This is a genomic window from Microbacterium sp. GCM10027623 (genome assembly GCF_042666935.1).
Lineage (GTDB): Bacteria > Actinomycetota > Actinomycetes > Actinomycetales > Microbacteriaceae > Microbacterium.
In genome coordinates this window covers 1304047-1360896 of sequence record NZ_JBHTHE010000001.1, presented here as the reverse complement: position 1 = coordinate 1360896, position 56850 = coordinate 1304047, and the positions used below count along the sequence as shown (strand labels likewise).

The following is a 56850-nucleotide window of genomic DNA, read 5'->3' as shown; positions in this document are numbered from 1 at the left end:
CGGCCATGAAGCCGGCCACCGTCATGACGCCCAGGCTCGCGCCTGCGGCGACAAGGCGCTTGGCGACACGGTGACGACGCGGGACGACGTGCTCGGATGCCGGTGCAGCGCCCACCTCGACCGACTGTTCCGCCATGGGCACGGCAGGCTCGTCGTCGACGACGGGCGCGAAGCCGAAGGCTCCCGACGCCCGCGTGAACGCATCCACGGCCGGGCCGGACCCGGCGACGCCGCCTGCGCCGTCATCATCCGACCGGGGCTCGGTCACACGCACGGTCTCGGTCTCGGTGGCGACCGCAGACACGCCGACCTCGGACGTGGTGCCGTCGGTCGTGACGTCGTCGTCGCGCTCGGCGGGGAGGACGGTCTCGACGACGAGGGTCGCGATCGATGCGGGATCGGCGGCGTCCACGTCGACGCCCGCTTCGGTCTCCTCGGAGGCAGGAGCAGCGGCCGTCTCGGCGGCCACGGCGGCGGCGGGGGCGGCCGATGCCGCGAGCGCGAGGCGCAGAGCGCGCCGGCTGAGTGCGGCACCGGCGGATTCGACAGGTGACGCGGCGACGGCGTCCGAAGTCACTGCCTCGTCCGGAGTGATCGGAGCTCCGGATGCCGCGTGCGCGGTGCGGAGTCGGTTGGACCGGCGCGTGGGCGCAGATTCAACCTCAGGGCGTACAGGTGGCAAGTCAGATCTCTCGGGTCGTCGTCAAGCTCGGGGGCGCTTGGTCACTTCGCAAAGCAAAAGTAACGATCAGGTAAACGATACAACTTCGGGGCTGAAAAATCCATGAGTCTGAATGGTCTCATCGAGCGGCTCACGCACGGCCTTCGATGATGTCGAGCAGCTGTCCGTGCACGGCCGGACCGCCGGCCACCAGCATCGGACGAGTGCTGTCCAGCTCCAGTCTGGTCACCGATCCCCCGGCCTCCCGCACGATGATCGCCCCGGCGGCGAAGTCCCACGGATTCAGTCCGCGTTCGAAGAACCCGTCGAGTCGGCCGGCGGCGACGTAGGACAGATCGATCGCCGCGGAGCCCATCCGGCGCAGGTCGCGCGCCAGCGTCATCACCTGTCGCACCATCGCCAGATCACCGTCATGCGTGGCCGGGTCGTAGCCGAAGCCCGTGGCGAGCAGCGCGCCGGCCGGAGTCTGCTCGTTGACCGCGAGCCGGACGCCGTCCAGCCAGGCCCCCTCGCCGCGCACGGCGGTGAACAGCTCACCGAGCGCCGGCGCGTTCACGGCCGCGGCGACTCCCTGCCAGCGCTCGGGGTCGGGTTCGCCCTCGACCACGGCGATGCTCACGGAGTACGCCTGGATGCCGTAGGCGTAATTGACGGTTCCGTCGATCGGATCGACCACCCAGGTCAGTCCGCTGGTGCCGCGTTCGGCACCCGTCTCCTCTCCGAGGAAACCGTCGTCGGGGCGCTCGGCACGCAGCCGGTCGCGGATGAGCCGCTCGACCTCGCGGTCGGCTTCGGTGACGATGTCGGCCAGAGTCGACTTGGTCGCCGCCAGCGAGACGCCCTCTTTTCGGCGTCGCAGAGCCAGCTCTCCCGCGTCACGGGCGATGTCCGCCGCGAGGGCTCCGAGGTCGACCTCGCTCACTGAGCACCGTCGGGCATGGCGGGAGGCGGCGGGAAGGAGCCGTTGGAGCCTGGAGGCGCCGGAGGCGCCGGAGGCATTGGAGGCATCTGAGGGCTCTGCGGCGCAGCACCCGGGTCGGGGGCCGCAGGTGTCGCGGGAGCACTCGGAGGCTCCGGTGCAGCATCCACGACGGGGAAGGCGGCAGCCGGCGCCGCGTACGTCGGGTAGCCGGTGTAGTACGCGTTCCAGTCCGGCGACCCGTCGGGCATCACCGGCAGGGGCGTCCGACCGTCGGCGTAGGTCGGCCACGCCTGCATCGGCTGAGCCGCCTGGACAGGCGCCGCCTGGGGCACGGCAGCCGGCGGACGCGGCGCGCGCGGAGCGAAGAGCGCGTTCAGCAGCGGGATCAGAGTGGTGCCGACCGCGGCGAGGATGGCGAGCGCGATCACGATGCGCCAGTACAGGTCGTCGTAGTCGAGCTGATCGGGGAAGGTGAGGAAGAACACCAGCATGGCCACGAGCAGCGCCAGCATGGCGAACGTCACCATGACGATCACGCGCGTGAACGTCGTGACATACCGCTGAGAGGCGCGCAGGAACAGGCGCACGTGCAGGAGCGCGAGCTGGAGGATGCCGATGACCAGCAGGAACTGCAGCACCCGCATACCGCCCGAGGGGTCGCGGAAGCCGTACATGTAGTCCGGTTCGGGATCAGGCAGCCAGATCTTGATGGCGCCGACGAGCAGCGCGATGATCCAGCTCACCATGCTCGCCAGAACGAGCCACTCGGGCCTGCGTGCGGCGAGGTTCGACTCGACGATCGCGATGCCGGCGAATGCGGCCAGCAGCAGGATCGTGAGGAACGCTCGGCCGATGATGCCGTCCTGGTTGCCCACGAGCACCCAGATCACGCACACGATGGCCGCGGCGATCAGCGACCCGATCGCGATCCAGATCGAACCGCGCATGAGTTTCGACGTCATGGATGTCACCGCGGGCTGCGGTGTGGTTTCAGACATGAGGGTCCTCCCGGTCGCTCTCATCCTGCCACGCGAGGCGACGCCGCGTGCGGATGCTGTGCACAACGCCGGCCGTGCGGCTCACTCGCGCGGAGGCGGACGTTGCGGATGCCGAACAGCCTCCCGTCGACGTCAGCGAGCGGCCTTCCGGGATGCGGCGGCGAAGCCGGCGACGCGGATGCGGGCATCGGGCGTGTCGAACGCCTCACCGATCGACCGCGCCTCCTCGGCCAGCTGCTCGGCGAACGTGCGGGAGGGCTGCGAGCGGACCAGGCGTTTCGCGTGCCCGTACGCGCCGGCCGCGCCGGCCAGCCAGAACCGTGCGATCTCCTCGGCGCGCTCGCGCACGGCATCCGCTTCGGCCGCTGCGTCCGGGGTCCCTGAGCTCGCCGAAGGGCCTTCGACGCACTCGGCGACCAGCCCCCATTCCACGGCCTCGGATGCCGTCAGCATCCGGTCCTGCAGCACCAGCTGCAGCGCCCTGCGCTCGCCGACCGCGCGTGCCAGCTGCGCCGAGACCGACAGGTCGGGCGTGAGGCCGATGTTCGCGTACAGGCTGCCGATCTTCGAGCTCGCTCCGACGATGGCGTAGTCGCTGCACATCAGGATGCCCAGGCCCCCGCCGGCAGTGGTGCCGTGCGCGGCCGCGACGACGGGGATCGCGGAGGTGGTGAGCGAGAGGATGCCTTCGTTGATCACGTGCGCGAGCGAGGTGATGTCCCCGCCGGCGCCCATGCCGGTGGCCATGGCGAGCACGTCTCCCCCGGCGCAGAACGCGCGCCCGTTGGCGTCGAGCAGGATCGCCCGCACGTCGTCGCGGGCCACGGCCTCCGCGGTGACGGCCCGCCAGGCCATCGCCAGTTCGGCATCGAAGGCGTTCAGGCTCGCAGGACGGTTCAGCGTCAGACGCGCGAGACCCTCATCGACCGTGAGCAGGATGGAATCAGTCATTGCTCTCCTTTGATGCGCGGATTCCGTCCCACCCTAACCGGCACCGAGGCGCACTCAATCCTCGCTGAGGACGCGCACCACGAACTTCTCCATGCGCTGGCGCGTGCCGTCCAGGCGCATGTCGACCTGGCCGGGCGCGCGCACCTCGTTCGGGGCGAGCGGATGAGCCAGACGCACGTTGTCGTGGCAGGACAGGTCGGCGCAGATGTAGGTGCCGGCGCTGTCGCCGCGGCGTCCCTTCGCGCCCCCGCGTCGTGCGGTGAGCAGCGCCACCTGGTTGCCCGGCTGCAGCGTGTGACAGATGTTGCACATCCCCGAGCGGACGCGCGCCGGGTCGGTCGCACGCAGCACGATCCCGAGCGGAGCACCGTCGTGCTCCACGATCACGACGGCCCTGCGGCTGGATTCGGGATCGCGCCAGGCGAGGAAGTCGATGTAGTCCCAGTCGGTGAGGATGAAGTCGTGCGGCATCCCGATCTCGGCGATCTCATCGGCATCCGCGTTCCGGATCGCGTCGCGGATCTGGGCCTCGGTCAGTGGTCGCATCGATTCAGTCTAAGAAGTCGCGCGGAGCATCGCTCGCCAGGCGCGAGAATCCACCTCCCGGCCGAGACGTGCTCTGCGGGGAGCATTCTCACGCGGCAAGCCGATTCCCGCGGGGCGGGGCGCGGGGATGGCGGCGAGCACAGGGGCGGGGAAGTGGGCGCGGGGGCGGGGTGCGCTACTGCGTCACGTCGAACAGCCCGTGTGCACCGCGCTCAGCATCGATCATGAAGTGCGACACGAACGGGTACGTCCCCTTCTCGGGGAACGTCAGCTCGACGAACCCGCCCTGCGCCGGCTGCAGTCCGAGTGCCTGCGATCCCGTGTCAGCCGACCGGTTCAGCAGGTACGCGCCCTCGGCCCAGACCGTGTCGAACTGCGCGCCGATCACGTGGAAGCTCGTGGGGCGCTCGATTCCGGCATCCAGCACCCACACCCGCACCCGCTCTCCCGCCTTCGCGACCAGCGGCGCGTGATCGTACTGGTTCGCGTAGCCGTTGAAGACGACCAGGTCGGGGTCGCGGGTGGCGATCCGGTCCACGTCGACCTCTCCGCCGTCGTGGTCGCCGAGGTAGTACTCCCCCTGCACGAGCACGTAGCTGCGGTCGACCTCGGGCAGATCGTCGGGCTCGATCACCACCCCGCCGTACATGCCGTTGGCGATGTGCGCGCTCATCGGCATGGTCGCGCAGTGGTACATCCAGATGCCGGCGCGCGTCGCCGTGAAGGTGTACGTCAGGCTCTCCCCCGGCGCGATCGTGCGCATGGGACGATCGGGCGCGAGCGCCCCGGCGTGGAAGTCGATGGAGTGGCCCATCGACCCCTTGTTCTCGAGCGTGATGACGAACCTGTCACCCACCCGGCCATGCAGCAGCGGCCCGGGCGCGGACCCGTTGTAGGTCCACAGGGTCTGCGTGATCCCGGGCGCGACCTCCTTCTTCTCATCGCGCACGGTGAGCGTCAGCTCGCGGATGATGGGAGTAGCGGATGCCGGGAGCGGCTCCAGCGCGGCCTTGTAGGGCGCGAAGTCGGAGCCGGGTCGCGCGTCCATCCCGGGCATGGCGCCCCCGTCGTGGCCGGCGCGCCCGTCGTGGCCGGCGTGGCCGGTGTGCCCGTCGGCATCGCCTCCGTCCGTCGCGGCCGGAGCCGGCGGGGCCGATGCTCCCGTCGCGACGATCTGCATCGTCATCCCCATCTGCCGGTGGCCGACGATCGAGCACCAGCCGTCGAGATCGGCGGTGATCACGCCCACGTCGATGGTCTCGCTCTGCCCGGGGCTGAGGCGCGTCCCGGCGATCCCGTTCGCAAAGACCAGGTCATGGATCAGCGACGGATCGGTGTTGGTCACCTCGATGAGCAGGCGCGTGCCGGCCGGAACCTCGATGCGGTTCGGCGTGAAGCGCATGTGCGCCGCCTCGACCTGCACGGTCTGCACAGGAGCATCCGCATCCCCCGTCGGTGCGGCGCTCCAGCCGAGCCCGACCGGATCCACCGCCGCGGCGCCGGCGACGACGAGGAGAACCGCCAGCAGGCCGGCGACCGCCTGCCCCGCACGACGCCCGGGCGGCTGCTCCCCTTCGGGGACGATCGGGCCGTGTCTCCGCGCGGCACCCGGCTCGGCCACCGGTGCCTTGGCCCGGCGCTGGGCTCTCATCGCGAGCAGCATCACCACCAGGAACGACCCCATGGCGATGAGATAGAGGATCGAGGCCGCCACCCGCATGAGGCTCGACACAGGCAGGGCGCACACGATCAGTGCCGTGTTCGCGACGGTGACGCGCAGCGGCCCGGCCGCGTCGAACCCCGTGGTGCCGACGCGCACCGGGGTCGGTCCCCCGCCGAGCACGACGGGGATCAGGTAGCTGAGCGCCCCCACCACCACCTGGGCGGCGAAGCCGGCTGCGAGGTACGGCACGACCTGGTCGACCAGGGTGGCGAGCGCGTCGAACCCCGTGCCGTCTGCCGCTGCGACGACAGCGCCCACCAGGATCATCCCGATGGCACCGGCCCACCAGGCGAGCGCCATGCCCACGGACAGCGCCGAGAAGCTGCGCGGGGCCTTCTGCCGTACGGCGCGGAACAGCGAGATGCCGATGATGACGAGCCCGGCCAGGTAGGCCGCGAGCCCCGCCGCGACGAGGAGCAGCTGGGCGAGCCCGGCTCCGGTGGCGGCGACGACCACGCCCCCGGCGAGCAGGGGCAGCGCGCGGGCGGCACCGGATGCCGCATGCTCGTCCGCGCGCGTGCGCAGGATCGTCGGCCACAGGGTGACCACTGTGCCCGCGACGGTCAGGCCGATCCAGCCGAGGACGTTGAGGAAGGCGTGCGCGAGCACGAGGTTCGGTGCGCCGTCGCCGCGGGCGAGCCAGGCGCCCAGTGCGGCGCCGACGGCAAGCAGCGCGGCCGACGCGATGTAGTAGCGGATCGTGCGGCCGAACCGGCCGGGCATGCTGCGCCGGGAGCGCTGGAGCAGACTGATCCCGTGCCAGACCACGGCGACGACGAGGGCTGCCGCGCCGACGAGGGTGGCCGGCCAGAGGTGCGAGAGGACCCCGGCGATGATGACGGCGGCGCCGGCATTGGAGAGGATCAGGCGGATGCTCTGCCTGCGGCGGTCGGCGTCCGTGGCCCTGCTGCGCAGCAGCGCGAAGGAGAAGTACTGGCTCCAGACGAGGATCGCGTGCGTGACCGCACCGAGCAGCAGCAGATGCAGCATCAGCCAGCCGGGCATCGGCAGGGAACGATGCGCGAGCGCGGCGATGACCGTCAGCAGCAGCCAGACGACGGTGGGGATGTCGCGCATCGCCCAGAACCCCCGGTTCTTCGGCTGCGCGGGCGGGGTGGCGCCTGCGGCGGGCGCTCCGGCGCCCAGGGTCGGTGTCATCGGGGTTCGCTCGATTCGTCGGAGGACGCGACCCGTGCCCGGCCTGCCGGGCCCATCACGGCACTGGTGACGGCGGTGAGCACGAAGAGCAGCAGCGCGATCACGCCGAGTACGCCGCCGAGCTGCCAGGCCGCAGGCACCCCGAGCCCGTCGCCGATCCAGACGCGCACCACCAGTGCGACCTGCAGCAGCACGATCGGCGCCCAGAACCCCGCCCGGTACGGCAGCGGAATGTGCAGCACCGCGGGGAGGATCGTCGTCGCGTGCGCCATGATCATCGAGAACGTGTACCCGAGGAACACCGCGTGGATCACCGCGTCGTACGCGGGCTGCGCCGAGGGGTGGCCCAGCAGCAGCACGAGCGCGGCGACCGCCAGCCACACGTACCCCGCGAGGATGCAGGCCGCCCTGTACCGCGTCACGCCCTGCGCCCGGATGGTGCGTCGCGCGACATCGTGCACCACGAGCCAGCCGGTCAGGGACAGCAGGACGATGCCGAGCAGCATCGCTCCGGCATCGGGGAACACCAGGCCCACCACGAGCGCGCCGGTCACCGCCCAGGCGTGCAGCAGCAGACGGATGCCGGCCCGCGGCCCCATCGTGATGCGTGCCAGCTCCACGCGCTCGGCGGCGATGGTCAGCACGAGGAATCCGATCAGCCAGGGGATGACGCGGGTCATCGCGTCTTGCCCGGTCCAGATCACCGCGCCGACCAGGCCCAACCCGGCGGCGAGCAGCTGTGTGAGCAGGGCGGCGTCGTACTGGCGCCGCCAGAGGGGCACGTAGAGCAGGACGAAGGATGCTGCGCCGGCGGCCAGCACGAGCTTCGCGACGAGCAGCGGCACGGGCGGCGCGATCAGCAGGATGCCGCCGAGTCCGAGCAGCGCGGGCGCGGTGAACCCCAGCGGGCGGGCGTACGCGGTGGCGCGTTCGAGGCTGATCAGCGTCCCGACGAAGCCGAGGGCGAGCAGCATGCCGTGCACCTCGGGCAGCCGATCGGTGGTGATGGGGGCCGGCAGGCCCAGCAGCAGCATCCCCGCATCCAGACCGGCCAGCAGGGCGAGTCCGGCGGGCAGCATCCACAGCATCCGGACGGGGAGACCTCGCCGAGCGGCAGTGCTCCGCGCTGCGATGTTCACGACGCGGCGCGCAGCTGGAGGACGCAGGCCCCGTCCGCCCGGAACGGCAGCAGCCTGGCATCCGCCCGAGGGTCCCGGGAGCGGACGATGCCGGCGAGCATCCCCTCGTGCACGGCGCAGACGATGTCGGTGCGGCGTGCCGCAGCGGCGAGCAGCGGGCAGCGGTGCAGGACGATGTCCTCGCCCTCCGCATCCGGGGCGAAACCCTGCTGACGCATCACGTCGACCGCGAGCGCACGGGGCTCCTCGGCGGCATCCGTCTGCTGCCGGACGATCTCAGTGCCCCAGCGGACCCCGGCGTCGCGGGCCTGCGCCGACGGGTCGTCGGCGCCGAGGGTGAGGGTGTCGGCGAGGGTGAGCACCAGCCCGGCATAGGGGTTCACGACGTCGGCGGGCGTGGCCTGCCAGCGCCAGCCCGGGCGGCCGCGCCCCCGCACCTGCCCGCGGATGCGTCGCAGACGGCCGTCGCCGAGCAGACGGGAGAGATGCTCGCGGACGGTGTTCTCGTGCAGGCCCGTCGCGGCGACGATCTCGGCCGTGGACGCCGAGCCGCGGGACTCCACCTCGCGGAGGATCCGCTCCCGCGTGGACGAGGGCCGCCGAAATCCGTCTCGCAGGGCGTCCGGGGAAGTCCGATTGTTTTCCACGGTCTTCATTGTAATAAAATCGAGAGCGAATCATCCACAGGCAGAGTTGGAGCAGAACATGGGCCACATCGAGATCCACCGTTCGCGGTCAGAGGCGAGCGATCAGTCACCCACCGCCGGGTGCACCTGCGGCGAGGTCGACGAGGAACTCCCCGAACTCGATGTGCAGACGATCCCGCACGCTGTGCGTCACGCCGCGATCTTCGGGGCGATCGAATCGCTGCGTCCGGGAGCGGCCATGGTCATCTCCGCCACGCACAACCCGGTGCCCCTGCTGACGCAGCTGCAGGCGAAGCACGGTGCCGGTTTCAAGACCCGCTACCTCGACGAGGGGCCCGAGCGCTGGCGCATCCTCGTGCGCAACGCGGCCTGAGCCGCCCGGGCCGACGCCCCCACCTCTGAAGGACGATCGCCCTTCTGAAGGACGTTTCGACAGCATCCGTCCTGCAGAAGTGCCATCGTCCTTCGTTCGTGAGGGGCGGGAGCGGGCGTCCCCGGAACGTGTTCCCCGTGGCGCCGAGCCGCCCGACGAGAAAGGCCCCCGCGATGCGAGGGCCTTCCCGTGGTGGCAAGTACAGGATTCGAACCTGTGAAGTCGATGACGGCTGATTTACAGTCAGCTCCCTTTGGCCGCTCGGGCAACTTGCCAGGGCACCCCCGTCCGGCTTGTCCAGTCAACCGGGGGCGCGAAGATCAAGCATACCGGTCAGAACCGGTGTCAAGAAATCGAAAGCTCAGCTGCCGAAGACACCGCGCTCGGACTCGCTGAGCGACTCCGGCGTGCGCAGCAGCCCACCCTCGGCCCGGCACGTCGCCGCGGCGATCGCCATCGCCCGCTCCAGCAGTGGCTGCCAACCGTCAGCCGACGACGGATGCCCGTCGACGAGGCCCTCGACGACGGCCGCCAGGGTGGCGTCGCCGGCCCCGACCGTGTCGATGATCGGTCCGGGCAGCATGGCGATCGGGGCGGTCAGCTCCCCGGCATCCGATTCCAGCACCGCGCCATCGGCGCCGGCGGTCGCCAGCACCGCTTCGACTCCGAGATCACGCAGCCTGCGGCGCAGGGCGTCCAGGCCCTGGTCGTAGAGCAGCGCCGCGTCGTCCGCGCCGACCTTGACCAGCTCGGCGCGCTCCGCGAGCTTCTCGAAGCCGCGCACGAACTCGGCGCGGTCGTGCAGCATCCCGGCGCGCGGATTCGGGTCGATCACCAGCCGCGCGTCGCCCACGGCCTCCGACAGCGCGGCGACCTCCGCCTCGACGTCGAACGGGAAGCAGCTGACCGCCACCAGTGCGGCATCGGAGATCGCCGCGCGGGCCGCATCGGAGTAGCGGATGCTGCGCCGCTGCGCGGCCTCGTTGAACACATACTGCGGTTCGCCGTTCTCCGCCCGCCGCACGACCGCCCGCGAGGAGCCCCGCTCGGACGGGCTCTCGATCAGGGTCACACCGTGGTCGGCCAGGTACTCGCGGATGTGGTCGCCCGCGGCATCCGCTCCGACCATCGCGATCAGCGTGACCGCAGCGCCCAGTCGGCGCAGCCCCACGGCCACGTTCAGCGCGGCTCCTCCGACCAGCTCGCGGACGCCCGCGGCGTCCCGGATCTCATCGATCAGCGCATCGCCGATGACGACGACCCCACGGCTCTCAGTGCTCACCCCGTGAGACTACCGCGCGGAGGTCCGCCCGGTGGCACCTCCTTCGCGGCAGGACCGATACGCGGGCACGAGGAAGGCCCCGGCCCTCCGAAGAGGGGCCGGGGCCTTCCCGCGATCAGATCGTCGGCTCTCGCCTCGATCAGTTGTACGTGCCGGGCGTGATGTCGTCCGTCGAGAACGCGTCGAAGTCGACGTAGCCGAAGTCACCATCGGCGTACGCGCCGTCGGATGCGAAGATCCGGTTCGGGTAGCGCTCGCTCTTGGCCTCTTCCGTCGCCTCGACCGTGATGTCGCGGTAGCGGCGCAGACCGGTGCCGGCAGGGATGAGCTTTCCGATGATCACGTTCTCCTTGAGACCGATCAGCGGGTCGCTCTTGCCCTCCATGGCGGCCTGGGTGAGCACGCGGGTCGTCTCCTGGAACGAGGCGGCCGACAGCCACGACTCGGTCGCCAGCGACGCCTTGGTGATACCCATCAGCTCCGGACGACCCGACGCGGGGCGCTTGCCCTCTGCCACGGTCTCGCGGTTGATCTGCTGGTAGCGCTTCAGGTCGACCATCTCACCCGGGAGCAGCGCGGTGTCAGCGTGGTCGACCACGGTGACCTTGCGCAGCATCTGACGGACGATGACCTCGATGTGCTTGTCGTGGATCGGGACACCCTGCGAGCGGTACACGCCCTGCACGCCGTTGACGAGGTAGCGCTGCACCTCGCGGGCACCCATGACACGCATGACCTCCTTGGGGTCCAGCGTGCCGACCAGCAGGGGCTGACCGACGGAGACGTGCTGGCCGTCCTCGACGAGAAGCGTCGCACGCTTCAGCACCGGGTAGACCACCTCTTCGTCACCGTTGTCGGGCGTCAGGATGACCTTCCTGCCCTTCTCGTTCTCCTCGATCGCGATGCGGCCGTCGGCCTCGGCGATCGGGGAGGCACCCTTCGGGGTGCGCGCCTCGAACAGCTCCTGCACGCGGGGCAGACCCTGGGTGATGTCGTCGGCGGACGCCGAACCACCGGTGTGGAAGGTACGCATCGTCAGCTGGGTTCCGGGCTCACCGATCGACTGCGCGGCGATGATGCCGACGGCCTCTCCGATGTCCACCGTCTTGCCCGTGGCGAGCGAACGGCCGTAGCACTGCGCGCAGACGCCGACTGCCGAGTCGCAGGTCAGGACGGAGCGGACCTTGATGGTCTCCACACCGGCCGCGACCAGCTTGTCGATCAGCACGTCGCCCACGTCGTCGCCGGCCTCGGCGAGAACCTCACCGGACTCGCTGACGACCTCGGCCGCCAGCGTGCGGGCGAATACCGAGTTCTCGACGTTCGCGTCGCGCACCAGCACACCCTGCGAGTTCGGAGCGGCGATCGGGAGCTCGAGGCCCTTCGATGTGCCGCAGTCCTGCTCGCGGATGATGACGTCCTGCGACACGTCCACCAGACGACGGGTCAGGTAACCCGAGTCGGCGGTGCGCAGAGCGGTGTCGGCCAGACCCTTGCGGGTACCGTGCGTCGCGATGAAGTACTCCGCCACCGACAGGCCCTCACGGTACGAGGAGATGATCGGACGAGGGATGATCTCACCCTTGGGGTTGTTCACCAGACCACGCATACCCGCGATGTTGCGGATCTGCAGCCAGTTACCACGAGCACCCGAGGACACCATGCGGTTGATGGTGTTGTCCAGCGGGAAGTTGGCCTTCATCGCGGCCTGGACCTCGTCGGTCGCCTCGGTCCAGATCTTGATGAGCTCCTGACGGCGCTCGTTGTCCGTGGTCAGACCCTTGTCGTACTGCGACTGGACCTTCGCGGCCTGCTTCTCGTAGGTCGCGACGATCTCGGCCTTGTTCGGCGGGGTGAGGATGTCGCTCAGCGCGACGGTGACACCCGAGCGGGTCGCCCAGTGGAAGCCGGCATCCTTGATGCGGTCCAGCGATGCGGCCGTCTCGATCTTCGGGTACTCCTCGGCCAGCTTGTTGACGATCTGCGACAGCTTGCCCTTGTCGGCGACCTCGCGCACGAACGGGTAGCCCTTGGGCAGCGTGTCGTTGAAGATCGCCTGGCCGAGCGACGCGTCGACGAGACCGTGACGCTCGTAGCCCTCGGGAGCCTCACCCTCCAGGAAGGTCAGACCCGGGATGCGGATGCGGACCTTCGCCTGCAGGTCGAGGGTGCCCTCGTCCTTCGCCAGGATCGCCTCGCCGACGGAGCCGAACGCACGACCCTCGCCCGTTGCGCCCTCCTTGACCGTGGTCAGGTGGTGCAGACCGATGATCATGTCCTGCGAGGGCAGGGTGACCGGACGGCCGTCCGACGGCTTCAGGATGTTGTTCGACGCGAGCATCAGCACGCGGGCCTCGGCCTGCGCCTCGACCGACAGCGGCAGGTGCACAGCCATCTGGTCACCGTCGAAGTCGGCGTTGAACGCGGCGCACACCAGCGGGTGGAGCTGGATGGCCTTGCCCTCGACGAGCTGCGGCTCGAACGCCTGGATGCCCAGACGGTGCAGGGTGGGTGCACGGTTCAGCAGCACGGGGCGCTCGCGGATGATCTCCTCGAGCACATCCCAGACCTCGGGACGGGTGCGCTCGACGGCGCGCTTGGCGGCCTTGATGTTCTGCGAGTGGCCGAGGTCGATCAGACGCTTGATCACGAAGGGCTTGAACAGCTCGAGCGCCATCTGCTTGGGCAGACCGCACTGGTGCAGCTTCAGCTGCGGACCCACGATGATGACCGAACGGCCCGAGTAGTCCACGCGCTTTCCGAGCAGGTTCTGGCGGAAGCGGCCCTGCTTGCCCTTCAGCATGTCGCTGAGGGACTTCAGGGCGCGGTTGCCGGTGCCGGTGACGGGACGACCGCGGCGGCCGTTGTCGAACAGTGCGTCGACGGCCTCCTGCAGCATCCGCTTCTCGTTGTTCACGATGATCTCGGGAGCACCGAGGTCGATCAGGCGACGAAGACGGTTGTTGCGGTTGATCACGCGGCGGTACAGGTCGTTCAGGTCGCTGGTCGCGAAGCGGCCACCGTCCAGCTGCACCATCGGCCGCAGCTCCGGCGGGATCACCGGGACGACGTCCAGCACCATGGCGGCCGGGCTCATGCCGGTCTCGAGGAACGAGCTGACCACCTTGAGGCGCTTGATCGCACGGATCTTGCGCTGGCCCTTGCCCTCGGAGATCTGCAGACGCAGGTTCTCCGCCTCGGCCTGCAGGTCGAAGGTCTCCAGACGGCGCTTGATCGACTCCGCGCCCATGTGGGCCTCGAAGTACTGACCGAACCGGTCCTGCAGCTCGTGGAACACATCGTCCTCGGGACGCAGCGCGCCGACCTCGAGCGTGCGGAAGTCCTCCCACACGCGCTCGAGCTTGGCGATCGCCTCGTCGGCGCCCTTGCGGATGAGGGTCATCTCCTTCTCGGCGGAGTCCTTGACCTTCTTCTTGGCGTCGGCCTTGGCGCCCTCGGCCTCCAGGGCCGCGAGCTCCTCCTCCAGCTTCGCCATCCGCTCCGCGATCTTCGCGTCGCGGCGGTCGCCGAGCGTCTTCAGCTCGAGCCGGACGTTGTTCTCCTGCGTGGCGAGGTCGCGGTGACGCGCTTCCTCATCGACGGAGATCACCATGTAGGCGGCGAAGTAGATGACCTTCTCGAGGTCCTTCGGCGCCATGTCGAGCAGGTAGCCCAGCCGCGACGGCACACCCTTGAAGTACCAGATGTGGGTCACGGGAGCGGCGAGCTCGATGTGTCCCATGCGCTCGCGGCGGACGGAGCTCTTGGTGACCTCCACGCCGCAGCGCTCGCAGACGATGCCCTTGAAGCGGACACGCTTGTACTTTCCGCAGGCGCACTCCCAGTCGCGGGAGGGTCCGAAGATCTGCTCGCCGAAGAGGCCGTCCTTCTCCGGCTTCAGCGTGCGGTAGTTGATCGTCTCAGGCTTCTTGACCTCACCGTAGGACCATCCGCGGATGTCGTCTGCGGTGGCGAGGCCGATTCGAAGCTCATCGAAAGTTGTTACGTCGAGCACTTGTTCTCCTGGGTAGAAAATCTGTTCCGCGGGACCTGGGCCCCTGAGCGTGTCGAAGGGTCAGATCTCGTCGATCGATGCGGCTTCGAATCGGCTGGAGATGTTGATCCCGAGCTCCTCCGCCGCGCGGAAGGCCTCGTCATCGGTGTCGCGGAGGTTCACCGGGGTGCCGTCCGCCGAGAGGACCTCGACGTTCAGGCACAGCGACTGCATCTCCTTCATGAGCACCTTGAAGGACTCGGGGATGCCCGGCTCCTGGATGTTCTCGCCCTTGACGATCGCCTCGTACACCTTGACGCGGCCGAGGATGTCGTCGGACTTGATCGTGAGCAGCTCCTGCAGGGCGTAGGCGGCGCCGTAGGCCTCGAGTGCCCACACCTCCATCTCGCCGAAGCGCTGGCCACCGAACTGCGCCTTACCACCGAGCGGCTGCTGGGTGATCATCGAGTACGGACCCGTCGAACGCGCGTGGATCTTGTCGTCGACCAGGTGGTGCAGCTTCAGGATGTACATGTAGCCGACCGAGACCGGTGCCGGGAACGGCTCGCCGGAGCGGCCGTCGAACAGCTGGGTCTTGCCCGAGCTGTCGATCAGGCGCACGCCGTCGCGGGTCTCGAGGGTGGAGTCGAGCAGGCCCGAGATCTCGGACTCGCTGGCACCGTCGAACACCGGGGTCGCGACCTTGGTGTTCGGGGCGACGTCGCGCGCGTCCTCGGGAAGCTGCTTGGCCCACTCCGGGTCGCCCTCGATCTTCCAGCCCGTCTTGGCGATCCACCCGAGGTGGGTCTCCAGCACCTGGCCGAAGTTCATCCGGCCCGGGATGCCGAGCGGGTTGAGCACCACGTCGACCGGCGTGCCGTCCGAGAGGAACGGCATGTCCTCGACGGGGAGGATCTTCGCGATGACGCCCTTGTTGCCGTGGCGTCCGGCGAGCTTGTCGCCCTCGGTGATCTTGCGCTTCTGAGCGATGTAGACCACGACACGGCGGTTGACGCCCGAGCCCAGCTCGTCGTCGCCCTCCTCGGCGTTGAACTCCTTGACGGCGATGATCGTGCCCTCTTCACCGTGCGGGACCTTCAGCGAGGTGTCGCGGACCTCACGGCTCTTCTCGTTGAAGATGGCGCGCAGCAGGCGCTCCTCGGCGCTCAGCTCGGTCTCGCCCTTCGGCGTGACCTTGCCGACGAGGATGTCGCCGGGGCGGACCTCGGCGCCGATGCGGATGATGCCGCGCTCGTCGAGGTCCTTCAGCAGCTCGGGGCTGACGTTGGGGAGGTCACGGGTGATCTCCTCCTTGCCCAGCTTCGTGTCGCGGGCGTCGACCTCGTACTCCTCGATGTGGATCGAGGAGAGGGTGTCGTCCTTCACCAGCTCCTGGCTGAGGATGATCGCGTCCTCGAAGTTGTGACCCTCCCACGGCATGAACGCCACGAGCAGGTTCTTTCCGAGCGCGAGCTCGCCGTTCTCGGTGGCGGGGCCGTCGGCGATGACCTCGCCGACCTCCACGCGCTCACCGGCGTTGACGACGACGCGCTGGTTGTAGGACGTGCCCTGGTTCGAGCGGTCGAACTTGCGCAGGTGATACTCCTGCGTGCCGCCCTCGTCGAGCATGACGACGACGCGGTCCGCGGAGACCTCGCTGACGACACCGGCCTTCAGCGCGGTGACCACATCACCGGCGTCGATGGCCGTGTAGCCCTCCATACCGGTTCCGACCAGCGGCGAGTCGCTGCGCAGCAGCGGCACGGCCTGACGCTGCATGTTGGCGCCCATGAGCGCGCGCTGCGCGTCGTCGTGCTCCAGGAACGGCACGAGCGACGTGGCGACCGACACCATCTGGCGCGGTGAGACGTCGATGTAGCCGATCTCCTCCGGGAGGAACAGGTCGACCTCACCCGATCCGCCGCGGGGGCGGGCGAGCACGTGGCTCTCGGTGAAGCTGCCGTCCTTCGTGAGCGGAGCGTTGGCCTGAGCGATGTTGAAGTCGGCCTCCTCCGCCGCCGTCAGGTAATCGATCTGGTCGGTGACCTTGCCGCCCTCGACCTTGCGGTACGGGGTCTCGATGAAGCCGAACGAGTTGATGCGCGCGAACGTCGCGAGCGCACCGATCAGACCGATGTTCGGGCCTTCAGGAGTCTCGATCGGGCACATGCGGCCGTAGTGCGAGGGGTGGACGTCACGGACCTCGACGCCGGCGCGGTCACGGCTCAGACCGCCGGGGCCGAGGGCCGAGAGGCGGCGCTTGTTGGTCAGACCCGCGAGCGGGTTGTTCTGGTCCATGAACTGCGACAGCTGAGACGTTCCGAAGAACTCCTTGATCGCGGCGACCACGGGGCGCACGTTGATCAGGGTCTGCGGCGTGATGGCCTCGATGTCCTGAGTGGTCATGCGCTCGCGGACCACGCGCTCCATGCGCGACAGACCGGTGCGGACCTGGTTCTGGATCAGCTCGCCGACAGCGCGGATACGGCGGTTGCCGAAGTTGTCGATGTCGTCGATCGCGATGCGGATCTCGGCCTTCTTGCCCGAGCGGATGCCGGTGAAGGTCTCGTCACCGCGGTGCAGACGCACCAGGTACTTGATCGTCGCGACGATGTCCTCGACGGTGAGCACCGAGTCGGTCAGCGCGCCGGCCAGGCCGAGCTTCTGGTTGATCTTGTAACGACCCACCTTGGCGAGGTCGTAGCGCTTCGGGTTGAAGTAGAAGTTGTCCAGCAGCGCGCGGGCGGCCTCGGCGGCGACCTGCTCACCCGGACGCAGCTTGCGGTAGATGTCGCGCAGCGCGTCTTCCTTGGTGAGGATGGTGTCCTTGGCCAGGGTCTCCTCGATGGAGGGGAAGCCGGCGAACTCGGCGAGGATCTCCTCGCTGGTCATGCCCAGCGCCTTGAGGAAGACCGTGACCGACTGCTTGCGCTTGCGGTCGATGCGCACGCCGACCTGGTCGCGCTTGTCGATCTCGAACTCGAGCCAGGCCCCGCGGCTGGGGATGACGCGAGCGGTGACGATGTCCTTGTCACTGGTCTTGTCCGGCGTCTTGTCGAAGTAGACGCCGGGCGAGCGGACGAGCTGCGAGACGACGACGCGCTCGGAGCCGTTGATGATGAACGTGCCCTTGTCGGTCTGCAGGGGGAAGTCGCCCATGAAGACGGTCTGCGTCTTGATCTCGCCGGTGAGGTGGTTCATGAACTCGGCCTCGACGTACAGCGGGGCGGCGTAGGTCTTGCCGCGCTCCTTGCACTCGTCGATGGAGTACTTCTCGGGCTCGAGGTACGGGTTCGTGAACGAGAGCTGCATCGTCTCGCCGAGGTCCTCGATCGGGGAGATCTCCTCGAAGATCTCTCCCAGACCCGAGATCTCGGAGACGTCGGTGCGGCCGGCCTTCTTCGCCTCGGCGAGGCGGGCCTTCCAGTCGTCGTTCCCGACGAGCCAGCCGAACGACTCGGTCTGCAGTGCGAGCAGATCCGGAACCGTCAGCGTGTCGGAGATCTTGGCGAACGAGAGGCGGGAGACTCCGCGGCCGTTCTTCTTAGTGGTGGATGTGGATGCGTTGCGAGCAGCAGCCAAGGGAGTAACCTCCGTGAGCCCCGGGCAGGGGCTGGTCGATTCCTAGACGGTGGAGTGTGCGCCCGAGAGCTCAACGAACTGCCGACCACCATATGAGGGCACGGAGAAGCGAGCGCAACTACCAACTATATGTCCAGAATCGCGACATGGCAAGCTGAATCCTTGACCAATTCCGGAAGCTGCGGTATTGGCCCGTGCGCGACGTCGGAGATCACCGCGCGAGAATCGGTACGCTCGAGGCATGGGACGTGCGCGAGGACGGGATGCCGAGAACCCCCGGGCACGACTGGATCACGGCGGCATCGCCGAGATCGCCCCGAGTCAGTTCGCCGGCGGGTTCGAGCTGATCGTGGACGGCACCCCGCAGTCGCACGTCGATCTCGAGGACCCTACGCACCTGCACTTCGAGTACATCGTCCGGATGGGCGCGGTCATCGACCAGCTCGGCGCCTCGGCATCCGCTCCGCTCAGTGTCGTGCATCTGGGCGCCGGAGCTCTCACCATCCCCCGCTACATCGCCGCCACGCGTCCGGGCTCGCGCCAGCAGGTGATCGAGCTGGAGGCCCCGCTCGTCGAACTCGTCCGCGAGCACCTGCCGCTGCCGCGGAACGCCGCCATCCGCATCCGGATCGGCGATGCGCGCACCGGACTGCGCCGTCTGCCCCCGGCGCTGACCGGCAACTGCGACCTCGTGGTCTCGGACGTCTTCTCGGGCGCGCAGACCCCCGCGCATCTGACGAGCGTGGAGTTCTACCGGGAGATCGCGACGCTGCTCGCCCCCTCCGGGGTGCTGCTGGTGAACGTCGCGGACGGCCCCGGCCTGGCCTTCGCGCGGCGGCAGGTCGCCACCGCCGCAGCGGTGTTCCCCGAGGTGGCTCTGTTGGCCGACGCGCAGGTGCTCAAGGGCCGCCGGTTCGGGAACCTCGTGCTCGCGGCATCCGCTACCGGACTTCCCACCGATTGGCTGCCGCGCCTGCTGGCAGCCGGTCCGCACCCGGCGAAGATCGCCCAGGGCGCCGAGGTCGCCGCCTTCGCGCACGGGGCCGCGCTGGTGACGGATGCGGACGCCGTGGCGTCCCCGAAACCCGACTCCGGACTGTTCCTGCGCTGACTCCCGCGTCGCCCGTCCCGCCGGTCCGCCGGCCCGGCTTGGCCGATATCCTGGCGTGCCTCGGGCGGTTCCCCGATCGGCGATGCAGACTGAGGGGAACGGTCGCGGAGAGGAGCCAGCAGTCGTGAATTTGATCCAGGGTTACGATCCCGACACCCTTCGCGAGAAGGTCGACGAGCGCGAGTGCGCGATGCGTCTCGCCGAGATCGAGAACCAGCGCAGTCTTCCCGTCCTGCTGGAGCGCGTGTGGCTCCTGAAGGTGCTCGAACGCCTCGACGAGGCCCTCGAGCTCGCCGAGGAGACCGTCCGCCAGGCGCGCATGGCCGGCACCCGCAAGGACGTGCTGCGCGCCCGCGTGCTGCACGCCACCGTCCTGCAGAACCGCGGCGCGCACGCCGCCGCCGCGCAGGAGCTCGTGACCTGCGCGAGCGAGGCGGAAGGCCAGGGCTGGGCCGGCATCGCCGCCTTCGCCCACCAGCACCACGGCCGGAACGCCTACGAGGCCGGCGACTTCGATGAGGCGCGCGAGAGCTTCAAGCAGTCGCTGTTCCTGCGTCGGGCCGCCGGTGCGGACGACTCCAACCTCGAGCAGGCGCTGCGGGCGATCGAGGCGGCCGAGCGTCGCGGAGCCGGAACGAGTGTGCTGGTCTGAGCGTGAGCTCCTCGCGGACATCGGCGCGCTCCTTCGCTCCCGGATGTCGGCGGAGGGTCCTACTCTGATGTCATGGCAGACCTGAACCGTGTGCGCGTCTGGGCACAGGCGCTGATCACCATGCACCTGGACGCGTCGTGGACGTTCGACTTCGACCATGCCAAGCGCCGCGCCGGCCTGTGCGACTACCGCGGCAAGCGCATCACGGTCTCGCGCTACCTGGCCGCCCGGTTCGAGGACGACGAGATCCACCAGACGCTGCTGCACGAGGTGGCGCACGCCATCGCCGGCCACTCGGCCGCCCACGGTCCGGAATGGAAGCGCATCGCGCGCGAGCTGGGCTACGTCGGCGGCACCACGCACCAGGGCGAGACCGCGACCGAGCTGGCGCCATGGGTCGGGCGCTGCCCGGCCGGGCACGTCACCTACCGGCACCGCCGCCCCGCCCGGGAGACCTCCTGCGCGAAGTGCTCGCGGCGATTCGACCAGCGGTACCTGTTCACCTGGACCCGCCGCGAGATCACGTCCGCCGATCGACTCGCCGCACAGCTGCCGCGCTGAGTAGGACGAGCGTCGAGGCCGGCGGCGAAGACGTCAGGGGCGCTCGCGGGGTGCGCGGTAGCGGCGCACGAGCAGGGCGATCAGACGCCAGCCCAGCAGGAACGCCGCGAGGACGGCGGAGGCCACGATGATGAAGGGCGTCTCTGCCGTGTCGCCCGCGGCGACGCGCAGCAGCATCCCGCCCAGCACCGTGACCACCCACACGATCACACCCCAGCCCAGCGACCACGGACGTCGCGGACGCGCGGGCACCAGGGTGGCGAGCGCGTGCCCGAGGATCAGCGCGGCGAGGAACGGCCAGCCGGTGAGGATGAACCCGATCGGGTCCTCCCCGTGCGAGGCGCGACCGATCGCCGCGAAGATCAGCACGAGAACGGCGTCGACGACGAGTGCGGGCAGGTACCTCATGCTCCGACCCTAGGGGCATCCGAGCGTCGGCGGTCGCGACGCGCGGGCAGCCGCCTGCACGTCAGGCGAAGCGTTCGAACGCGCCGTCGCGCAGCACGGGGACCGCGTCGACGGCATCCAGCTCCGCAGCCTCCTCGACCGTGGCGGGACGGATGCCGGATTCGAGCATCCGGACGGTGGATGCGACTCCCTCGGCGAGCTCCCGGCCCGATCCGCTCGCCGCGAGCAGGTGGCGCACCGCGCGACGCAGTGCGCGGAACGACTCGGAGGCGACGGCGCCGTCGGGTGCGGAGTGGTCGATGCCCAGGTCGGTCAGTGCCGCGATCACCGCACCGGCACCCAGCTGGTCCTCGACCGCGTACCGCAGGCCGCCGTCCGGAGTGCGCTCCCCCGCGGCGATGACGCTCACCGAGGTCCGATCGGCGCGGCGCTCCTGCAGGGCCATGACCGCGCGGGCGGTCGCGGCGGCGTTGCGGATGCCTCCCAGCAGCACCACCGCGCCGGTGTCGGCCGCGGCGGACGCGACAGCCGCGCCGTTGCTGGACCAGGCGAGCGCATCCTCCAGCGCCACCGTGCCGTCGGCCGCGACGACATCCGCCAGCGTCGAACCGAATCGCAGCACGTCCACCACGACGACGATGTCCGCCGGAGCGAGGCGGGCGAGTCCCTCCAGGCCCCAGTCGAGGCGAACCTGGTAGTACGACTGATCGAACGGTGACGGCATCCCTCCACCTTATTCCGCGTCCGACCCCGCCCTCTCGCTCGCACGATTCTTCGCGGATGCGAGACGCCATCCCCCGGAGACGGCGTCTCGTGCCCGGCCGGAGCGAGTCCGGCGGATCAGTCGGCCGCCAGCGCCTCGACCGGAGCCACCCGGGTCGCCAGGCGCGTGGGGGTGACGGCGGCGATCACGGTCAGCACTGCGGTGGCGAGCACGATGACGACCACCGGCAGCCACGGAACCGCCGGCAGCACCAGACCGGCGGGCTCGAAGTCCGGCAGCACGGGCACCGAGCCGAGCAGCGACTGCGCGGCGATCCAGCCGTAGGCGACGCCCAGCACGAGCCCGGTCGCCGTCGCGGCGACGGTGATGTGCAGCGCCTCCAGCAGCACCATGCGACGCACCTGGGAGCCGGTCAGCCCGATCGCGCGCAGCAGCCCCAGCTCGCGCTTGCGCTGCACGACGCCGATGGTGAGCAGGTTCACGAGCCCCACGGCGGCGATCACCGCGGACACCGCCACGAGCACCATCATGATGGCGGAGAACGCATCCATCGCGGCGAACATGTCTTCGGCGCCGCTGCCATCGCCCTGGCGCATCATCAGCGCCTTCGACGACTCCACCGCGACGGCGAACATCGTCACGAGCGCGACACCCATCACCACGCCGATGGCCATCCGGCTGGACCGCTCCGGATACCTCAGCGCGTTCTCCGCAGCCAGACGGGCCGTCGCGCTGCGGCCGAACATCCTGCCGACCAGACGCAGCACCGGCGGCATGATCAACGCGGCGCCGGTGACGATGCCCGTGAAGGAGAGCACGCCGCCCACGAACGCGACGACGACACCCAACGGCGTGACCAGCCCCACCACCACGCCGAGTGCGAGCAGGGCGGCGCCGCTGATGAGCAGCACCAGCGCGCCCACGTTCCGGGCGAGCCGGCCGCTGACCTCGTCGTGCGTGCGCTCGACCGAGCCGCCCAGTGCCTGCAGCGGGGTCACGGCCAGCACGCGACGGGAACCGATGTACGCGCCCAGCCAGGTCGTCAGCACGACCCCGACCACCGGCAGCGCGATGCCCGGCTGCGCGAGCGAGAACGCCTCCGGGGTGAGGTCGAGCAGTCGTCCGCCGACCAGGATCCCCAGCGCCGAGAAGCCCACCCCGGCCACCAGACCGACGACGGCGCCGATCACACCGACGACGAAGCCCTGCCCCGTCACCTCGGCGCGCTGCGACCGGGCGGATGCCCCGATCAGCCGCATCAGCGCGATGCGTCGCGTGCGTCCCGCGATGATGGTCGAGAAGGTGTTGGCCGTCACCACGGCGGCGACGTACATCGCCACAGCGGTGAGCAGGACCGACAGGATGGCGACGACGACGGCGAGCGTCTCGCTGTCGCCGAGGAACGGATCGGCCTGCAGAGTCGCGCCGATGTACGCGGTCACCTCGACGAGGATGACACCGAAGGCCGCGGCGAGCGCCGCGACGAGAATGCTGGCGCCCATGCCCCGCTCGCTCAGCCAGGCCAGGCGGGCCGTGCGACGAGGTGCGACGTCGCGGACGCCCGCGGATGCGGGTGGTGTCGCCACGGCGGTCATGCCGCCACCTCGGCGGCGAGCATGTACGCGGAGATCTGCTCGGCGCTCTGCCGCGGGTGATCGGCGACGATCCGGCCGTCGCCGAGGAACAGGACCCGGTCCGCGTGAGCGGCGGCGATGGCGTCGTGGGTGACCATGGCGATGGACTGTCCGTGGTCGCGACTCGCGGCGGCGAGCAGTTCGAGCACCTCACGGCCGCTGCGCGAATCGAGGTTGCCGGTCGGCTCGTCGGCGAAGACCAGATCGGGCGCGGTGGCCAGCGCGCGGGCGATGGCCACCCTCTGCTGCTGACCGCCGGACAGCTCGTGCGGACGGTGGCCGAGGCGCGAGGCCAGCCCGAGCCGGTCGACGAGTCCGTCGATGCGCGCCTTCTCGATCGCGGTCGGACGGCGACCGTCCAGTTCGAACGGCAGCAGGATGTTCCCCAGCGCGTCCAGGGTGGGGACCAGGTTGAACGCCTGGAAGATGAACCCCACGCGTCGACGCCGCAGGATCGTCATCTCGAGGTCGCCGAGAGCGGTGATCTCGGTGTCGCCGATCCAGGCGCGACCCTCCGTGGGAGCGTCGAGCCCCGCCATGATGTGCATGAGCGTCGACTTGCCGGAGCCCGACGGGCCCATGATCGCGGTGAACTGGCCGCGGCGGATGCCGACGCTGATGTCATCCAGTGCACGGACACCGGCAGGGCCCGTGCCATAGGACTTGGTGAGGTGCTGGACGCGTGCGGCGAGGCCGAGGTCCGTGGTCGTGATCTCCATGCTTCGACGCTATTCGTCGGCATCCCGCGCGCGCATCGCTCCGGCGATGCATCCCGCCTACATCGCAAGGATGATCCGACGCCGCGTCAGTTGAGCCCGTGATCGAAGGCGAAGACGACCAGCTGCACGCGGTCGCGCAGCGACAGCTTGGTGAGGATGCGGCTGATGTGCGTCTTCACGGTCGCCTCGCTCAGGTACTCGCGCGCGGCGATCTCGGAGTTCGACAGCCCGCGGGCGGCGAGCGCGAAGATCTCCCGCTCCCGGTCGGTCAGCTCGGAGTACGAGGGCGGGGCGGGCTTGGTCTCCGGGGTGAAATGAGCGAACAGTTCGCGGGTGGCGGATGCCGCGATCACGCTCGACCCGGAATGCACGGTGCGGATCGCGGCGAGCAGGAACTCCGGATCGGCGTCCTTGAGCAGGAATCCGCTGGCGCCCTGCCGGATCGCGCGGGCTGCCGCCTCGTCGAGGTCGAAGGTGGTGAGCATGACGATGTGCGGCGGGTCGGGGTGCGCGAGCAGCTCGGCCGTGGCGGTGAGGCCGTCCATCACCGGCATCCGGATGTCCATCAGCACGACGTCGGGCCGGGTGCGCCGGACGACCGCGATCGCCTCCTCGCCGTCCCCGGCCTCGCCGACGACATCCATGTCCGGTTGCGATGACACCAGCATCCGGACACCTGCGCGGAACAGCGCCTGGTCATCGACCAACACCACCCTGATCATCCTGACCTCCTGATCATCGGGATCGACTTCCATCTTCAGGGGTCGAGCGCAGGCCGCCGTGCAGGATTACCGGTCGGAGCCGATGGGCAGCGACGCGAGGACCACGAACACGCCGTCGTCGCGCTGCGTGGTCAGCGTGCCTCCGACCAGCTGAGCGCGCTCGCGCATGCCCACCAGGCCGTGGCCGCCGGTGGATCCCGGGGCGGCGGGCGGTGTGGCGATCCGGTTGCGCACGTCGATCTCGACGCGATCGGCCCACCAGGACAGGCGGATGTCGACATCGCCGCGCCCGTGGCGCAGGGCGTTGGTGAGCGCTTCCTGCAGGATGCGGTAGACGGCGAGCTGGATCGATGCCGGCGGCTCTCCCGGAGGCATCGGGTCGATCGTGACGCGCGGCTCGATGCCGGATCCGCGCACCTGCGCGAACAGCGACTCGAGGTCGGCGAGAGTGGGTTGCGGCCCGTCGCCCTGGCGGTGGCGCAGCTGGGTGAGCAGCATCCGCACGTCCGAGAGCGCGGCGCGAGCCGTCTGCGCGATCGTGGTGAGCGCCTCCTGGGCGACCTCGGGGCGAGCCGCAGCCGCGTAGCGGGCGCCGTCGGACTGCGCGATCACGACCGCGAGCGAGTGCGCCACGATGTCGTGCATGTCCCGCGCGATGCGTGCGCGTTCCTGCTCCTCGGCGGCCATGGCCTCGGCCTGCAGCTGCGCCGCGCGAGTGGCACGGCCGGCGCGGATCACGCGCCAGATGAATCCGGCGCCCCACGCGATGATCAGGGCGAAGCCGACGGACGTGCCGGCCAGCAGTGCGAGCCACACCAGTTGCGTCGCGGAATCGAGATCCGTGCCCGGCGAGGTCTGCCGCAGCTGGATCAATGCGATGTACGTGCCGGCGACCAGACCGCCGACGCCCGCGGAGATCGCCCCCGCCCACAGCAGCCGCTCGCTTCCCCACGCTGCCGCCGCGAACAGCACGGTGAACACGGCGATGTTGAGCGGCAACGGCGACAGTCCCGCCCCCATCTGCAGCACGGCGGCCGCCCAGGCGACGATCAGCGCGAGCCGCGGCGACAGCCTGCTGATCGCGGCGGCGCCCCACATCCCTATGCCGACGGCGAGCAGCACGGCGTTCGACACCCATCCCGTCCCCACCCACGACGCCAGCGACCCCCATTCGAAGACGAGAGACAGCGGCAGCGTGATCATGAGCCCCAGCACGCTGCCGACGATGTCGAGCACGAGCCAGGTGCGGGAGATGGAGCGGATCACATGATCACGCTACGGGACGGCTCCGTGCGGGACATCCGCCGGGAGATGTATTCCCGGCCGTGCGTTCACAACTCCGGAGTTCCTCGCGGCGAATACCCGCGACACGTCGCCGAGGGCCGTGCAGTGCGCGATTCTCCGGAGTTGTGAACGCAGCTCCGGTTCAGACCCGGCAGAGGATCTCGCCGTGCGGAACGAGGTACCAGCCGTCGCCGTCCGCAGCCCACGCGCGCCAGGCGTCGCTGATGCGCTGCAGGTCGGCATCCGTCGCCATCCCGTCGCGGGTCAGCTGGCGGGCGAGGGCGGACTCCCTGATCCGATCGGCCCACATGCCGCCCCACCACGCGCGTTCCTCCGCAGTCGCGTAGCACCAGGTGGATGCTGTCGCCGTGATGTCGGTGAACCCGGCCGCCCGCGCCCAGCCCTGCAGCCGTCGACCGGCATCCGGTTCCCCGCCGTTCGCCCGCGCCGCCTCGCGGTACAGCCGCAACCACTCGTCGAGAGCGGGCAGCAGCGGGAACCAGATGAACCCGGCGTAGTCCGCATCGCGCGCGGCGACGATGCCGCCGGGCTTCGCGACGCGGCGCATCTCGCGCAGGGCCTGCACGGGATCGCCGACGTGCTGCAGCACCTGGTGCGCGTGCACGATGTCGAAGGTGTCGTCGGGGAAGCTCAGCGCGTGCACGTCCTCGACGGCGAAGTCGATGTTGGACAGGCCGCGTTCGGCGGCGAGCGTCTGCGAGAGCCGGAGGGCATCTGCATCGATCTCGGTGGCGGTCACCCGGGCGACGCGTGCGGCGAAGTCCACCGTGATCGTGCCGGGCCCCGCGCCGACGTCGAGAAGGTGCATTCCGGCCGAGAGATGCTCGGCGAGGTACGCCGCAGAGTTGTCGACGGTGCGGTTGCTGTGCGAGCGCAGCACCGAATCGTGGTGCCCATGCGTGTAGACGGCCATGGCGCCAGCCTAGAGTCAGGCAGGGTCTCAGACGGGTGGGGGCGGGACGTCGTGGATCGTGCGGCGGAGCATCTCACGGTCGGGTTTGCCGGATGCCAGCATCGGCATGTCGCCGATCTCGAGCTGCACCGGGCGGGCATGCTTGCCGATCTCCGCGGCGACGCGTGCGCGCGCCTCCTCCAGTATCCCGTCACCGCTCGAATGCGGAGCGAAGATGATCGACGACTCGCCCCAGCGCTCGTCGGGCATGCCGAGCACGACCGCCTGCTCGAGGCCGGGCACGGTGCGCACGATGCGTTCCACCCGATCGAGGGAGATGTTGATCCCGCCCGAGACGATCACGTTGTCGAGCCGGCCGTGCACCTCGACCTCACCGTCGAGGATGAACCCGCGATCGCCCGTGCGATACCAGCGGTTGTCCTGCTCGTCGGTGGTGAAGATGCGATCGGTCAGCACCGGATCGCCCAGGTAGCCGGTCGCGAGCATCGGGCCGCTGATCCGCAGTTCGTCATCGACCTGTCCGACCCGCACGCCGTCCAACGGGATGCCGTTGTACACGCAGCCGCCGCTGGTCTCGCTGGACCCGTAGGTGTGCACGAGCGGCACGCGCAGATCCATGGCGCGGATCCGGATGCTGTCGGACAGGGCCTGCCCGCCGACCAGGATCGCCCGGTGGGCGCGCAGCGCCGACAGGACATCCCGGTCGTCGGCAGCGTCGATCAGGGTGGCCAGCTGCGCGGGCACCAGGGAGATGAACTGGTCTCCGCCGGCGGCCTGCCGCGTCGCGTCGATGAAGGCCTGGGGAGAGAGATGCCCGTCGACGATGGTCGGACCGGTGCCGGCGAGCAGCGAGCGCACCAGCACCTGCAGGCCCGCGACATATCCGGCGGGCAGGGCGAGCGTCCACCGTCCGGCGCCGATGCGCCCCGCTGTCGCCTCGGCGCTCGCTTTCAGCGCCGAGGCGCTGAGGATGACCCGCTTGGGCACACCGGACGATCCCGAGGTGGCCACGACCACGGCCGTCCCGTCGGGAACGACGACATCGGATGCCGGGGTGAAGCCCAGCGCGAGCGGACGGACGCCGTCGAGCGCGGCCGGCAGCGCATCGCGCACCGCCTGCGGGTCATCGCCGTCGATCGGATGCAGTCTCATCTGTGCCTCCTCCCGTGGCGCCGAAGCTCCTCCAGGTCGCGATTCGTCTCGATGAGAACGCATTTCCGGCGGTCAGGCCGCGATTCGTCCGGATATCCCGCGCTGTACCGGGCGGACCTGCGATGTGGAGCACGGCCGGCTGCGTCAGAAGTGGTACGGGAAGGGTGACCAGTCGGGGTCCCGCTTCTCCAGGAAGGCGTCTCGGCCCTCCACGGCCTCGTCGGTGCCGTAGGCGAGTCGAGTCGCCTCGCCGGCGAACACCTGCTGGCCGACCATGCCGTCGTCCACCGCGTTGAAGGCGAACTTCAGCATCCGGATCGCCGTGGGCGACTTCGTCAGGACGACGCGCGCCATCCTCAGCGCCTCCCGCTCGAGCTCGGCGTGCGGCACGACTCGGTTGACGGCTCCCATCTCATAGGCGCGCTGGGCGGAGTATTCCTCGGCGAGGAAGAACACCTCGCGGGCGATCTTCTGCCCCACCTGACGCGCCATGTAGGCCGAACCGTATCCGGCGTCGAAGCTGCCGACATCGGCATCCGTCTGCTTGAACCGGCCGTGCTCGGCCGACGCGACGGTCAGGTCGCACACCACGTGCAGCGAGTGCCCGCCACCGGCCGCCCACCCGGGCACGACGGCGATGACCACTTTCGGCATGAAGCGGATCAGCCGCTGCACCTCGAGGATGTGCAGTCGTCCGGCGCGGGCCGGATCGTGCACCTCCGTCGTGGAGTCGGAGTACTTGTACCCGTCGCGGCCGCGGATGCGCTGGTCGCCGCCGGAGCAGAACGCCCAGCCGCCGTCCTTCGGGCTGGGGCCGTTTCCGGTGAGCAGCACGGCCCCGATGCGCGGGTCCTGCCGGGCGACGTCGAGGGCGCGGTACAGCTCGTCGACGGTGTGCGGGCGGAAGGCGTTGCGCACCTCCGGACGGTCGAACGCGATGCGTGCGACACCGCCGTCGACGGAGACGTGCGCCGTGATGTCGGTGTACGCCTCGGCACCGGGCGCCAGGGTCCACTCGGCCGGGTCGAAGATGTCGGAGACGAAGTCAGCGGTCACGCCGTCCAGCCTATTCCGGCCGGACGATCGGCGTCGGGAGGCATCGGATCCGCATAGGTGCGCTCGCGTACGATCGTCGAGTGCGCAACTCTCCCCTCGCCCCGTCCCGTCTCCGTCTGGCCGTGCTGGCGCTGACCGCCGCAGCCGCCCTGTCCCTGGCGGGGTGCGCGTCCAATCCCGGCTCCGCTCCGGGCGCGCAGCCCTCGTCGTCGGCATCCGCGTCATCGGATGAGTGCACCTACCCGGCCGACGCGCGCCCGGCGTCGAAGCCCGTCGATGCTCCGGATGCCGACCCGTCGGTGTCTGGAGAGGTGCCGGTCACGGTCGCGACGAGCGCCGGAGACCTCGCGGTCACGCTCGATGCGGACACCGCCCCGTGCACGGTGAACAGCTTCCTGTCGCTGGCGGACCAGGGCTACTTCGATGACACCACCTGCCACCGGCTCACCACCGAGGGAATCTTCGTGCTGCAGTGCGGCGACCCGACAGGTACCGGAACCGGTGGCCCCGGCTACTCCTTCCCCGACGAGCTGGAGGGAACCGAGACGTACCCGGCCGGGACGCTCGCGATGGCCAACGCCGGCCCGGACACGAACGGCTCGCAGTTCTTCGTGGTCTACGCCGACACCCAGCTGGCGCCGTCGTACACCGTGTTCGGGCATCTGGATGACGCCAGCACCGCGATCGTCGCCGACCTCGCCGCCGAGGGCACGGCCACCGGCGCGGCCGACGGTGCACCGAAGACACCGGTGAAGATCACGTCGGTGACGCAGGACTGACCCGCGCACACAGCCATCCAGGTCGCAATGGCTGCCGCTCCGCAGCGCGGATGACGGCAACCATTGCGACCTGGACGTGTACGCGGCGACCGGTACGCGGACGAGGTCAGCCGGCGAGGCGGGCGCGGCGCGCCTTGAGCCAGCCGTCGATCGCATCCCAGACGCCGATGCCGACGATGCCGACGCCGGTCAGCACGGCGAGCACGGTGAGCGCACTGGCATCCACGCCGTTGTCGACGAAGACGCCGTCGACGAACGCGGGGTTGAAGAGCACGCCCCGAACGAGGGCGGTGAGCGCGAGGCTCGCGAAGATCACCGCGAGCACGGTGTTGATCCACGCGAACGCAGGACTCCAGCCGCCCCGTGCGTACACGGCGATCGCGAACGCGGCCTCGGCGGCCATCAGCACGATCACGGCGCCGATCCCCCACGGCCACAAGGCGGGGTTCAGCATCGGCAGGGGCGCCTCGGCGGTGGGAACGAACCCGCGGAATTGGTCCCACAGCAGCACGACGGCGAAGATCGCGAGCGCCACGAGGGAGCCGATCAGGTCGTCGCGGCCGGCGCCGCCGTGGGATTCCTGCGGCAGCTGATCGAGATCCCACCTCGCGGTGGACTCGGCGCCCGTGCGCTCGAGGATGACGAACACAAGGGTCGTCCAGAAGGACACGTGCACGATCACCCCGATCGCGGTCGCGATGCCCTGGCCGATCATGTCCCCGACGCTCCCGCCGGCCACAGCCTGCCCGATCGCCACACCGACGAAGGCGACGGCCGGCACGATGGCCAGCAGCAGCTTGAGCAGCCGCCACCAGAACAGGAAGTACTTCGGTCCGATCAGGTGCAGCGGTCGATCGGCGTAGCCCGCGGCGAGCGCGCCCGGGTCCCCCAGGTCGGTGAGCACGTCGCGCTCGGCCTGCTCGACGGGCTCGCCGTGCGCGGTGCGCGCGTCGATGGCATCGGCGATGGATGCCCGCAGCTCGTCGCGCACCTCGGACTGGAGCTGCGGCGGCAGGCTCCTGACGGTCGCGGCGATGTAGCGGTCGGTCAGCGTGGCGGTCATGTCATTCTCCGTCAGTGAGTGCGGCGGTCGCGGCGGCGATGGCGGCGACCTCCTGGGTCAGGGTCGTCGCGAGGCGGAGGCCCGCCTCGGAGGTGCGGTAGAACTTGCGCGGTCGCGCCTCTTCGGTGTTCCACTCGCTCTCGAGACAGCCCTGCTTCTCGAGTCGGCGCAACAGGGGGTAGAGCGTGTTGGCGTCGGTGGGGAAGCCCGCGGATGCCAGCTGCTCGAGCAGTCCGTAGCCGTAACCCGGCGTGCGCAGCAGCATAAGGCTGGCCAGCACGATCGTGCCGCGTCGCAGCTCCTGCAGATGCCCGTCGAATTCGCTGTCGTTCATGAATCACACGTTACTGTGCGTTACACACTATTGTCAACGACATATTGTCGCGTCACTGGCGAGAGCCGTGCCCGCGGCAGGATGAGCGCAGGTGTGACGGCTCGCCTCGGCGGACTGCAGGAGAAGCTCGGCTGAAGCAGGGTCCACAACTCCGGAGATCTGCGCGATGGGACGGTCATCGGGGGCTGGTGATCGCCAGCGACCAGGTTCTTCCGGAGTTATGAACGGGGCCGGGGCATGATGGACGCATGACGCCGTCGCTCGCAGAACTGCTCGCCACCGCCCGCGTGGTCGCCCTGCCGATGAACACTCGCTTCCGCGGGGTCGATGTGCGCGAAGCCGTGCTCTTCGAGGGCCCGCAGGGCTGGGCGGAGTTCTCACCGTTCGTGGAATACGAGGATGCCGAGGCCGCGACCTGGCTGCATGCCGCGATCGACTTCGGGTGGAGCGAGCAGCCCGGGCCGCTGCGCGATCGCATCCCCGTGAACGCGACGGTGCCGGCGGTCGACGCCGCGCGCGTCGCCGAGGTCCTGACGCGGTACGACGGATGCCGCACGGCCAAGGTCAAGGTCGCCGAGCGGGGTCAGACCCTGGCCGATGACCTCGCCCGAGTACGGGCGGTGCGCGAACTGATGGGCCCCGAGGGTCGCATCCGCATCGACGCCAACGGAGGATGGAACCTCGATGAGGCCGAGCGCGCCATCCACGAACTCGGCGAACTCGATCTCGAGTACGTGGAGCAGCCCTGTGCGACCGTCGACGAGCTGGCCGAGCTGCGCTACCGCGTCAAGCACAAGGGCATCCCGATCGCCGCCGACGAGAGCGTGCGCAAGGCCGCCGACCCGCTCGCCGTCGCGCAGGCCAGGGCCGCCGACCTCATCATCATCAAGGCGCAGCCGCTGGGCGGCATCCGACGGGCGCTGTCCATCGTCGCCGAGACCGGTCTGCCCGCCGTGGTCTCCAGTGCCCTGGACACAGCGGTCGGGCTGTCGCAGGGCGCGGCGCTCGCGGCATCGCTCCCCGAGCTGGACTACGACTGCGGACTCGGCACCGCGTCGCTGTTCGCGGACGACATCGCGGACGCGCGCCCTGTCGACGGGTCGGTGTCCGCGGCGAGGGCGATCCCGGATGCTGCCGCGCTCGCGCGCCTGGAGGCATCCGCCGATCGCCGCGCATGGTGGCTCGCACGTCTCGAGCGCTGCCACGCACTGCTCACGGACTGAGCACCGGGCTCGCCCCGCGAGACCTCCCCTCACTCGCGCGGCTCTTTTCTGCTCGCGCTACGTGAATATGCGCCGCGCGAGCAGGAAACAGCAGCGCGAGCCGAGGAGCCGCAGAGAACGGCAGCGCGAAGCGGGAACGGCAACGCGAAGCAGAAACAGCCGCGCGAGCAGGAAACTGCAGCACGAAGCGGGAACAGCACCGCGAGGCAGCCGAGCGAGGGGCGCGGGCCGCCGCCCACCTCTCAGACGCGCAGCAGTTCGACCATGCGGCCCAGAGCCTCGCTGCCGACGCGACGCAATCCGTCGGGATCGTCCCCACCCATGACCCCGCGCACGGTCATGCCCTCCCAGACGACCAGGAGCAGGTTCGCGGCTTCCGCGGCGCTGATGCGCAGCGTGATCTGACCGGAGTCGATGATCTCCTGGATCATGTCCGCGATGCTGTCCCCCATCTCGCGCTCCTGGGCCAGATACGCGGCGCCGAAGACGGGGTCGCGCAGCGCGCGGATACGGATCTCGCTCATCATCATCACGCCGAGCCGGTCATCACCGCTGGAGTCCATGATCTGCTGCACGAGTTCGACCGGGTCGCACCCCTCGAGCGCCTCCGCGCTGACGAGCTCGCTGACGCGCTCGCGCACCGCGTTCAACCGCGCCTCGCCCACCGAGGCGGCCAGGGTGAGGAAGAGCTCGTCCTTGGACTCGAAGTTCGAATAGAACGCACCGCGGGTGAATCCGGCGCGCTCGCAGACGGCCTCGACCGTCGCTCCCTCCAAGCCCACCTCTGCGAAGACCTGAGCGGCCGCTTCGAGCAGGCGCGCGCGTGTGTTCTCCCTGCTCCTCGTCGCAGATGTCGACATCGCTCCTCCTGTCCTCCACTCTGTCACCGTCCGATCGCCGTGGCATCCGATGTTCACATCCTGCGCACAGCATCCGGGCCCATCGGAGTCTTACGATACATCTACGTATTGAATACACCTGTGTATCGAACTGTCGCGGAGGCCGCGTGTCCACTCTTCTGTCCTCGCTGGGACGCTGGTCGTTCCGGCACCCCTGGCGCGTGCTCGTCAGCTGGCTCCTCGTGCTCGGCATCGCCGGCGGCGGCGCGCTCGTGCTCGGCGCGGGCACCGACAACAGCTTCTCGATCCCCGGCACGGAGTCGCAGGCAGGCCTCGAGCAGCTCTCGCGCACATTCCCCCAGGTCAGCGGCACGAACGCGCAGTTCATCGTGGTGGCGGCGCCCGGGGATGACATCCGTGACGACCCGTACAGGACCGACATCGAGAACACGGTCGACGACCTGACGCACCTCGACGACAGCGTGCTGGCCGTCACCTCGCCGTACGACGAGAACATCACCGGCATGGTCAACTCCGAGCACAGCTCGGCGATCGTGCGCCTGCAGTTCGAAGGCCAGTCCACCGACGTTCCGGACGAGGCGAAGACCCACCTGCAGGAGCAGGTCGACGAGCTTCGCACCGCGCTGCCCGAGGGGTCACAGGTCACCCTGGGCGGCGACCTGTTCGCCATGTCGATCCCGGCGATCACGATCACCGAGGCGGTCGGCCTGCTGATCGCCCTGCTCGTGCTCATCGTCACCTTCCGCTCCTTCGTCGTCGCCGGCCTGCCGTTGCTGACCGCGATCCTCGGCGTCGGCATCTCGATGGCCGGCATCTTCGCCGCGACGGCCTTCGCGTCGGTCTCCTCCACCACTCCTCTGCTCGCACTCATGCTCGGCCTGGCCGTCGGCATCGACTACTCGCTGTTCATCGTCGCCAGGCACCAGGACCAGGTGCGGGCGGGCGTCGCCCCCGAAGAGTCCGCCGCGCGCTCGGTCGGCACCGCCGGCTCCGCCGTGGTGTTCGCGGGCATCACCGTGCTGATCGCCCTGATCGGGCTCGGCTTCGCCGGCATCCCGTTCCTCACCACCATGGGCATCGCCGCCTCCGTCGCCGTCGCGATCGCCGTCATGATCGCCGTCACCCTCACCCCCGCGCTGCTCGGGTTCGTGAAGGGGCGCGTGATCGGACGACCGCGTCGCGTCCCGAGGAAGCAGAAGAAGGAGACGGATGCTGCGCCGAAGCCGCGCACGCGCGGCACGTTCTCCGAGCGCTGGGCGGCGGGCGTCACGAAGCGTCCGATCCTCGTCACGATCGCCGTGGTGCTGGGACTGGGCATCGTCGCCGTCCCCGCGCTGAGCCTGAACCTGGCCCTCCCCAACGCCGGCGTGCTGCCGAAGGATTCGGAGGCGCGCCAGAGCTACGATCTGACAGCCGACGAGTTCGGGCCGGGCTTCAACGGTCCGCTGATCCTGACCGGCACGATCGTCACCTCGACCGACCCGCTGAACCTCATGGAGGATCTCGGCGACGCCGTCGAGAAGCTCCCCGGCGTGCGCGAGGTGGCCCTGGCAACACCGAACGAGACCGCCGACACCGGCATCGTCCAGATCATCCCGAACACCGCGCCCGATGACCCGGCCACCGCCGATCTCGTGCGCGAACTGCGCTCGTACCACGACGAGTGGGAGAAGGAGTTCGGCATCGACCTGAAGGTCACCGGATTCACCGCCGTCGCCATCGACATCTCCGACCAGCTGGGTGCCGCCCTGCTGCCGTTCGGCGTCTTCGTGATCGGTCTGTCGCTGATCCTGCTGGCGATCGTGTTCCGCTCGATCTGGGTGCCGGTCACCGCCGCGATCGGCTACCTGCTCTCGATCATCGCCGCGTTCGGCGTGGTGGGCGCGGTGTTCGAATGGGGCTGGTTCGCCGACTTCCTGCACGTGGCGCGCACCGGTCCGATCATCAGCTTCATGCCGATCGTGCTGATGGGCGTGCTGTTCGGCCTGGCGATGGACTACCAGGTGTTCCTCGTCTCCCGCATGCGCGAGGACTTCGTGCACGACAAGAACCGGCACGATCCGGTCACACGACGCGAGGCAGCCATCCGTGCCGTGCGCACCGGCTTCTCGAGCACGGCGCGCGTGGTGACCGCCGCCGCATTGATCATGTTCGCGGTGTTCGTGGCGTTCGTCCCGGAGGGCGATTCGTCGCTCAAGCCGATCGCCCTCGGCCTGGCGTCCGGCATCGCGATCGACGCCTTCCTGGTGCGGATGACCCTGATCCCCGCCGTGATGGCGATTCTCGGCGACCGCGCCTGGCGCATCCCGCACTGGCTCGAGCGCATTCTGCCGCACGTCGACATCGAGGGCGAGGCCGTCGAGCGGGAGCGGTCGCTGGCCGAGTGGCCGGGCGATGACAGCATGCTCGCCGCGGACGACCTGACCATCGCCGACGCAGGCATCGAGCAGGCGCACCTGCGGCTGGCCCCCGGCGGCTCGCTGGTCGTGACCGGGGCCGCACCACGCGCGCTGCGGGCCCTGTCTCTGACGGTCGCGGGACGGATGAAGGCGGATGCCGGATTGCTGCGCGTCGACGGTCACCTGCTGCCCGGCCGTGCCGCGTGGGTGCGCGCCCGCGTGGGCATCGCACTGCTCGCGGAGCCGGATGCCGCCGGTCAGGCCGCCGAGGCGCTGCGCGGACGCGCGGGCCTGGTGGTGCTCGACGGCGTCGACCGGCTCACGTCCGCCGAACGCGATCAGATCGCGGCGCGCCTGCGGGATGCCGGTACGGATGTCACCCTGTTCGTCACCGCCACGGACGCCGACGCCGCGCAGACGCTGCTGGTCGAGGCCGGCCGCACCGCGGCATCCGTCGTCGACCTGCGCGACCCCGCCCACTCGCCCGACGACCGTCTGTGGGGCGCAAGTGCCGACAACACGGCCGTTGAAGCCGACATCCTCGCCCCACAGACGGTCCCTGGGTCCGCTGATTCCTCCGACCCGACCGAGGTGACCGCATGACCCTCCCCATCGAACGCGCGCGCTCGCGCCGGCCGATCACCTGGCTGACGCTGATCGGCGTGCTGCTGCTGCCGGCGATCATCGGCGGCATCCTCGTCACCGCGCTGCAGAATCCCACCGACCGGCTGGAGTCGATGACCGCCGCCGTCGTGAATCTCGACAAGCCCGTGACGATCGAGGGTCAGTACACGCCTCTCGGGCGCCAGCTGGCCGCGGGCCTGGTCGAGGGCTCCGATGAGATCGACTCGAACCTCACCTGGGTGATCTCCAACGAGGAGGACGCCGCAGAGGGCCTCGGCGACGGCACCTACCAGGCCGTCGTCACGATCCCGAAGTCGTTCTCGGCGGATGCCACCTCCGCGGGCACCGCGCTGAAGGACGGCGACGGCACGGCCGAGCAGGCGAAGATCACCGTCACCACTCCGCCCGATGGGCGCGTCGCGGACGACCTGATCACGAATCAGATCGCCTCGGTCGCGACCTCCACGATGGGGACGATGCTCAGCGAGGCGACCGTCGGCAACGTGCTGGTCGGGTTCACGACGATCGGCGACCAGATCGGGGAGGCCGCCGACGGCGCCGCGAAGCTGGCCGACGGCGCGCGCTCGGCGGCCGATGGCGCGGCAGCGCTGCCCGACGGGGCGTCGAAGCTCGCCGACGGAGCGGGCGGACTGGCGGACGGCGCGTCGACGCTGGCCGGAGGGCTGAACACGATCGCATCCAAGGCGCGTGAGGCGGGAACCGGAGCGACCCGGCTCGGTCAGGGCCTGACCTCGGGAGCGGCGACGCTCGAGCGCGAGGGCCTCGTCCCGGACCGGCTTCTCGAAGCGGCGTCCGGCGCGAAGCAGGCCACCGCCGGAGTGCAGCAGGCCGCAGACGGCGCCGCGAAGGCCACCGCCGGCGTGCAGCAGGGCATCTCGGGGCTCACCCAGCAGCTCTCCGCCGCCGCCGCGCTGTGCGACCCCGCCGCCACGCCGGCGCTGTGCACACAGCTGGACGAGGCGATCGCGACGGCGAATGGGCTCGTCGAGCCGTCCGCGCAGGCCGCAACGGCCGCCGGGACGGCAGCGCAGTACGCGGGACCGGCCGCGCAGGCCGCCGCCGGCACGTCGGACGGACTCGCTCAGCTGAGCACTGCCGCGCCGGCCGAGCTCGCCAAGCAGTTCCGCAGCGCAGGCTCGGCAGCCCTGCAGCTCGGCGGTGGCCTCGACCAGCTGGCGGACGGGGTGGCGCAGTCGGCTTCCGGGGCATCCGCGCTGTCGTCCGGAGCCGGCCAGCTCGGCGACGGCGCATCGGCGCTGTCCGACGGCGCGGGCGAGCTCGCGGACGGCATCGACAGCCTGGCATCCGGTACCGGCGAACTCGCGGACGGGCTGACGACGGCATCCACCTCGTTGCCGACGTTCGATGAGCAGCAGTCGACGCGGCTCGCATCCGTCATCGCCAATCCGGTGAAGGCTGCGGCCGACGCGGATGCCATGTTCGGTCCGACCGCGATTCCGCTGCTCTCGGCCGTGGTGCTGTGGTTCGGCGCCCTGGCGTCGTTCATCGCACTGCGTGCGGTGCCGGGCAATGCGCTCACATCCCGGCGGTCGTCGATCGGCATGGTGCTGCGGGGGTTCTGGCCGGCTGCGGCCCTGGGCGCGGGGCAGGGCCTGCTCGTGTCGCTGATCGTGCAGATCGCCGCCTCATACGACGCCGCCGGCTGGTGGGGCTTCGCCGCCTTCGCGATGCTCGCCGGCATCGCCTTCGCCGCAGTCAACCAGGCACTGGTCGCGGTGCTCGGTGGGATCGGACGCTGGATCAGCGCGCTCGTGGGCGTGATCGCCGTGGCCACAGGGCTGATCTCCACGATCCCGGGCTGGCTCGCCGGTCTCGGTGCGGCGATGCCCACCGCCCCCGCACTCGGCGGTCTGATCGCCCCGAGCGGCGCGGCCTCGGCCGGGCTGATCGTGTGGGGTGTGCTGTCGCTGGGCGCGGCGACCCTCGCGGTGTCCGCTCGCCGCACGACCAGCGCGAAGGCTGTGCTCGCCGCGGCGTAGCATCCGGCGCGCGCCGTTCACCTGGCACCGGAGTGTCGGAAAGGGCAGGGCGATCTCACGCGGATCGCCCTGCCCTCGCCGTATGTCCTGTTCTCGAGAGCCCATGACGATGCCCGGGGAGCGCAGCCGCTAGGGTCGCGGGATGACGCGCGACTTCATGACGGACCCCGGGCAGCTGCGAGACCTGGAGGGGCAGCAGTACGTCGTGCTGCGTCCGGTCGGCGCTGTCATGCGGGAGTTCGACCGGGTGCAAGATGCTGCGTGTCAGCGTCTCGGTGACAGCGTGCGCTACCCGGGCGCCGCGCACGTCACGCTGCGCGGCCTGTACGAGCCGGAGCGCGTCGACGCGGTGCGCGCCGTCGTGCAGGAGTGGGCGGCGCAGCAGCATCCGATCGACATCGTCTACGAGGCGGTGGACTCCTTCCCCGCACCGTGGCAGATCGTCATCGCCCGACTCGGGCGCACGCCCGCGCTGCTGCATGCCTACACGTCACTGACCGATGCGCTGAACACCACCGACCTGCGCCGCATCGGCGAGCTGCCGCTCGAGGAGTGGATCTTCCACCTCTCCACCGTCTACGCCAAGGCCCTGGATGCCGAACCCTGGGCGCAGCTGGCGTCCGACATCCGTCACGACTACCCGACGCCGCCCGCCGAGACGATCTCCGAGGCCGAGTTCGTGACGTATTCCGGCGGCGTCGAGCACCGCGAGGTGATCGCGTTCGGGGGTGGGCTCACACGCGGGTGAAGTCGCGCGCCGCGTGTGAGCAGAACCTGGAGCGACCTGATCATCCGGTCGTCGATGCCGACGGCCGGTCAACCCCGCTTCGTGACGGTCTTCCTGAGGAGGATGAGCGGCAGCAGCCACGTGCCCAGCGCCGTGATAATCCAGATGATCAGCGTGGCGAGTATCCAGGTCGCGACACCGAAGATGTGCAGGCCGCCCGGGAACAGCGACGCGATCAGCAGCGCGACGAACGTGGAGACCAGGCCGACCCCGCCCAGGATGGCGTTCGCATGCTTGCGCGCCAGGTTGAAGATCAGCGGGGTGAGCGCCGCCTGCGCGATCGCGAACACGAGGACCGCGGTCAGGAAGCCGCTCAGCGAGAGGTCGAAGTCGGGCAGCGCCCAGAAGCACACCAGCAGCGCGACGGCGACCGTCCCGAGGGAGATCGCGATGCGGATCAGGAATCGCGTCATGCCGTGATGCTACTGCCGGCCACGGCGTGGCGGCGGGGTGAAAGGAGCGGAATGCCGGTCAGGGAAGCCGGTTGACCGACATCCGGCTCCCACCACGCCGGCGGACGGGCCGACCGGCCGGCGGACGGGCCGACCGGCGGGCCGACCGGCGGGCGGACCGGGCGGAGCCGGGGCTCAGCTCAGGCCGGAGTACGCGTGCAGGCCTTTGAAGAACACGTTCACGATCGTGAAGTTGAAGATGACGGACGCGAAGCCGACGATCGACAGCCAGGCGGAGGGGGTGCCGCGCCAGCCGCGCGTCGCCCGCGCGTGGATGTAGCCGGCATACAGCACCCAGATGATGAACGTCCAGGTCTCCTTGACGTCGAAGCCCCAGTAGCGACCCCAGGCGTCCTGCGCCCAGATCGAGCCCGCGATGAGCGTGAACGTCCAGAAGATGAAGCCGACGACCGCGAAGCGGTACGCGAGGTTCTCGAGACGCACCGTGTCGGGCAGGGTGCGGAGGAACCCGGGGCCCGCGTTCTCGATGCCCTCGGCCGTCCGCCGCTCACGACGCGCCTGCAGCAGCTGCACGACGGAGAGCGCGAAGGCCAGCGCGAGCACGCCCACCGACAGCGAGGCGACGAAGACGTGGATGATGAGCCATATCGACTTGAGCGGATCGACGAGCGGCGTGACCTCGACATAGAAGTTCGCGGCAGCGGCGCCCAGCAGCACCAGCACGAGTCCGGCGATGAAGGTGCCCAGGTAGCGCAGGTCGATACGGGTGAGCACCACCAGGTATACGAGCACGATCAGCAGCGTGCCGATCATGGCGAACTCGTAGAGGTTGGCCCATGGGACGCGCCCGGCGGCGATGCCCCGCGTGACGGTCGCGGTCAGGTGGAACAGCCAGCCCAGGATCATCAGCGAGGTGCCGATCCGCGCCATGACGAAGCGCTGCTTCACCGGCGCGGTGCCGTCGGCATCCGCAGCATCCGCGGGCGCGGCCGTGACCGAGCCGTCCGCCATCACCAGCATGCGCTCCTCGACCTTCACGGCGGAGGAGCGCCGTGCCAGATCGAACGCGTACACGATGAACGCGCCGGCGTAGATGGCGATGGCCGTCCACAGCGTCAGGATCGAGAGGGAATCCAGGTCGGGCATGTCATGCTCCCTTCACGGTGTGCCGCGGGGCGACTGCGTCGAGCAGCCGCTCGTGTCCGCGGACGAGGTCGTCCACGGCGGCGGAGAGTGTGGGGTCCTCGCCTCGCGCGAGGCCAGCGTACTCCAGGTGGACGGTGTCTTCGGATGCTGTCGCCTTGACCCACATGCGACGGCGGGGCACGAACAGGGCGAGCCCGAGCCCGGACAGGGCGAGCAGGGCGAAGACCAGCACCCAGACCGCCGAGTCGTCATGGTGGATCTGCAGCGAGACGTAGCGCTTCACGGACTGCGTGAAGTCCTCGGCTCCCGCGGGTGCCTCGTTCTCGAACGTGACCGTTCCCAGTCCGTTCGGCAGGTCGGCGGTCTCGCCCGGCTGCATCTGGATCGACTTCACGTCGGTGTCGCGACCGGTGAGCTTGGTCATGTCCTGCGTGTCGAGCTGGTACACCGACACGGGTGTGCCGCTGTCGATGCCCAGGTCGCCCTCGTAGACGTCGAGGGTCAGCAGCGGGATGTTCACGGCGCCGTGGGCCGAGGTGAACGCCCCGGAGTCGAGCTTGACCGCCGTCGGGTAGAAGAAGCCGACGAAGCCGATCTGCTCGGGCATCCCGTCGGGGATCTTCACGACACCGAGCGAGGTCATGTTGCTGTCCTGCGGGAGGAATTCGATCGCCTGGCTGAGCACCTTCTCGCCCTGCGCGTTGCGTACGGTGAGGGTCGGCGCATAGCCGTTTCCGAGCAGGTAGATCTTGTCGCCGCCGACACCCAGCGGGTGGTTCACCTGGACGGTGCCGTCGGTCTTCGACCCGTCGGGTTCGCGCACGCTCAGGTTGGCCTGGAAGTCGCCCGCCTGCCCGGCGCCCGGCTGGCCGAAGTCCTGATACGTCACGTCGAAGGACTTCAGGGTGAGCGCGTACGGGTCCAGGGCGTCGTCGGTGACGAAGCGCCCGCGGTTGATCGAGTTGTAATCGATCAGGGCGTTCACGAAGGTCTGGCCTTCGACGATCACCTTCTGCCCGGTGTACGCGTAGTTGCCCCCGATGCCCACAGTGATCAGCACCCCCACCAGGGCGATGTGGAACACCAGGTTCCCGGTCTCGCGCCAGTAGCCTCGCTCGGCCGACACCGACCACGTGCGGCTCCGTCCGGAGGGCTGGTCATAGCGGGCGACTCGGTACCCCAGCGCCTTGAGCTGCTTCTCCGCGATGTCGATGGACGCCGCCGCCTCGGCATCCGTGGTCACGGAGTCCGCCGACCCTTCGACAGGCTCGGGGACCCAGCGCCTCGACCGGTGATCCTCCAGTCGCGCCAGCCGTGCCGGGGTGCGCGGCGGAAGCGCGCGCAGCGCCTTGAGGTGGTGCTTGATGCGCGGGATGATGCAGCCGATCAGCGAGATGAACAGCAGCAGGTAGATCGCCGAGAACCACGGCGAGGAGTACACGTCGAACAGGCTGAGCTTGTCGAGGACCGGGAACAGGTCCGGATTGTCGGTCCTGTACTTCAGCACGCCGTTGGGATCGGCGGAGCGCTGCGGGAAGATCGAACCGGGGATCGCCGCGATGGCGAGGATCAGCAGCAGCACCAGGGCGACGCGCATCGACGTCAGCTGGCGCCAGCCCCAGCGCAGCCAGCCGGTGAAGCCGAGCTTCGGCTGGGCGACGCCGTCCTCGACGGGTGCGGCCGAGTCGATGTGGTCGGCGGGGCGGAGCGGGTCGGATGCCGCGGAGGACCCGTCCTGTGCTGCGCGCGCCTTCTTGGCGCCGGCCGCCTTCCCGACGCTCTTCGCGCCGTCAGAGGGGGAGGATGACACTGCCCATCACCGCCGTCAGTCTCGACATGATCTGTGTCCACACACCGGTCACCATCAGCAGGCCGAGAGCGATCAGGAGCGCCCCGCCGATGATGTTGACCGTGCGGATGTGGCGCCGCATGAACGCGGTCGCCGAGGTCGCCCAGCCGAAGCCGAGGGCGACCAGGAGGAAGGGGATGCCGAGGCCCAGCGAGTATGCGACGCCCAGCAGCGCGGCGCGCCAGGGGTCGCCCAGCGTCCATCCGACGCTGATGATCGCGCCCAGCGTCGGACCCGTGCAGGGCGCCCAGCCGATGGCGAGCGTGATGCCGAGCAGCGGTGCACCGACCAGTCCGGTCGTGGAGTTCACGTGCAGCTTGAACTCGCGCTGCGCGAAGCCGAAGAGTCCGAGGAACACCAGTCCCATCAGGACCACGACGGCCCCGAGGATGCGAGTGATCAGTTCGCCCCACTGCAGCAGGAACACGGATGCCGCGCCGCCGATCACCGTGTAGGCGACGAACACGACCGTGAAGCCCGCGATGAACAGCAGCACGCCCAGCAGCATCCGACGTCTGGCCTGCCTCGCGGTCCCGGTCGCCGGGCCTGTCGAAGGGCCTGTCGAGGCTGTCGAGGCGCCCGCCGCTCCCCCGATGAACCCGAGGTAGCCGGGCACGAGCGGCAGGATGCACGGGGAGAGGAACGACACGAGACCGGCCGCGAGCGCCAGGGGGATGGCGAGCCAGAGTGCACCGGCGCCGATCACGGCATCCGGAGTCACGCCTTCTCCTCGAGCGCGTCCTGGATCAGGGTCGACAGGATCGAGGTGCCGTCGATCGGTCCGATGATCCGGGCGGCGACCCTCCCCTGCCTGTCGAGCACGAGGGTGGTCGGCGGGGCCTGAATGGGCGTGACCTTCGCGAAGGCGAGCTTGGCCTGGCCGGTGTCGGCATCCATCAGGCTCGGGTAGGTGATGCCGTACTTCTCGGCGAAGGCACGGGCGGTGTCGGCCTGGTCGTAGATGTTGACACCGATGAAGGAGACGTCGTCGCCCTGGTGCTTCTGCCAGACGGCTTCGAGATCGTCGGCCTCGATGCGGCAGGGACCGCAGCCCGCGTACCAGAAGTTCACGACGGTGACGTCTCCGCTGATGTCCGCACTGGAGAAGGACGTGCCGCCGTCGGTGGTGCCGCCGAACTCGACGGGCTCACCGCGCCTGTCGGCGGGGATCTCCACGACGCGGAAGTCCGCCGTCGTGTAGGCCTTCTGATCGCCGTTCAGGTAGGCCTCGGTGGCCGGATCGGGAGCGCACGCGCTCAGGCCGATCGCGAGCGTCGCAGCGAGCGCTGCAGCGGCGATGCGCCAGGCGCCGCGAAGGGAACGGGCAGGCGAGGACACGCTGGGAATCGTACGCGTGAATCCTATGGGCGCTCTGAAACGGCGGCAGTCCCGGACGGGCTTCAGACTGCGCCGAGATCGATCCCCGATGCTGCCGGCTCGGCGTAGTCGACCTCGCGCCACACGTCGCCCACGCGCTCGAAGCTGGTGACACTGGAGAGGGCGCAGCGTCGAGTGCGCGGGTCGTGCCGCAGCGGCAGGCCGGCGATCGCGAGGTGAGCGATCCAGATCGGCGCCTGATGCGAGACGAGGACGACGTCGCCGTCCTCCGGCGAGTTCATCGCCTCGTGCCAGCGCTCGTCCATCGCATCCCGCATCCGGGCGACGATGGCCGCGTACGGCTCGCCCCAGCTCGGCAGCGACGGCCGACGCAGATGCCGCCAGTTGCGCGGGTCGCGCAGCGCGCGCCGCATCCGCTTGCCCTCGAACACATTGGTCGGTTCGATGATGCGCTCATCGAGCGCCGGCGTCAACCCGAACTCCTCCGCGAACGGTGCGGCCGACTCCTGCGCGCGCTCCAGAGGTGAGCACCGCAGGTCGATCACCCGGCGGCCGAGCGATGCCACATGGTCGGCCGCCGCCTGCGCCATCGCTCTGCCCGCGTCGCTGAGGTGGTAGTCGGGCAGGCGTCCGTAGAGCACGCCGGCGGGATTGTGGACTTCGCCATGGCGAACCAGGTGGAGTCGGGATACGGGCATGCGGCCAGTCTACGAGGGCAGAGCGCTCGCCTAGAATGGCGGGGTTCCCTTATCCGATCAGGAGGAAAATCCGTGCTTCGCACCCACACGGCCGGCTCACTGCGAGCCGAGCACATCGGTCAGACCGTCACTCTTTCGGGCTGGGTCGATCGTCGCCGCGATCACGGAGGCGTCGCATTCATCGATCTTCGGGACGCATCCGGCATCGCCCAGGTCGTCATCCGCGATGAAGAGGTCGCGCACCCGCTGCGCAGCGAGTTCGTCCTGAAGGTGACCGGCGAGGTCTCGCGCCGCCCGGCCGGAAACGAGAACCCGAACCTTCCCACCGGGGAGATCGAGCTCATCGCCTCCGAGGTCGTCGTGCTGAACGAGTCGGCCCCGCTCCCCTTCCCGGTCTCCAGCGGGCTGGCTGAGTCCGACCCGGTCGGCGAGGAGGTGCGTCTCAAGCACCGCTACCTCGACCTGCGTCGTCCGGACCCCGCGGCCGCCATGCGCCTGCGCTCGGACGTCTACAAGGCGATCCGCGACGAACTGCACAACCGCGAGTTCGTCGAGATCGAGACGCCCACGCTCACCCGCTCCACCCCCGAGGGCGCGCGTGACTTCGTCGTGCCCGCCCGCCTGCACCCGGGCAGCTGGTACGCCCTGCCGCAGTCGCCGCAGCTGTTCAAGCAGCTGCTGATGGTGGGCGGTGTGGAGAAGTACTACCAGATCGCTCGCTGCTACCGCGATGAGGACTTCCGCGCCGACCGGCAGCCGGAGTTCACGCAGCTGGACATCGAGATGAGCTTCGTCGAGCAGGAGGACGTCATCGAGATGATGGAGTCCCTCGTCGTCGCGATGTGGAAGACCATCGACGTCGACGTGCAGACCCCGCTGCCGCGGATGACGTACGCCGACGCCATGTCGAAGTACGGCTCGGACAAGCCCGACCTGCGCTTCGGTCTGGAGCTCGTCGAGGCCACCGAGTACTTCAGCGAGACCCCGTTCCGCGTGTTCCAGTCGGAGTACGTCGGCGCGGTGCTGATGCCCGGCGGCGCGTCGCAGCCGCGCAAGACGCTGGATGCCTGGCAGGACTGGGCCAAGCAGCGCGGCGCACGCGGACTCGCGTACGTGCTGTTCAACGAGGACGGCACCCTCGGCGGCCCGGTCGCCAAGAACCTGTCCGAGGCGGAGCAGGCCGGCCTCGCCGAGCTCGTGGGCGCCGCGCCCGGTGACTGCGCGTTCTTCGCCGCGGGTGAGACCAAGGCGAGCCGTGCTCTGCTCGGCGCCGCCCGCGTGGAGATCGGCCGCCGCCTGGAGCTGCTCGACCCGGACGAGTTCGCCTTCACCTGGGTCGTCGACGCGCCGATGTTCGAGTCCGCGTCGGATGCCGTCGCCTCCGGCGACGTGGCGGTCGGTGCGGGCGCCTGGACCGCCGTGCACCACGCGTTCACCGGCCCCAAGCCCGAGTTCGAGGACACGTTCGACACCGACCCGGGCTCGGCTCTGGCCTACGCGTACGACATCGTGTGCAACGGCTCCGAGCTGGGCGGCGGATCGATCCGCATCCACCGCGAGGACATCCAGAAGCGCGTCTTCCAGGTGATGGGCATCAGCGAGGAGCAGGCCGACGAGAAGTTCGGCTTCCTGCTCGAGGCGTTCAAGTTCGGCGCTCCCCCGCACGGCGGGATCGCGCTGGGCATGGACCGCGTCATGCAGCACCTGACCAAGACCGACTCGATCCGCGAGGTGATCGCGTTCCCGAAGTCCGGCAACGGCTTCGACCCGCTCACCGAGGCGCCCGCTCCGATCACCCCGGAGCAGCGCGCCGAGGCCGGCGTCGACTTCGTCGCGGAGGATGCCGAGGCGTAGGAGTTCACCGCAGCATCGCCGCCCCTGCTCATCCCCCTGGATGAGCAGGGGCGGCGTCGTCCAGCGGGGCCGCGATGCGGGTGGCGGAGGTCAGCCGGTGAGGGCGGGAGCGATGTTCTCGCTCCAGACGTCCATGCCGAGCTTGCCGATCAGCAGCACCACGACGATCAGGAACACCACGCGGATGAAGGTGGAGCCGCGCGCGATCGCCATCCGCGAGCCCAGATAGCTGCCCGCGATGTTCGCGACGGCGAGGATCCCGCCCAGCAGCCACAGCACCGCGCCGTGCGGGATGAACAGCAGCAGCGCCCCGGTGTTGGTGGCGAGGTTGACGATCTTCGACTTGGCGCTGGCCTGCAGGAAGTCATAGCCCATCAGCGCCACCAGAGTGATGACCAGGAACGTGCCGGTGCCCGGCCCGATGAGGCCGTCGTAGAAACCGATCACGAGCCCCGAGAGGCCCGCGGCGACGTGGTGACGCCTCCCGTGGAAGCGCAGTCTCGTCGCGGCCCCGAGCTCGGGCCTGAAGGTCGTGAACAGCGCCACGGCGAGCAGGGCGACGACGATGATGGGCTTGAAGGCGGATGCCGGGAGCACGATCGCCACGGCGGCCCCGGCGAACGATCCGGCGAGCGCGACGCCCGCCATCGGCAGAGCGGTGCGCAGATCGGGCTTCGCCCGCCGGTAGTACGTGGCCGTACTGGTAGCCGTACCCGCCACCCCCGCGAGTTTGTTCGTGGCCAGCGCCTGCACCGGCGTGATGCCGGGGATCAGCAGCAGGGCGGGCAGCTGCAGCAGACCGCCCCCGCCGACGACGGCATCGATCCATCCGGCGCCGAAGGACGCGGCGACGATGAGGACGAGCATGCCCCAGCTGAGCTGTTCCAGGCCGACGAGTGCTCCGATGTCCACGCGTCAGGCGATCCGGAGGCGGTGCGATGACATGACAACAGTCAATCAGGTGATACCGGTCCGCGAGAATCGCCGTGCGGCGTGAGTATCGGCCTGCCAGCGCGCTTCTCGCGCGACAGGCCGATTCTCGCGGCGGGTGCGGGTGCGGGTGCGGCTACAGCACGCGCGACAGGAAGTCCTGCGTGCGCGGATGCTGGGGGTTGGCCAGCACCTCCCGCGGGTCGCCCTGCTCGAGGATGTGACCGCCGTCCATGAAGATCAGGCGTGAGCCGACCTCACGGGCGAAGCCCATCTCGTGCGTGACGACCAGCATCGTCATGCCCTCGTCCGCCAGGGTGCGCATCACCTGCAGCACTTCGCCCACCAGCTCGGGGTCGAGCGCGGAGGTGGGCTCGTCGAAGAGCATCATGTCGGGGTTCATGCACAGCGCTCGCGCGATCGCCACACGCTGCTGCTGGCCGCCGGAGAGATGGCTCGGGTAGGCGCCCGCCTTCTCGGCCAGCCCGACGCGGGCGAGCATCTCCTGCGCGACCTGCTCGGCCTCGGCCTTCGAGCGCTTCTTGACCCGTCGCTGGGCGATCGTCAGGTTGCCCAGCACGGTCATGTGCGGGAACAGGTTGAAGCTCTGGAACACCATGCCGATGCGCTGGCGCACCCGGTCGATGTCGGTCTCCTCGTCGGTGACGTCGATCCCCTCGATGAGGATGTGGCCCCCGGTCGGCTCCTCGAGCAGGTTCACCGAACGCAGCAGCGTCGACTTGCCCGAGCCCGACGGACCGATGATGCAGACGACCTCGCCGCCGCGCACCGTCAGGTCGATGCCCTTGAGCACCTCGTTGTCCCCGAAGTGCTTGACCAGTCCCTGGATGTCGATCGCCGGGGCATGGACGTCGATCAGATCCGTGCTCATCGTTCCCTCGCCATCCGCCGCTCGAGCCACGCCGTGAAGCGCGTGAGCGGAATCGTCACGATCAGGTACAGCAGCGCCGCCATGATCAGCGGCGTGCCGTTGGCGTACATGGTGTTGGCATCCCGCGCGAAGCTGGTGAGCTCCTTCGACCAGATGAAGGTCCCCGCGATGAACAGCAGCGAGGTGTCCTTCAGCAGCAGCACGAACTCGTTGGTCAGCGGCGGGATGATGATCCGGAACCCCTGCGGCAGGACGATGAAGATCATGGTCTTCATCGGGGACATTCCCAGAGATCGCGAAGCCTCGGTCTGCCCCTTCGGCACCGCCTGGATGCCGGCGCGGATCACCTCGGCCATGTACGCCGACGCCACCAGGATCAATCCGATCAGCCCGGCGCCGACCGGACCGCCCGGCGGCTTGATGCCGAACGCGATCGGCAGGATGAACGCCATCGCGAAGATCGTCAGCAGCGCGGGCAGTCCCCGGAAGAGTTCGATCCACACGGTCGCGAACCACCGGAACGGCGCGATGATCGACAGCTTCATCAGGGCGAACACGACGCCCAGCAGCAAACCTCCGGCGAACGCGATCAACGTGAACAGCACCGTGTTGCGCAGAGCCACGATGATGATGTCGGGGAACAGCGTCGCCGCGACCTCGAGATCGAAGAACTGCTTGGTGATCCTCGGCCAGTCGGTGGCCACCGCGATGAGCGCGATCAGCGCGATGAACAGCGCGTACATGGAGTACCGGTACAGCCGGCTCCTGGTCCTCCGCTTCAATGCCATCGGAGCGGACCTCCTATCTGCCCGAGTCGCTTACTTCGCGGCGAAATAGGTGTCGTAGATGGTGTCGTAGTCGCCGCTGTCGCGCAGTTCCTCGAGCGCCTTGTTCACGGCCTCGCGCAGCGCATCCTTCTCACCCTTGGCGAATGCGAACCCGTAGGACTCGTCCGTGTTGTACTCCTCGACGATCTTGTACGTGTCGTCGGCCTTCTCGTGCTCGATGTTGACCGGCTGGTCCTGCAGGATCGCGTCGATCTGCCCGGCCTGCAGCGCCGGCCACAGCTCGGCGTCGCCGGGGTACTGCACGAGAGTCGCGTCGGTGGCGTTCGCCTTCGCGTAGCTCTCGCCGGTCGTTCCCTGCTGGACTCCGACGTTCTTGCCTGCGAGGTCAGAGATGCTCGTGATGCCGGAGTCGACGCTGGTCAGCAGCGACTGCAGGGAGTCGTAGTACGGGTCGGAGAAGTCGATCTTCTTCTTGCGATCCTCGGTGATCGTCATGGCCGAGGCGCCCATGTCGCAGGTGCCGGCGATGAGCGTCGTGCCCGACTGGAGTCCGTCGAAGCTGACGTCCTGCACGCTGAGCTCGAGGTCGAGCTTCTGCGCGATGGCGTAGGCCAGGTCGATGTCGAAGCCCGTGTACCCGGTGCCGTTGTCGCCGCCCTCGAACTCGAAGGGGACGTAGGGCACCTCGGAGCAGATCGTCAGCGTGCCCGCCTCGACGAGGCCGTAGTCGGGGCCGGAAGCCGCAGGGTTGTCGCCGCCTCCGTCGCCGTCGGAACCCGGGTTGCCGGCGCAGCCGGACAGAACGAGCACAGCGGCGGCCGCGATGGCGGTGCCGAGAAGCAGAGGACGACGGTTCATGGTCACTCCTGTGTGACGGGGCTTGCGCCCAGGGATACGGGTTTCATTCATCTTGGCATGTGCTCCTGTCCGACGACCACCGCGCGGAGGGCCCACGCTGTTACGATTGTGTTGCGAGAGTGCACAGTAGTGACCGGCAGACTGTTCAGAATTCGATATTTCTGCTCAGATTTCCTGCGCAGAAGTGGCGATCCACAGATGTGCTCAGAGCTCGAAGTCCACGGCGACACGGGATGCCACGACCGAGCGGATGTAGGCCCCGGCCTCCTTGTGGGCCGGATGCACCTGATAGGCCTCCAGCGCCTCCAGCGAATCGACGTCGGCGATGAGGGTGACGTCCCAGTTGACATCGGGATGCGCGACGTTGACGCCCGCTGACAAGGCGCGCAGTTCGGGCACGACACCCATCAGGCCCGTCAGGCGACGCACGACCTCGGCCGCCTGCTCGGCGCGCACCGTCTCATCCTCTTCCGCGAGCTTCCAGCTCACCACGTGACGGATCACGTCGACCTCCTCGAATCACTCGGCACGAAACTCATCCGATCGCCTCCTCGAGCGCGGAGCGCAGGCGCTCCGGGGAGACGCGCCAGTGCGCGTGCAGCTCGCCGTCGATGAGCACGACAGGGATCTTCTCCCACCACCGCTCATACAGCGCCGAGTCGTCGTGGATGGACTGCTCGACGATCTCGAGCTGTTCGGCGGCAGCATCCGGAAGCTCCGCGACCACCGCGTCGATGACATCGCTCGCGACGTCGCACAGGTGACAGTCGGGCTTGCTGATCAGCGTGAGGGTGGTCACTTCTCGACCGGATGCCCCTGGGCGATCCACTCGCCCGTACCGCCCTCGACGTTGGTCGCGTCGTAGCCCCGCGACTCGAGCGCCTCGACGGCACGCGCCGAGCGCCCACCGGCTTGGCAGATCACGTCGAACGCCTCGCCGGGGAGCTCGTCGAGCCGGTCGCCGAGCTCGGAAAGCGGCACGTTGACCGCGCCAGGAACGTGGCCGGCGGCGAACTCGTCGCGTTCGCGCACGTCGATGAGGGGCACGCCCTCACGAGCCGCGAGCTGCGTGACGTCGATCGATTTCATGGCATCCTCCCGCGGAGACACGAAGCGCCCGTCCGAAGACAGGCGCTCGGTGTCATGCCGCTTACTTCTTGTTGCGGCGCTGGTGGCGAGTCTTGCGAAGCAGCTTGCGGTGCTTCTTCTTCGCCATGCGCTTACGGCGCTTCTTGATGACTGAACCCACGGAAACCTCACTAAGTCAGGGGCTGGATGCCACGAAGGCGGGCACCCGGGCACGGGCACGGAAATGCCTCGGACGATTCTAGCAAACGGTCGGGCTCACCCCGAACCGAGCACTCAGATCATCCTACGTCGGCGATCGGCCGATTCAGTGCGTCTGCGACAGCGGACTCCGGCACGCGGTAGCTGCGGCCGAACCTGATCGCCGGCAGCTCGCCGGCGTGCACGAGCCGGTAGACGGTCATCTTGGACACGCGCATGAGCTCCGCGACCTCGGCGACCGTCAGGAATCGTGCATCTTGAACGTCGGGCATCCCCGGTACCCCTTTCTGCTGAGCACAGCATATGGGTAAGGTGCGACTGCTGTAAACCACTGTGACTGGTGTGAGCGCCGTGACAGCCCGGTGAGGCAGGCGTCCTGGTTGCGCTCAGGACGCGTCGCGCTGTGCGCGCGCGACGCGCTCCGACGCCTCTTTGCGCACCTGCTGTTCGGCCTTGCGGGCGCTGCGCAATGCCTTCTGGGCCTCGCGCACGGCCTTCTGCGCCTCATGCACCGCCTTCTGCGCAGCGCGATACCGCTTGTCGCTCTGCACGGCGGCGTCGTCCTCCACCCACGTCTCGGGCTCGGCGTGCGGGGCGCCGTCCGCGAGCGCGGCGACGTACGCTTCCACCCCGTCGAGACAGCGCTCGAGGCCGAAGCGGAACGGATCCGCATCGGAGGCGAAGGCGCCGGCGTCCACGGCGGCGCGCAGCGCCGGGAATTCGACGTCGGAGATCAGCAGGTCGTACAGTGCGGCCTCTTCGGCCGTGACGGCATCCGGCGCTTGGCCGCGCTCCCGCATCCGATCGGCATAGCCGGCCATCACGACGCCGCAGAAGCGCGCCTGCCCTGCAATCAGGAGGGCCACGGCGACCCGTTCCTCCGAAGTGAGCGGCGTGGCGGCCAGCGCGTCCAGCGCGGCATCCAGCCAGGCTGAACCATTGGGTGTGACGGGTGACCCCTCGATCGGAATCGACAGCACCCACGGGTGCGCCATGAACATGGCCACCTGGGCGCTGTACAGCTGCCTGAGCCTGGCCCGCCAATCGCGGTCCGCGTCGGGCTCGGGCGGAAGCCCGATCGCCTGCTCCTGCATGAGCAGGAGCAGATCGTCCTTGGCGCTGACGTACCGGTACAGCGACATCGGGGTGAATCCGAGGCGCGAAGCGACCGCAGCCATCGAGACTGCGCCGAGACCCTCGGAGTCCGCCAGCTCCACAGCCACGTCGACGATCCGCTCGACGCTCATCTCGCGCTTCGGGCCGCGCTGCGGGTCGGCCGCGACACCCCACGCCAGGGCGACACCGCGAGGCAGTTCGGGTTCTTCCGCTGTCATGGCATCAGTCTATTCGTTGTGTAGGTGATAAACAGTATGTTAGCGTCATACACAGTTTCGGCTATACACAGAAGGGAAATGCGATGCCACTCGCCATCGACGTCCGCGGACTCGCCAAGAGCTTCGACGGCCACCGGGTGCTCACGGGTCTTGACCTCACCGTCGAACGCGGCGAGATCTTCGCCCTGCTCGGGGTCAACGGAGCAGGCAAGACCACCGCGATCAGCATCCTCACCACGCTTCTGCGCCCTGATCGCGGCACGGTTCGCGTCGCCGGCTACGACATCGAATCCGCACCCGTCGAGGTGCGCAGACGCATCAGCCTCACGGGCCAGTCCGCAGCGGTCGACGACATGCTCACCGCGACCGAGAACCTCATGCTCTTCGCCCGACTCGCAGGCCTGGGTCGGAGGTCGGCTCGCTCGCGCTGCGAACAGTTGCTCGACCGGTTCGGGCTGCGCGAATCCGCCCGCCACCGCGTCGGCACGTTCTCGGGAGGCATGCGACGGCGACTCGACCTCGCACTCAGTTTCGTCGTCACCCCCGAGGTGCTGTTCCTCGATGAGCCCACCACGGGACTCGACGCCCGCAGCCGCCGGGCACTGTGGCAGGTGATCCGCGACGTCGCCGCCGCGGGCACCACCGTGTTCCTCACCACGCAGTACCTCGAGGAGGCCGATCAGCTCGCGGACCGCATCGCGGTACTCGACGGCGGACAGGTGGCCGCGCTCGGCACCGCATCGCAGCTGAAAGAGCGCGTCGGCGGCGAGACCGTGCGACTGCACGACTGCGAGGGGGCCCTGCTGCAGGAGGTCGCCACCGACGGCACCGTGGCAGGGCTGCGTCTCGCGCTGGACCGCCTTGACGAGTCCGGCGCCGAGGGCGTCGTGACGCTGCGCAAGCCGACGCTCGATGATGTCTTCCTGGCCCTCACTGCCGATCCCGCGGCAGCCGACCACAGGCACGCCCTGGCCGAGGAGTCCGCATGACCACCGCATCTCCCGCGCGGCCCCGGATCGGCGGGCTCACCGCCGAGCGCATCTTCGTCGGCCGCAGCCTGCGCCACTCGATTCGCGACGGCGAGTCCCTCCTCATGGCGATCCTCCTGCCCGTGCTGCTCATGCTCGTGTTCACCTGGGTGTTCGGCGGAGCGATATCGCCTGATGGCCGGTACGTCGACTACGTCGTACCGGGCATCATCCTGACGTGCGCGGGCTTCGGAGCCTCCTCGACAGCGCTCTCCGTGGCCTCGGATATGAGCAATGGCATCGTCGACCGGTTCCGAACCATGCCGCTGCGCGCGAGTGCCGTACTGACGGGGCATGTCATCGCGAGTCTGATGCGCAACAGCATCGCGACCGCCATCGTGTTCGGGGTGGCAGCAGTCGTCGGCTTCCGTCCGCTCGCCGATCCCGTCGCCTGGATCGGCATCGCCGCGATCCTGATGCTCTACATCCTGGCTCTGACCTATCTGTTCGCGGCGATCGGCTTGGCCGCGTCGAGCCCCGAGGCCGCCAACGGGTACGGGTTCATCCTCCTGTTCCTGCCCTACCTGTCCAGCGGATTCGTGCCCGTCGAGAGCATGCCGGACTGGCTGCAGCCGATCGCGACGCATCAGCCGCTCACTCCGATCATCGACACCCTTCGCGGGCTGCTGCTCGGAGAGTCGTTGAACGGTGAGCAGTGGTGGGCCGTGGGATGGTGCATCGTCGTCCTCGTGGTCGCCATCGCGTGGGGTGCGTGGCTGCACCGCCGGAGAGCGGGACGAAGGTGACGCTCAGCTCAAGCGCTTGAACGCGCTGGTCACCACGTGCTTGGCGGATGCCGCGGCGCGGCCGACCACCTCGGCCGCGTGTGCGGCGCCACCCGGGAGCGGTGCGAACGGAAGGTCGGGAGCCTGGTCGCCGTAGGCATCCATCAGGAACGGCACCAGCCAGTCATCGACGGCCTCGAGCGGGCCCACCGAGATGCTGTAGAACCGGCGCTGACCCTCTTCGCGAACAGTGACCAACTCGGACTCGCGCAGCACCTTGAGGTGCTTGGAGACGGTCGGCTGGCTGACGCCCAGCTCGCTCACGATCTCGGTCACGCTGGTTCCGGCATCGCCCTCGGTGGAACGACGCAACAGCAGCTGGAGGATGTCGCGCCTCGTGCCGTCAGCGATCACGTCGAAGATGTCCGTCATGCCCTCAGGGTAGTCGGCACGGGCACCGAGTACCACGCGCGCGCACGGAGTACCATGGCGAAAGCTCGGCGAAGGTCGCCGCGTGCACGGCGACAGGGGGATGGATGTCGGGCATGATGTCGGCATCTTCCTCGCAGAGCGGACTCCACACCGCGGTGCGCCGCGTCAAGCACCTCGTGACCTCGTCGCCGTCACGGTTCGCGATCGTCATCTTCGCCGCGCTCATCCTGTTGTTCACGGGGCTGCTGTCGCTGCCGATCTCCTCCTCCGACGGCTCCGTGACCCCGCTCAGCGACGCGCTCTTCACCGCCGTCTCCACGATCTGCGTCACCGGCCTGACCACGGTCGACATGAGCGCGCACTGGTCCGGCTTCGGACAGGTCATCATCTTCATCGGCGTGAACATCGGCGGGCTCGGCGTGCTGACGCTGGCCTCGCTGATGGGACTCGTCATCTCCAAGCGTCTGGGCCTGAGCGCCAAGCTCCTCGCCGCCGGAGACAGCAACCCGCTGCGTGCGCACGGCGGGGTGGTCAACGAGAGCCAGACGGTCCGCCTCGGCGAGGTGGGCCAGCTGCTGACCACGGTGGCGGTCTCGGCTCTGATCATCGAGGCGGGCCTGGCCGTGCTGCTGTACCCCGCGCTGGTGATGGCGGAGGTCGATCCGGTGTCGGCACTCTGGGAAGCACCGTACTTCGCAGCGATGTCCTTCACGAACACGGGTTTCGCCCCGAACGCCGGTGGCGTCGCCGCCTTCGGAGATGACTACCTGGTGCTCATTCTGCTCATGGCCGGGGTCTTCCTCGGCAGCATCGGCTTTCCGGTGATCTATACGCTCGCCAAGCATGTGTGGCACGTGAAGCGCTGGTCCCTGCACTCCAAGCTCACGCTCGTCACGACGGTACTGCTGTTCTTCGTCGGGGCGGGCGTCTTCCTACTGCTCGAGTACGGCAACCCGCGCACCTTCGGCTCGATGGACGCGGCCGACACCACCATGCAGGCCTTCTTCCTGTCGGCGATGACGCGCTCCGGTGGCTTCAACGTGATCGACATGGCCGATCTCAACGGCTCGTCGATGCTCGTCGCCTGCATGCTCATGTTCGTCGGCGGTGGCTCGGCCTCCACCGCCGGCGGCATCAAGGTGACCACTCTCGCCGTCCTCGCCATCGCCGTCTGGTCCGAGGCCAGGGGACGGCAGTCGGTGGAGGCGTTCGGCCGCCGCATCCCCTCGGATGTGCAGCGCGTCGGTCTCTCAGTGGTCGCCTGGGGGGCGACCATCGTGGCGGTGTCGACCATAACGATCACGCAGATCACGCAGCTGCCGGTGGTCGACGTGCTGTTCGACGTCATCTCCGCGTTCGGCACCGTCGGACTCACCTCCGGCGTCGCAGAGGCGCTGCCGGATGCCGGGTCGTACGTGCTCGCCGCCACCATCTTCATGGGGCGCGTTGGTACAGTGACTCTCGCCGCGGCCGTCGCCGCGACATCCCGTTCGCAGCTGTATTCGCTGCCCGTGGAAAGGCCGATCGTTGGTTGAGATGGTTCGCGGCGACGCACCGGTGCTCGTGATCGGGCTGGGACGTTTCGGCGCCGCCTGCGCAGGAGAGCTCGATCGTCTCGATCGGGAAGTGCTGGCGATCGACGGCAGCCTCGAACTCGTGCAGAAATGGTCGGATCGCGTCACGCACACCGTGCAGGCCGACGCCCGCAACATCGACGCGCTACGGCAGATCGGCGCCCAGGACTTCCAGGTCGCCGTCGTCGCGGTGGGCTCGCTGATCGAGGCATCCGTCCTGATCACCGCCAACCTCGTCGACCTGAAGGTGCCGCAGATCTGGGCGAAGGCGGTCTCGCAGTCGCACGGCAAGATCCTCGCGCGGGTCGGCGCGAACCACGTGATCTATCCCGAGCGGGAGGCCGGAGAGCGCGTTGCGCACCTGGTGAGCGGACGGATGCTGGACTTCATCCGTTTCGACGACGACTTCGTCCTCGCGAAGATGTACCCGCCGAAGTTCATCCGCGGCATCGGCCTGAACGAGTCGGGCGTGCGCACGAAGTACAAGGTGACGGTGGTGGGTGTGAAGAGTCCGGGCAAGCCGTTCCGCTACGCCGAGGCGAACACGGTCGTCACCAATCACGACCTCATCATCGTGTCCGGCACGAACAGCGACATCGAGCGCTTCGCCGGTCTGGATCGCTGACCCCGGCACGTGCCCGGCCGTGTCCCAGAAATGGC

At 69.2% G+C, this 56850-nt stretch carries 54 protein-coding genes and 1 tRNA gene (1 of these 55 only partly in view); 14 read left to right on the top strand and 41 right to left on the bottom strand.

All coding sequences use genetic code 11. From position 1 onward, the window contains the following. From ACFQY2_RS06190 to ACFQY2_RS06155, 8 genes are all read right to left on the bottom strand, one after another. A protein-coding gene (locus tag ACFQY2_RS06190) for a M23 family metallopeptidase (protein ID WP_378744782.1) crosses the window boundary here: on the bottom strand, positions 1-577 show its start. 671 nt of this gene lie to the left of the window's left edge; only the first 577 of its 1248 coding nucleotides appear in the window; the start codon lies at positions 575-577; its stop codon lies beyond the left edge, outside the window. 235 nt (positions 578-812) lie between these two features. Next, positions 813-1604, bottom strand: coding sequence for an inositol monophosphatase family protein (locus ACFQY2_RS06185; protein WP_378744780.1), 792 nt, complete (start codon positions 1602-1604; stop codon positions 813-815). After that, entirely contained in the window at positions 1601-2566 is a 966-nt protein-coding gene (locus tag ACFQY2_RS06180; RefSeq protein WP_378744779.1) for a hypothetical protein, read from the bottom strand. Before ACFQY2_RS06180 ends, ACFQY2_RS06185 begins: the two co-directional genes overlap by 4 nt. Positions 2567-2734: 168 nt before the next feature. Further along, the gene (locus ACFQY2_RS06175; protein ID WP_378744778.1) at positions 2735-3553 is read right to left on the bottom strand and encodes an enoyl-CoA hydratase/isomerase family protein; all 819 of its coding nucleotides are present in this window, start codon (positions 3551-3553) and stop codon (positions 2735-2737) included. Between the two features lie 54 nt (positions 3554-3607). Continuing rightward, a complete protein-coding gene (locus ACFQY2_RS06170) occupies positions 3608-4099 on the bottom strand; it encodes an FBP domain-containing protein (RefSeq protein WP_378744777.1) in 492 nt (163 codons plus the stop codon). 175 nt (positions 4100-4274) lie between these two features. Beyond that, positions 4275-6980, bottom strand: coding sequence for a multicopper oxidase domain-containing protein (locus ACFQY2_RS06165; protein WP_378744776.1), 2706 nt, complete (start codon positions 6978-6980; stop codon positions 4275-4277). Then, the gene (locus tag ACFQY2_RS06160; protein WP_378744775.1) at positions 6977-8119 is read right to left on the bottom strand and encodes a hypothetical protein; all 1143 of its coding nucleotides are present in this window, start codon (positions 8117-8119) and stop codon (positions 6977-6979) included. Before ACFQY2_RS06160 ends, ACFQY2_RS06165 begins: the two co-directional genes overlap by 4 nt. Further along, a complete protein-coding gene (locus ACFQY2_RS06155) occupies positions 8116-8766 on the bottom strand; it encodes a helix-turn-helix transcriptional regulator (RefSeq protein ID WP_378744774.1) in 651 nt (216 codons plus the stop codon). The genes ACFQY2_RS06160 and ACFQY2_RS06155 overlap by 4 nt, the downstream gene beginning before the upstream one ends. Before the next feature lie 58 nt (positions 8767-8824). Here ACFQY2_RS06155 and ACFQY2_RS06150 point away from each other — a divergent pair, with 58 nt between their 5' ends. Continuing rightward, positions 8825-9139, top strand: a complete 315-nt coding sequence (locus ACFQY2_RS06150; RefSeq protein WP_378744773.1) for a DUF2249 domain-containing protein — start codon at positions 8825-8827, stop codon at positions 9137-9139. Between the two features lie 190 nt (positions 9140-9329). Here the strand turns inward: ACFQY2_RS06150 and ACFQY2_RS06145 are convergent. From ACFQY2_RS06145 to ACFQY2_RS06130, 4 genes are all read right to left on the bottom strand, one after another. Next, a tRNA-Tyr gene (locus ACFQY2_RS06145) sits at positions 9330-9414 on the bottom strand. A gap of 86 nt (positions 9415-9500) precedes the next feature. Next, entirely contained in the window at positions 9501-10421 is a 921-nt protein-coding gene (locus ACFQY2_RS06140) for a carbohydrate kinase family protein (RefSeq protein WP_378744771.1), read from the bottom strand. 139 nt (positions 10422-10560) lie between these two features. Continuing rightward, entirely contained in the window at positions 10561-14436 is a 3876-nt protein-coding gene (gene rpoC / locus ACFQY2_RS06135; protein ID WP_378744770.1) for a DNA-directed RNA polymerase subunit beta', read from the bottom strand. 60 nt (positions 14437-14496) lie between these two features. Next, positions 14497-17997: a DNA-directed RNA polymerase subunit beta gene (locus ACFQY2_RS06130; protein ID WP_378744769.1), complete on the bottom strand. Its 3501-nt coding sequence runs from the start codon at positions 17995-17997 to the stop codon at positions 14497-14499. 241 nt (positions 17998-18238) lie between these two features. Between ACFQY2_RS06130 and ACFQY2_RS06125 the strand changes: the two genes are divergently transcribed. The 3 genes from ACFQY2_RS06125 to ACFQY2_RS06115 all read left to right on the top strand — a co-directional run bounded on the left by ACFQY2_RS06125 (position 18239) and on the right by ACFQY2_RS06115 (position 20321). Continuing rightward, positions 18239-19108: a spermidine synthase gene (locus ACFQY2_RS06125; protein WP_378744768.1), complete on the top strand. Its 870-nt coding sequence runs from the start codon at positions 18239-18241 to the stop codon at positions 19106-19108. A gap of 124 nt (positions 19109-19232) precedes the next feature. Further along, entirely contained in the window at positions 19233-19760 is a 528-nt protein-coding gene (locus ACFQY2_RS06120) for a hypothetical protein (RefSeq protein WP_378744767.1), read from the top strand. 72 nt (positions 19761-19832) lie between these two features. After that, entirely contained in the window at positions 19833-20321 is a 489-nt protein-coding gene (locus ACFQY2_RS06115) for a SprT-like domain-containing protein (RefSeq protein ID WP_378744766.1), read from the top strand. Positions 20322-20354: 33 nt separating this feature from the next. Here the strand turns inward: ACFQY2_RS06115 and ACFQY2_RS06110 are convergent, their stop codons facing one another. From ACFQY2_RS06110 to ACFQY2_RS06070, 9 genes are all read right to left on the bottom strand, one after another. Continuing rightward, positions 20355-20729: a DUF3054 domain-containing protein gene (locus tag ACFQY2_RS06110; RefSeq protein WP_378744765.1), complete on the bottom strand. Its 375-nt coding sequence runs from the start codon at positions 20727-20729 to the stop codon at positions 20355-20357. Between the two features lie 61 nt (positions 20730-20790). Beyond that, entirely contained in the window at positions 20791-21453 is a 663-nt protein-coding gene (locus tag ACFQY2_RS06105) for a 2-phosphosulfolactate phosphatase (RefSeq protein ID WP_378744764.1), read from the bottom strand. A gap of 116 nt (positions 21454-21569) precedes the next feature. Next, a complete protein-coding gene (locus ACFQY2_RS06100; RefSeq protein ID WP_378744763.1) occupies positions 21570-23048 on the bottom strand; it encodes an FtsX-like permease family protein in 1479 nt (492 codons plus the stop codon). Then, complete coding sequence (locus ACFQY2_RS06095; protein WP_378744762.1) at positions 23045-23806, bottom strand: ABC transporter ATP-binding protein; 762 nt, start codon at positions 23804-23806, stop codon at positions 23045-23047. The genes ACFQY2_RS06100 and ACFQY2_RS06095 overlap by 4 nt, the downstream gene beginning before the upstream one ends. Before the next feature lie 86 nt (positions 23807-23892). After that, positions 23893-24528 carry a response regulator gene (locus ACFQY2_RS06090; RefSeq protein ID WP_378744761.1) on the bottom strand — a complete coding sequence of 212 codons (636 nt, stop codon included), beginning with the start codon at positions 24526-24528 and terminating at the stop codon, positions 23893-23895. 66 nt (positions 24529-24594) lie between these two features. Further along, positions 24595-25794 carry a sensor histidine kinase gene (locus ACFQY2_RS06085; RefSeq protein WP_378744760.1) on the bottom strand — a complete coding sequence of 400 codons (1200 nt, stop codon included), beginning with the start codon at positions 25792-25794 and terminating at the stop codon, positions 24595-24597. 160 nt (positions 25795-25954) lie between these two features. Then, on the bottom strand, positions 25955-26746 hold the full coding sequence (locus tag ACFQY2_RS06080) for a class I SAM-dependent methyltransferase (protein ID WP_378744759.1): 792 nt from the start codon (positions 26744-26746) through the stop codon (positions 25955-25957). 27 nt (positions 26747-26773) lie between these two features. After that, a complete protein-coding gene (locus ACFQY2_RS06075) occupies positions 26774-27898 on the bottom strand; it encodes an AMP-binding protein (RefSeq protein WP_378744757.1) in 1125 nt (374 codons plus the stop codon). A gap of 144 nt (positions 27899-28042) precedes the next feature. Next, positions 28043-28954, bottom strand: coding sequence for a 1,4-dihydroxy-2-naphthoyl-CoA synthase (locus ACFQY2_RS06070; RefSeq protein ID WP_378744756.1), 912 nt, complete (start codon positions 28952-28954; stop codon positions 28043-28045). Positions 28955-29034: 80 nt separating this feature from the next. On the opposite strand from ACFQY2_RS06070, the gene ACFQY2_RS06065 reads away from it, so the two are divergent. Beyond that, on the top strand, positions 29035-29733 hold the full coding sequence (locus ACFQY2_RS06065; protein ID WP_378744755.1) for a peptidylprolyl isomerase: 699 nt from the start codon (positions 29035-29037) through the stop codon (positions 29731-29733). Between the two features lie 106 nt (positions 29734-29839). Here the strand turns inward: ACFQY2_RS06065 and ACFQY2_RS06060 are convergent, their stop codons facing one another. Both ACFQY2_RS06060 and ACFQY2_RS06055 read right to left on the bottom strand, forming a co-directional pair. Further along, positions 29840-30796: a permease prefix domain 1-containing protein gene (locus ACFQY2_RS06060; protein ID WP_378744754.1), complete on the bottom strand. Its 957-nt coding sequence runs from the start codon at positions 30794-30796 to the stop codon at positions 29840-29842. Between the two features lies 1 nt (position 30797). Further along, positions 30798-31130, bottom strand: a complete 333-nt coding sequence (locus ACFQY2_RS06055; RefSeq protein ID WP_378744753.1) for a PadR family transcriptional regulator — start codon at positions 31128-31130, stop codon at positions 30798-30800. A gap of 248 nt (positions 31131-31378) precedes the next feature. Between ACFQY2_RS06055 and ACFQY2_RS06050 the strand changes: the two genes are divergently transcribed. Beyond that, the gene (locus ACFQY2_RS06050) at positions 31379-32353 is read left to right on the top strand and encodes an o-succinylbenzoate synthase (protein WP_378744752.1); all 975 of its coding nucleotides are present in this window, start codon (positions 31379-31381) and stop codon (positions 32351-32353) included. 242 nt (positions 32354-32595) lie between these two features. On the opposite strand, the gene ACFQY2_RS06045 is transcribed toward ACFQY2_RS06050, so the two are convergent. Beyond that, positions 32596-33213 (bottom strand): TetR/AcrR family transcriptional regulator, encoded by a 618-nt coding sequence (locus ACFQY2_RS06045; RefSeq protein WP_378744751.1) that lies wholly within the window; start codon positions 33211-33213, stop codon positions 32596-32598. A 146-nt stretch (positions 33214-33359) separates the two neighbouring features. Between ACFQY2_RS06045 and ACFQY2_RS06040 the strand changes: the two genes are divergently transcribed. From ACFQY2_RS06040 to ACFQY2_RS06030, 3 genes are all read left to right on the top strand, one after another. Beyond that, positions 33360-36215, top strand: coding sequence for an efflux RND transporter permease subunit (locus ACFQY2_RS06040; protein ID WP_378744750.1), 2856 nt, complete (start codon positions 33360-33362; stop codon positions 36213-36215). After that, positions 36212-38257 carry a YhgE/Pip domain-containing protein gene (locus ACFQY2_RS06035; protein WP_378744749.1) on the top strand — a complete coding sequence of 682 codons (2046 nt, stop codon included), beginning with the start codon at positions 36212-36214 and terminating at the stop codon, positions 38255-38257. Before ACFQY2_RS06040 ends, ACFQY2_RS06035 begins: the two co-directional genes overlap by 4 nt. Before the next feature lie 142 nt (positions 38258-38399). Continuing rightward, complete coding sequence (locus ACFQY2_RS06030; protein WP_378744748.1) at positions 38400-39005, top strand: 2'-5' RNA ligase family protein; 606 nt, start codon at positions 38400-38402, stop codon at positions 39003-39005. A 68-nt stretch (positions 39006-39073) separates the two neighbouring features. Here the strand turns inward: ACFQY2_RS06030 and ACFQY2_RS06025 are convergent, their stop codons facing one another. The 6 genes from ACFQY2_RS06025 to ACFQY2_RS06000 form a co-directional block, all read right to left on the bottom strand. Then, the gene (locus ACFQY2_RS06025; RefSeq protein ID WP_378744747.1) at positions 39074-39457 is read right to left on the bottom strand and encodes a hypothetical protein; all 384 of its coding nucleotides are present in this window, start codon (positions 39455-39457) and stop codon (positions 39074-39076) included. Between the two features lie 174 nt (positions 39458-39631). Then, a complete protein-coding gene (ccsB, locus tag ACFQY2_RS06020) occupies positions 39632-40603 on the bottom strand; it encodes a c-type cytochrome biogenesis protein CcsB (RefSeq protein WP_378744746.1) in 972 nt (323 codons plus the stop codon). Between the two features lies 1 nt (position 40604). Beyond that, positions 40605-42413: a cytochrome c biogenesis protein ResB gene (locus ACFQY2_RS06015; protein ID WP_378744744.1), complete on the bottom strand. Its 1809-nt coding sequence runs from the start codon at positions 42411-42413 to the stop codon at positions 40605-40607. Continuing rightward, entirely contained in the window at positions 42394-43173 is a 780-nt protein-coding gene (locus ACFQY2_RS06010) for a cytochrome c biogenesis CcdA family protein (RefSeq protein ID WP_378744743.1), read from the bottom strand. Before ACFQY2_RS06010 ends, ACFQY2_RS06015 begins: the two co-directional genes overlap by 20 nt. Continuing rightward, positions 43170-43790 (bottom strand): TlpA family protein disulfide reductase, encoded by a 621-nt coding sequence (locus ACFQY2_RS06005; RefSeq protein ID WP_378744742.1) that lies wholly within the window; start codon positions 43788-43790, stop codon positions 43170-43172. The genes ACFQY2_RS06010 and ACFQY2_RS06005 overlap by 4 nt, the downstream gene beginning before the upstream one ends. Positions 43791-43852: 62 nt before the next feature. Next, entirely contained in the window at positions 43853-44488 is a 636-nt protein-coding gene (locus tag ACFQY2_RS06000) for a histidine phosphatase family protein (protein ID WP_378744741.1), read from the bottom strand. 72 nt (positions 44489-44560) lie between these two features. Here ACFQY2_RS06000 and aspS point away from each other — a divergent pair, with 72 nt between their 5' ends. Further along, positions 44561-46342 (top strand): aspartate--tRNA ligase, encoded by a 1782-nt coding sequence (aspS, locus tag ACFQY2_RS05995; protein WP_378744740.1) that lies wholly within the window; start codon positions 44561-44563, stop codon positions 46340-46342. Between the two features lie 90 nt (positions 46343-46432). On the opposite strand, the gene ACFQY2_RS05990 is transcribed toward aspS, so the two are convergent. From ACFQY2_RS05990 to ACFQY2_RS05945, 10 genes are all read right to left on the bottom strand, one after another. After that, positions 46433-47209 carry a sulfite exporter TauE/SafE family protein gene (locus ACFQY2_RS05990; protein WP_378745039.1) on the bottom strand — a complete coding sequence of 259 codons (777 nt, stop codon included), beginning with the start codon at positions 47207-47209 and terminating at the stop codon, positions 46433-46435. A 199-nt stretch (positions 47210-47408) separates the two neighbouring features. Continuing rightward, on the bottom strand, positions 47409-48164 hold the full coding sequence (locus ACFQY2_RS05985) for an amino acid ABC transporter ATP-binding protein (RefSeq protein WP_378744739.1): 756 nt from the start codon (positions 48162-48164) through the stop codon (positions 47409-47411). Further along, complete coding sequence (locus ACFQY2_RS05980; RefSeq protein WP_378744738.1) at positions 48161-48952, bottom strand: amino acid ABC transporter permease; 792 nt, start codon at positions 48950-48952, stop codon at positions 48161-48163. Before ACFQY2_RS05980 ends, ACFQY2_RS05985 begins: the two co-directional genes overlap by 4 nt. A 30-nt stretch (positions 48953-48982) precedes the next feature. Further along, positions 48983-49810 (bottom strand): ABC transporter substrate-binding protein, encoded by an 828-nt coding sequence (locus ACFQY2_RS05975; RefSeq protein ID WP_378744737.1) that lies wholly within the window; start codon positions 49808-49810, stop codon positions 48983-48985. 204 nt (positions 49811-50014) lie between these two features. Beyond that, on the bottom strand, positions 50015-50314 hold the full coding sequence (locus ACFQY2_RS05970; RefSeq protein ID WP_378744736.1) for a Dabb family protein: 300 nt from the start codon (positions 50312-50314) through the stop codon (positions 50015-50017). 31 nt (positions 50315-50345) lie between these two features. After that, entirely contained in the window at positions 50346-50609 is a 264-nt protein-coding gene (locus tag ACFQY2_RS05965; RefSeq protein WP_378744735.1) for a glutaredoxin family protein, read from the bottom strand. Then, entirely contained in the window at positions 50606-50899 is a 294-nt protein-coding gene (locus ACFQY2_RS05960; protein WP_378744734.1) for a rhodanese-like domain-containing protein, read from the bottom strand. Before ACFQY2_RS05960 ends, ACFQY2_RS05965 begins: the two co-directional genes overlap by 4 nt. Positions 50900-50960: 61 nt before the next feature. Continuing rightward, entirely contained in the window at positions 50961-51059 is a 99-nt protein-coding gene (locus tag ACFQY2_RS05955; RefSeq protein ID WP_003792170.1) for a 30S ribosomal protein bS22, read from the bottom strand. Between the two features lie 118 nt (positions 51060-51177). After that, on the bottom strand, positions 51178-51369 hold the full coding sequence (locus tag ACFQY2_RS05950; RefSeq protein WP_307368004.1) for a helix-turn-helix domain-containing protein: 192 nt from the start codon (positions 51367-51369) through the stop codon (positions 51178-51180). 114 nt (positions 51370-51483) lie between these two features. Then, positions 51484-52431, bottom strand: a complete 948-nt coding sequence (locus tag ACFQY2_RS05945; protein WP_378744733.1) for a TetR/AcrR family transcriptional regulator C-terminal domain-containing protein — start codon at positions 52429-52431, stop codon at positions 51484-51486. 83 nt (positions 52432-52514) lie between these two features. On the opposite strand from ACFQY2_RS05945, the gene ACFQY2_RS05940 reads away from it, so the two are divergent. Together ACFQY2_RS05940 and ACFQY2_RS05935 are read left to right on the top strand one after the other, a co-directional pair. Next, positions 52515-53420 carry an ATP-binding cassette domain-containing protein gene (locus tag ACFQY2_RS05940; RefSeq protein WP_378744732.1) on the top strand — a complete coding sequence of 302 codons (906 nt, stop codon included), beginning with the start codon at positions 52515-52517 and terminating at the stop codon, positions 53418-53420. Beyond that, positions 53417-54205 (top strand): ABC transporter permease, encoded by a 789-nt coding sequence (locus ACFQY2_RS05935; RefSeq protein WP_378744731.1) that lies wholly within the window; start codon positions 53417-53419, stop codon positions 54203-54205. The genes ACFQY2_RS05940 and ACFQY2_RS05935 overlap by 4 nt, the downstream gene beginning before the upstream one ends. Before the next feature lie 3 nt (positions 54206-54208). Here the strand turns inward: ACFQY2_RS05935 and ACFQY2_RS05930 are convergent, their stop codons facing one another. Beyond that, entirely contained in the window at positions 54209-54616 is a 408-nt protein-coding gene (locus tag ACFQY2_RS05930) for an ArsR/SmtB family transcription factor (protein WP_378744729.1), read from the bottom strand. Between the two features lie 113 nt (positions 54617-54729). Between ACFQY2_RS05930 and ACFQY2_RS05925 the strand changes: the two genes are divergently transcribed. Beyond that, positions 54730-56151, top strand: coding sequence for a TrkH family potassium uptake protein (locus ACFQY2_RS05925; RefSeq protein WP_378744728.1), 1422 nt, complete (start codon positions 54730-54732; stop codon positions 56149-56151). 1 nt (position 56152) lies between these two features. Further along, the gene (locus ACFQY2_RS05920; protein ID WP_378744727.1) at positions 56153-56815 is read left to right on the top strand and encodes a potassium channel family protein; all 663 of its coding nucleotides are present in this window, start codon (positions 56153-56155) and stop codon (positions 56813-56815) included. Positions 56816-56850 lie beyond the last annotated feature (35 nt).

Bases quoted from the DNA above. Each gene is read 5' to 3' on its own strand.
- ACFQY2_RS06105 (WP_378744764.1), bottom strand. From the start codon at position 21,453: ATGCCGTCACCGTTCGATCAGTCGTACTACCAGGTTCGCCTCGACTGG.
- ACFQY2_RS06150 (WP_378744773.1), top strand. From the start codon at position 8,825: ATGGGCCACATCGAGATCCACCGTTCGCGGTCAGAGGCGAGCGATCAG.
- ACFQY2_RS06165 (WP_378744776.1), bottom strand. From the start codon at position 6,980: ATGACACCGACCCTGGGCGCCGGAGCGCCCGCCGCAGGCGCCACCCCG.
- ACFQY2_RS05980 (WP_378744738.1), bottom strand. From the start codon at position 48,952: ATGGCATTGAAGCGGAGGACCAGGAGCCGGCTGTACCGGTACTCCATG.
- ACFQY2_RS05950 (WP_307368004.1), bottom strand. From the start codon at position 51,369: ATGCCCGACGTTCAAGATGCACGATTCCTGACGGTCGCCGAGGTCGCG.
- ACFQY2_RS06090 (WP_378744761.1), bottom strand. From the start codon at position 24,528: ATGATCAGGGTGGTGTTGGTCGATGACCAGGCGCTGTTCCGCGCAGGT.
- ACFQY2_RS06060 (WP_378744754.1), bottom strand. From the start codon at position 30,796: ATGACCGCCACGCTGACCGACCGCTACATCGCCGCGACCGTCAGGAGC.
- ACFQY2_RS05975 (WP_378744737.1), bottom strand. From the start codon at position 49,810: ATGAACCGTCGTCCTCTGCTTCTCGGCACCGCCATCGCGGCCGCCGCT.
- ACFQY2_RS05960 (WP_378744734.1), bottom strand. From the start codon at position 50,899: ATGAAATCGATCGACGTCACGCAGCTCGCGGCTCGTGAGGGCGTGCCC.
- ccsB (WP_378744746.1), bottom strand. From the start codon at position 40,603: ATGCCCGACCTGGATTCCCTCTCGATCCTGACGCTGTGGACGGCCATC.
- ACFQY2_RS05940 (WP_378744732.1), top strand. From the start codon at position 52,515: ATGCCACTCGCCATCGACGTCCGCGGACTCGCCAAGAGCTTCGACGGC.
- ACFQY2_RS05945 (WP_378744733.1), bottom strand. From the start codon at position 52,431: ATGACAGCGGAAGAACCCGAACTGCCTCGCGGTGTCGCCCTGGCGTGG.
- ACFQY2_RS06080 (WP_378744759.1), bottom strand. From the start codon at position 26,746: ATGGCCGTCTACACGCATGGGCACCACGATTCGGTGCTGCGCTCGCAC.
- ACFQY2_RS06095 (WP_378744762.1), bottom strand. From the start codon at position 23,806: ATGGAGATCACGACCACGGACCTCGGCCTCGCCGCACGCGTCCAGCAC.
- ACFQY2_RS06100 (WP_378744763.1), bottom strand. From the start codon at position 23,048: ATGACCGCCGTGGCGACACCACCCGCATCCGCGGGCGTCCGCGACGTC.
- ACFQY2_RS06170 (WP_378744777.1), bottom strand. From the start codon at position 4,099: ATGCGACCACTGACCGAGGCCCAGATCCGCGACGCGATCCGGAACGCG.
- ACFQY2_RS06110 (WP_378744765.1), bottom strand. From the start codon at position 20,729: ATGAGGTACCTGCCCGCACTCGTCGTCGACGCCGTTCTCGTGCTGATC.
- ACFQY2_RS05930 (WP_378744729.1), bottom strand. From the start codon at position 54,616: ATGACGGACATCTTCGACGTGATCGCTGACGGCACGAGGCGCGACATC.
- ACFQY2_RS06125 (WP_378744768.1), top strand. From the start codon at position 18,239: ATGGGACGTGCGCGAGGACGGGATGCCGAGAACCCCCGGGCACGACTG.
- ACFQY2_RS05925 (WP_378744728.1), top strand. From the start codon at position 54,730: ATGATGTCGGCATCTTCCTCGCAGAGCGGACTCCACACCGCGGTGCGC.
- ACFQY2_RS05935 (WP_378744731.1), top strand. From the start codon at position 53,417: ATGACCACCGCATCTCCCGCGCGGCCCCGGATCGGCGGGCTCACCGCC.
- ACFQY2_RS06000 (WP_378744741.1), bottom strand. From the start codon at position 44,488: ATGCCCGTATCCCGACTCCACCTGGTTCGCCATGGCGAAGTCCACAAT.
- ACFQY2_RS06180 (WP_378744779.1), bottom strand. From the start codon at position 2,566: ATGACGTCGAAACTCATGCGCGGTTCGATCTGGATCGCGATCGGGTCG.
- ACFQY2_RS06030 (WP_378744748.1), top strand. From the start codon at position 38,400: ATGACGCGCGACTTCATGACGGACCCCGGGCAGCTGCGAGACCTGGAG.
- ACFQY2_RS05985 (WP_378744739.1), bottom strand. From the start codon at position 48,164: ATGAGCACGGATCTGATCGACGTCCATGCCCCGGCGATCGACATCCAG.
- ACFQY2_RS06055 (WP_378744753.1), bottom strand. From the start codon at position 31,130: ATGAACGACAGCGAATTCGACGGGCATCTGCAGGAGCTGCGACGCGGC.
- ACFQY2_RS06175 (WP_378744778.1), bottom strand. From the start codon at position 3,553: ATGACTGATTCCATCCTGCTCACGGTCGATGAGGGTCTCGCGCGTCTG.
- ACFQY2_RS05920 (WP_378744727.1), top strand. From the start codon at position 56,153: ATGGTTCGCGGCGACGCACCGGTGCTCGTGATCGGGCTGGGACGTTTC.
- ACFQY2_RS06045 (WP_378744751.1), bottom strand. From the start codon at position 33,213: ATGTCGACATCTGCGACGAGGAGCAGGGAGAACACACGCGCGCGCCTG.
- ACFQY2_RS06050 (WP_378744752.1), top strand. From the start codon at position 31,379: ATGACGCCGTCGCTCGCAGAACTGCTCGCCACCGCCCGCGTGGTCGCC.
- ACFQY2_RS06035 (WP_378744749.1), top strand. From the start codon at position 36,212: ATGACCCTCCCCATCGAACGCGCGCGCTCGCGCCGGCCGATCACCTGG.
- ACFQY2_RS06115 (WP_378744766.1), top strand. From the start codon at position 19,833: ATGGCAGACCTGAACCGTGTGCGCGTCTGGGCACAGGCGCTGATCACC.
- ACFQY2_RS05990 (WP_378745039.1), bottom strand. From the start codon at position 47,209: ATGCTCGTCCTCATCGTCGCCGCGTCCTTCGGCGCCGGATGGATCGAT.
- ACFQY2_RS06075 (WP_378744757.1), bottom strand. From the start codon at position 27,898: ATGAGACTGCATCCGATCGACGGCGATGACCCGCAGGCGGTGCGCGAT.
- ACFQY2_RS06025 (WP_378744747.1), bottom strand. From the start codon at position 39,457: ATGACGCGATTCCTGATCCGCATCGCGATCTCCCTCGGGACGGTCGCC.